The sequence below is a fragment of the Brevibacterium linens genome (genome assembly GCF_003999335.1).
Lineage (GTDB): Bacteria > Actinomycetota > Actinomycetes > Actinomycetales > Brevibacteriaceae > Brevibacterium > Brevibacterium linens.
The window spans coordinates 3,044,796-3,100,292 of sequence record NZ_CP026734.1 but is presented as its reverse complement, the minus strand read 5'-3'; the positions used below and the strand labels follow the sequence as shown (position 1 = coordinate 3,100,292).

General features: G+C 64.5%; 57 protein-coding genes and 1 pseudogene (2 of these 58 running past the window's edge). 34 read left to right on the top strand and 24 right to left on the bottom strand.

Features of this window, described 5'->3' with window-relative positions; translation table 11 throughout:
- The 5 genes from CXR29_RS14040 to CXR29_RS14020 form a co-directional block, all read left to right on the top strand.
- Positions 1-167 carry the 3' portion of an NAD-dependent succinate-semialdehyde dehydrogenase gene (locus CXR29_RS14040; RefSeq protein WP_127364864.1) on the top strand. Its footprint begins 1,213 nt before the window's first position, so only the last 167 of its 1,380 coding nucleotides appear in the window; the start codon falls outside the window, past its left edge; it ends in the stop codon at positions 165-167.
- 153 nt (positions 168-320) lie between these two features.
- On the top strand, positions 321-1,700 hold the full coding sequence (locus CXR29_RS14035) for a short-chain fatty acid transporter (protein ID WP_101555925.1): 1,380 nt from the start codon (positions 321-323) through the stop codon (positions 1,698-1,700).
- Positions 1,701-1,932: 232 nt separating this feature from the next.
- Positions 1,933-4,014, top strand: a complete 2,082-nt coding sequence (gene betT / locus CXR29_RS14030; protein WP_101555924.1) for a choline BCCT transporter BetT — start codon at positions 1,933-1,935, stop codon at positions 4,012-4,014.
- A 150-nt stretch (positions 4,015-4,164) separates the two neighbouring features.
- The gene (locus CXR29_RS14025; protein WP_127364863.1) at positions 4,165-4,785 is read left to right on the top strand and encodes a DNA-3-methyladenine glycosylase I; all 621 of its coding nucleotides are present in this window, start codon (positions 4,165-4,167) and stop codon (positions 4,783-4,785) included.
- Positions 4,782-5,264 carry an NUDIX hydrolase gene (locus CXR29_RS14020; RefSeq protein ID WP_127364862.1) on the top strand — a complete coding sequence of 161 codons (483 nt, stop codon included), beginning with the start codon at positions 4,782-4,784 and terminating at the stop codon, positions 5,262-5,264. The genes CXR29_RS14025 and CXR29_RS14020 overlap by 4 nt, the downstream gene beginning before the upstream one ends.
- On the opposite strand, the gene CXR29_RS14015 is transcribed toward CXR29_RS14020, so the two are convergent.
- Positions 5,233-5,784, bottom strand: a complete 552-nt coding sequence (locus CXR29_RS14015; RefSeq protein ID WP_127364861.1) for a hypothetical protein — start codon at positions 5,782-5,784, stop codon at positions 5,233-5,235. The two genes, CXR29_RS14020 and CXR29_RS14015, sit on opposite strands and share 32 nt — an antisense overlap.
- Positions 5,785-5,894: 110 nt before the next feature.
- On the opposite strand from CXR29_RS14015, the gene CXR29_RS14010 reads away from it, so the two are divergent.
- On the top strand, positions 5,895-7,127 hold the full coding sequence (locus CXR29_RS14010; RefSeq protein WP_127364860.1) for an MFS transporter: 1,233 nt from the start codon (positions 5,895-5,897) through the stop codon (positions 7,125-7,127).
- 115 nt (positions 7,128-7,242) lie between these two features.
- Here the strand turns inward: CXR29_RS14010 and CXR29_RS14005 are convergent, their stop codons facing one another.
- The 3 genes from CXR29_RS14005 to CXR29_RS13995 all read right to left on the bottom strand — a co-directional run bounded on the left by CXR29_RS14005 (position 7,243) and on the right by CXR29_RS13995 (position 10,568).
- Positions 7,243-8,694: an MDR family MFS transporter gene (locus tag CXR29_RS14005; RefSeq protein ID WP_127364859.1), complete on the bottom strand. Its 1,452-nt coding sequence runs from the start codon at positions 8,692-8,694 to the stop codon at positions 7,243-7,245.
- Positions 8,695-9,027: 333 nt separating this feature from the next.
- Positions 9,028-9,876, bottom strand: coding sequence for an aldo/keto reductase (locus CXR29_RS14000; RefSeq protein WP_127364858.1), 849 nt, complete (start codon positions 9,874-9,876; stop codon positions 9,028-9,030).
- 185 nt (positions 9,877-10,061) lie between these two features.
- Entirely contained in the window at positions 10,062-10,568 is a 507-nt protein-coding gene (locus tag CXR29_RS13995) for a GntR family transcriptional regulator (RefSeq protein WP_241241467.1), read from the bottom strand.
- Between CXR29_RS13995 and CXR29_RS13990 the strand changes: the two genes are divergently transcribed.
- The 3 genes from CXR29_RS13990 to CXR29_RS13980 are packed head-to-tail and all read left to right on the top strand — an operon-like array spanning position 10,522 to position 12,431.
- On the top strand, positions 10,522-10,791 hold the full coding sequence (locus CXR29_RS13990; protein ID WP_127364856.1) for a Clp protease/crotonase-like domain-containing protein: 270 nt from the start codon (positions 10,522-10,524) through the stop codon (positions 10,789-10,791). The genes CXR29_RS13995 and CXR29_RS13990 overlap by 47 nt on opposite strands.
- 20 nt (positions 10,792-10,811) lie before the next feature.
- Complete coding sequence (locus CXR29_RS13985) at positions 10,812-11,618, top strand: thioesterase family protein (RefSeq protein WP_241241466.1); 807 nt, start codon at positions 10,812-10,814, stop codon at positions 11,616-11,618.
- 12 nt (positions 11,619-11,630) lie between these two features.
- On the top strand, positions 11,631-12,431 hold the full coding sequence (locus CXR29_RS13980; protein WP_127364855.1) for a sulfite exporter TauE/SafE family protein: 801 nt from the start codon (positions 11,631-11,633) through the stop codon (positions 12,429-12,431).
- Positions 12,432-12,461: 30 nt separating this feature from the next.
- Here CXR29_RS13980 and CXR29_RS13975 read toward each other — a convergent pair whose 3' ends face one another.
- On the bottom strand, positions 12,462-13,133 hold the full coding sequence (locus CXR29_RS13975) for a hypothetical protein (protein WP_127364854.1): 672 nt from the start codon (positions 13,131-13,133) through the stop codon (positions 12,462-12,464).
- Positions 13,134-13,422: 289 nt separating this feature from the next.
- Here CXR29_RS13975 and CXR29_RS13970 point away from each other — a divergent pair, with 289 nt between their 5' ends.
- The 4 genes from CXR29_RS13970 (at position 13,423) to CXR29_RS13955 (ending at position 19,577) form a co-directional block, all read left to right on the top strand.
- Positions 13,423-14,517, top strand: coding sequence for a GmrSD restriction endonuclease domain-containing protein (locus CXR29_RS13970; RefSeq protein ID WP_127364853.1), 1,095 nt, complete (start codon positions 13,423-13,425; stop codon positions 14,515-14,517).
- A gap of 218 nt (positions 14,518-14,735) precedes the next feature.
- Entirely contained in the window at positions 14,736-16,337 is a 1,602-nt protein-coding gene (locus CXR29_RS13965; RefSeq protein WP_206516222.1) for an AMP-binding protein, read from the top strand.
- Positions 16,338-16,980: 643 nt separating this feature from the next.
- Positions 16,981-18,255, top strand: coding sequence for an IS256-like element ISBli2 family transposase (locus CXR29_RS13960; RefSeq protein WP_009882371.1), 1,275 nt, complete (start codon positions 16,981-16,983; stop codon positions 18,253-18,255).
- Positions 18,252-19,577, top strand: a complete 1,326-nt coding sequence (locus CXR29_RS13955; protein ID WP_127364851.1) for a NucA/NucB deoxyribonuclease domain-containing protein — start codon at positions 18,252-18,254, stop codon at positions 19,575-19,577. Before CXR29_RS13960 ends, CXR29_RS13955 begins: the two co-directional genes overlap by 4 nt.
- A gap of 165 nt (positions 19,578-19,742) precedes the next feature.
- Here the strand turns inward: CXR29_RS13955 and CXR29_RS13950 are convergent, their stop codons facing one another.
- Entirely contained in the window at positions 19,743-21,134 is a 1,392-nt protein-coding gene (locus CXR29_RS13950; RefSeq protein ID WP_127364850.1) for an IS1380 family transposase, read from the bottom strand.
- A 143-nt stretch (positions 21,135-21,277) separates the two neighbouring features.
- Here CXR29_RS13950 and CXR29_RS18070 point away from each other — a divergent pair, with 143 nt between their 5' ends.
- Both CXR29_RS18070 and CXR29_RS13940 read left to right on the top strand, forming a co-directional pair.
- A complete protein-coding gene (locus CXR29_RS18070) occupies positions 21,278-21,418 on the top strand; it encodes a NucA/NucB deoxyribonuclease domain-containing protein (protein WP_420897597.1) in 141 nt (46 codons plus the stop codon).
- Between the two features lie 7 nt (positions 21,419-21,425).
- Positions 21,426-22,040, top strand: coding sequence for a hypothetical protein (locus CXR29_RS13940; RefSeq protein ID WP_127364848.1), 615 nt, complete (start codon positions 21,426-21,428; stop codon positions 22,038-22,040).
- Between the two features lie 423 nt (positions 22,041-22,463).
- Here the strand turns inward: CXR29_RS13940 and CXR29_RS13935 are convergent, their stop codons facing one another.
- The 6 genes from CXR29_RS13935 to CXR29_RS13910 form a co-directional block, all read right to left on the bottom strand.
- On the bottom strand, positions 22,464-22,931 hold the full coding sequence (locus tag CXR29_RS13935; protein WP_082018769.1) for a PaaI family thioesterase: 468 nt from the start codon (positions 22,929-22,931) through the stop codon (positions 22,464-22,466).
- Positions 22,932-23,056: 125 nt separating this feature from the next.
- Positions 23,057-24,253: a calcium:cation antiporter gene (locus tag CXR29_RS13930; protein WP_101556051.1), complete on the bottom strand. Its 1,197-nt coding sequence runs from the start codon at positions 24,251-24,253 to the stop codon at positions 23,057-23,059.
- A gap of 252 nt (positions 24,254-24,505) precedes the next feature.
- A complete protein-coding gene (locus CXR29_RS13925; protein ID WP_101556050.1) occupies positions 24,506-25,072 on the bottom strand; it encodes an NADPH-dependent FMN reductase in 567 nt (188 codons plus the stop codon).
- On the bottom strand, positions 25,069-26,304 hold the full coding sequence (locus CXR29_RS13920; RefSeq protein WP_241241465.1) for an LLM class flavin-dependent oxidoreductase: 1,236 nt from the start codon (positions 26,302-26,304) through the stop codon (positions 25,069-25,071). Before CXR29_RS13920 ends, CXR29_RS13925 begins: the two co-directional genes overlap by 4 nt.
- 62 nt (positions 26,305-26,366) lie before the next feature.
- Positions 26,367-26,813 carry a MarR family winged helix-turn-helix transcriptional regulator gene (locus CXR29_RS13915; RefSeq protein WP_101595530.1) on the bottom strand — a complete coding sequence of 149 codons (447 nt, stop codon included), beginning with the start codon at positions 26,811-26,813 and terminating at the stop codon, positions 26,367-26,369.
- Between the two features lie 230 nt (positions 26,814-27,043).
- Positions 27,044-27,523, bottom strand: coding sequence for a DoxX family protein (locus CXR29_RS13910; RefSeq protein WP_101556048.1), 480 nt, complete (start codon positions 27,521-27,523; stop codon positions 27,044-27,046).
- Positions 27,524-27,757: 234 nt separating this feature from the next.
- Here CXR29_RS13910 and CXR29_RS13905 point away from each other — a divergent pair, with 234 nt between their 5' ends.
- Positions 27,758-28,291: a MogA/MoaB family molybdenum cofactor biosynthesis protein gene (locus tag CXR29_RS13905; protein ID WP_101556047.1), complete on the top strand. Its 534-nt coding sequence runs from the start codon at positions 27,758-27,760 to the stop codon at positions 28,289-28,291.
- 15 nt (positions 28,292-28,306) lie between these two features.
- Positions 28,307-29,188 (top strand): formate dehydrogenase accessory sulfurtransferase FdhD, encoded by an 882-nt coding sequence (gene fdhD, locus CXR29_RS13900; protein WP_127364847.1) that lies wholly within the window; start codon positions 28,307-28,309, stop codon positions 29,186-29,188.
- 99 nt (positions 29,189-29,287) lie between these two features.
- Here fdhD and CXR29_RS13895 read toward each other — a convergent pair whose 3' ends face one another.
- Positions 29,288-29,953: a PIN domain-containing protein gene (locus tag CXR29_RS13895; protein WP_164742836.1), complete on the bottom strand. Its 666-nt coding sequence runs from the start codon at positions 29,951-29,953 to the stop codon at positions 29,288-29,290.
- A gap of 425 nt (positions 29,954-30,378) precedes the next feature.
- Here CXR29_RS13895 and CXR29_RS18065 point away from each other — a divergent pair.
- From CXR29_RS18065 to CXR29_RS13870, 6 genes and pseudogenes are all read left to right on the top strand, one after another.
- Positions 30,379-30,822: pseudogene (locus CXR29_RS18065) on the top strand (aminotransferase class V-fold PLP-dependent enzyme); the annotation flags it as partial.
- 70 nt (positions 30,823-30,892) lie between these two features.
- On the top strand, positions 30,893-31,351 hold the full coding sequence (locus CXR29_RS17725) for a cysteine desulfurase (protein ID WP_240812212.1): 459 nt from the start codon (positions 30,893-30,895) through the stop codon (positions 31,349-31,351).
- Positions 31,352-31,390: 39 nt separating this feature from the next.
- A complete protein-coding gene (locus tag CXR29_RS13885; RefSeq protein WP_205751079.1) occupies positions 31,391-32,071 on the top strand; it encodes an SDR family NAD(P)-dependent oxidoreductase in 681 nt (226 codons plus the stop codon).
- Positions 32,072-32,583: 512 nt separating this feature from the next.
- Entirely contained in the window at positions 32,584-32,817 is a 234-nt protein-coding gene (locus tag CXR29_RS13880; protein ID WP_101556044.1) for a hypothetical protein, read from the top strand.
- A gap of 137 nt (positions 32,818-32,954) precedes the next feature.
- Positions 32,955-34,283 (top strand): MFS transporter, encoded by a 1,329-nt coding sequence (locus CXR29_RS13875; RefSeq protein ID WP_127364845.1) that lies wholly within the window; start codon positions 32,955-32,957, stop codon positions 34,281-34,283.
- 212 nt (positions 34,284-34,495) lie between these two features.
- The gene (locus CXR29_RS13870) at positions 34,496-35,248 is read left to right on the top strand and encodes a class I SAM-dependent methyltransferase (RefSeq protein WP_127364844.1); all 753 of its coding nucleotides are present in this window, start codon (positions 34,496-34,498) and stop codon (positions 35,246-35,248) included.
- Positions 35,249-35,460: 212 nt separating this feature from the next.
- Here the strand turns inward: CXR29_RS13870 and CXR29_RS13865 are convergent, their stop codons facing one another.
- Positions 35,461-36,021, bottom strand: a complete 561-nt coding sequence (locus CXR29_RS13865) for a helix-turn-helix domain-containing protein (RefSeq protein WP_101556042.1) — start codon at positions 36,019-36,021, stop codon at positions 35,461-35,463.
- A gap of 141 nt (positions 36,022-36,162) precedes the next feature.
- On the opposite strand from CXR29_RS13865, the gene CXR29_RS13860 reads away from it, so the two are divergent.
- On the top strand, positions 36,163-37,830 hold the full coding sequence (locus CXR29_RS13860; RefSeq protein ID WP_127364843.1) for a bifunctional NAD(P)/FAD-dependent oxidoreductase/class I SAM-dependent methyltransferase: 1,668 nt from the start codon (positions 36,163-36,165) through the stop codon (positions 37,828-37,830).
- Between the two features lie 75 nt (positions 37,831-37,905).
- Here CXR29_RS13860 and CXR29_RS13855 read toward each other — a convergent pair whose 3' ends face one another.
- The 5 genes from CXR29_RS13855 to CXR29_RS13835 form a co-directional block, all read right to left on the bottom strand.
- Positions 37,906-39,084, bottom strand: a complete 1,179-nt coding sequence (locus CXR29_RS13855) for a hypothetical protein (RefSeq protein ID WP_127364842.1) — start codon at positions 39,082-39,084, stop codon at positions 37,906-37,908.
- A 3-nt stretch (positions 39,085-39,087) separates the two neighbouring features.
- Positions 39,088-39,978, bottom strand: a complete 891-nt coding sequence (locus CXR29_RS13850; RefSeq protein WP_101556039.1) for a cytochrome c biogenesis CcdA family protein — start codon at positions 39,976-39,978, stop codon at positions 39,088-39,090.
- On the bottom strand, positions 39,978-40,724 hold the full coding sequence (locus CXR29_RS13845; RefSeq protein ID WP_101556038.1) for a DsbA family protein: 747 nt from the start codon (positions 40,722-40,724) through the stop codon (positions 39,978-39,980). The genes CXR29_RS13850 and CXR29_RS13845 overlap by 1 nt, the downstream gene beginning before the upstream one ends.
- A gap of 99 nt (positions 40,725-40,823) precedes the next feature.
- Entirely contained in the window at positions 40,824-42,035 is a 1,212-nt protein-coding gene (locus tag CXR29_RS13840; protein ID WP_127364841.1) for a hypothetical protein, read from the bottom strand.
- Between the two features lie 3 nt (positions 42,036-42,038).
- Positions 42,039-42,758 (bottom strand): DsbA family protein, encoded by a 720-nt coding sequence (locus CXR29_RS13835; protein ID WP_127364840.1) that lies wholly within the window; start codon positions 42,756-42,758, stop codon positions 42,039-42,041.
- A 117-nt stretch (positions 42,759-42,875) separates the two neighbouring features.
- Between CXR29_RS13835 and CXR29_RS13830 the strand changes: the two genes are divergently transcribed.
- From CXR29_RS13830 to CXR29_RS13790, 9 genes are all read left to right on the top strand, one after another.
- Positions 42,876-43,403 carry a hypothetical protein gene (locus CXR29_RS13830; RefSeq protein ID WP_101556052.1) on the top strand — a complete coding sequence of 176 codons (528 nt, stop codon included), beginning with the start codon at positions 42,876-42,878 and terminating at the stop codon, positions 43,401-43,403.
- The gene (locus CXR29_RS13825; protein WP_101556035.1) at positions 43,400-43,789 is read left to right on the top strand and encodes a BlaI/MecI/CopY family transcriptional regulator; all 390 of its coding nucleotides are present in this window, start codon (positions 43,400-43,402) and stop codon (positions 43,787-43,789) included. Before CXR29_RS13830 ends, CXR29_RS13825 begins: the two co-directional genes overlap by 4 nt.
- Positions 43,786-44,769 carry a M56 family metallopeptidase gene (locus tag CXR29_RS13820; RefSeq protein ID WP_101556034.1) on the top strand — a complete coding sequence of 328 codons (984 nt, stop codon included), beginning with the start codon at positions 43,786-43,788 and terminating at the stop codon, positions 44,767-44,769. The genes CXR29_RS13825 and CXR29_RS13820 overlap by 4 nt, the downstream gene beginning before the upstream one ends.
- A 77-nt stretch (positions 44,770-44,846) precedes the next feature.
- Positions 44,847-45,239 carry a hypothetical protein gene (locus CXR29_RS13815; protein ID WP_101556033.1) on the top strand — a complete coding sequence of 131 codons (393 nt, stop codon included), beginning with the start codon at positions 44,847-44,849 and terminating at the stop codon, positions 45,237-45,239.
- 230 nt (positions 45,240-45,469) lie between these two features.
- Positions 45,470-45,868, top strand: a complete 399-nt coding sequence (locus CXR29_RS13810) for a general stress protein (RefSeq protein WP_164742835.1) — start codon at positions 45,470-45,472, stop codon at positions 45,866-45,868.
- 120 nt (positions 45,869-45,988) lie between these two features.
- A complete protein-coding gene (locus tag CXR29_RS13805) occupies positions 45,989-47,440 on the top strand; it encodes an NAD-dependent succinate-semialdehyde dehydrogenase (RefSeq protein WP_338142528.1) in 1,452 nt (483 codons plus the stop codon).
- A complete protein-coding gene (locus CXR29_RS13800) occupies positions 47,404-48,204 on the top strand; it encodes an SDR family NAD(P)-dependent oxidoreductase (RefSeq protein ID WP_127364838.1) in 801 nt (266 codons plus the stop codon). Before CXR29_RS13805 ends, CXR29_RS13800 begins: the two co-directional genes overlap by 37 nt.
- A gap of 66 nt (positions 48,205-48,270) precedes the next feature.
- Entirely contained in the window at positions 48,271-49,452 is a 1,182-nt protein-coding gene (locus tag CXR29_RS13795) for an NAD(P)/FAD-dependent oxidoreductase (protein WP_127364837.1), read from the top strand.
- A gap of 200 nt (positions 49,453-49,652) precedes the next feature.
- Positions 49,653-51,494, top strand: coding sequence for an MFS transporter (locus CXR29_RS13790; RefSeq protein WP_101555724.1), 1,842 nt, complete (start codon positions 49,653-49,655; stop codon positions 51,492-51,494).
- On the opposite strand, the gene CXR29_RS13785 is transcribed toward CXR29_RS13790, so the two are convergent.
- The 5 genes from CXR29_RS13785 to CXR29_RS13770 form a co-directional block, all read right to left on the bottom strand.
- Positions 51,489-51,797 carry a hypothetical protein gene (locus CXR29_RS13785; protein ID WP_101555725.1) on the bottom strand — a complete coding sequence of 103 codons (309 nt, stop codon included), beginning with the start codon at positions 51,795-51,797 and terminating at the stop codon, positions 51,489-51,491. The genes CXR29_RS13790 and CXR29_RS13785 overlap by 6 nt on opposite strands.
- A gap of 605 nt (positions 51,798-52,402) precedes the next feature.
- Positions 52,403-52,549, bottom strand: coding sequence for a hypothetical protein (locus CXR29_RS17360; protein WP_164742834.1), 147 nt, complete (start codon positions 52,547-52,549; stop codon positions 52,403-52,405).
- Between the two features lie 203 nt (positions 52,550-52,752).
- Entirely contained in the window at positions 52,753-53,073 is a 321-nt protein-coding gene (locus CXR29_RS13780) for a hypothetical protein (RefSeq protein WP_101555726.1), read from the bottom strand.
- A gap of 117 nt (positions 53,074-53,190) precedes the next feature.
- Positions 53,191-53,637 carry a GAF and ANTAR domain-containing protein gene (locus tag CXR29_RS13775; protein ID WP_257904175.1) on the bottom strand — a complete coding sequence of 149 codons (447 nt, stop codon included), beginning with the start codon at positions 53,635-53,637 and terminating at the stop codon, positions 53,191-53,193.
- A 277-nt stretch (positions 53,638-53,914) separates the two neighbouring features.
- Positions 53,915-55,051: a hypothetical protein gene (locus tag CXR29_RS13770; RefSeq protein WP_127364836.1), complete on the bottom strand. Its 1,137-nt coding sequence runs from the start codon at positions 55,049-55,051 to the stop codon at positions 53,915-53,917.
- A 216-nt stretch (positions 55,052-55,267) separates the two neighbouring features.
- Between CXR29_RS13770 and CXR29_RS17720 the strand changes: the two genes are divergently transcribed.
- Positions 55,268-55,497, top strand: the 5' portion of a protein-coding gene (locus CXR29_RS17720; protein ID WP_101595567.1) for a phytoene/squalene synthase family protein. 703 nt of this gene lie beyond the right edge of the window; only the first 230 of its 933 coding nucleotides appear in the window; its start codon is at positions 55,268-55,270; its stop codon lies beyond the right edge, outside the window.

The following is a 55,497-nucleotide window of genomic DNA, read 5'->3' as shown; positions in this document are numbered from 1 at the left end:
GCGTCGGCGACCAGATCGATTCCGGCATGGTCTTCCTCAACGCTCCGGAGGGAACACGCGAATACCTGCCCTTCGGCGGAGTCAAGCGCTCCGGCGTCGGCCGGGAGCTCGGACCGCTGGCGATGGACGAATTCGTCAACAAGCAGCTCGTGTACAAACAGAACTGATCGAGGTGCTCGGAGCCCTGCGAATCCGGGCTCCGATCGTGACCGGGTTGTGATCGCCGTCAGGGCGCTGTCTCCTACCGGGAGACAGCGCCCTGATTGTATGCTGAGACCACACACAGCCAATTCTCATAAATCTCAGCGGGAGGTCTTCCCATGTCGGCACCGAAGCCGTCGACCCAGGTCAACGCCGCAGCCTCAAAAGGGATCATGCGGCCGGTCAACCGATTCCTCGAACAGTGGATTCCCTCGGCCCTGACCTTCGCCATCGTCCTCACCCTCATCGTCGCCGTCCTTGCGTTCATCTTCACCGATGCGGGCCCGACCGACGTAGTCGTCGGCTGGGGTGAGGGACTGGCCGGACTGCTCGAGTTCATGACGCAGATGTGTCTGATCCTCCTGCTCGGCCACATCCTCGCCAACACCGGACCCGTGCGGAAACTGCTGGCCTGGCTCGCCCGCGTCCCGGGCAACGCCACCTTCGCCTATGTCTTCGTCTTCCTCGTCGCCGCTCTCGCCAGCCTCATCACCTGGGGCCTCGGCCTCGTCGTTGGCGCTCTGCTCGCCCGTGAGATCGCCGTGCAGTCGCGCGAACGCGGGATCAAGGTCCACTTCCCGCTGCTCGTGGCCGCCGGATACTCCGGATTCGTCGTCTGGCATATGGGCTATTCGGGATCGGGCCCGCTGACCGCGGCCACCCCTGACTCCTTCCTCTCCGAATCCCTCGGCGGGCAGACGGTTCCCGTCTCCGAGACGATCTTCGCCGGCTGGAACCTGCTGGCCATCGCCGGCGTCATCATCGTCTGTGGTCTCCTCTTCTTCCTCGTCGCACCCAAGGCCGGTGCCCCCGTCTACGAACTGCCCGCCTCGGTGAGCTCGGAGACGCAGTCGCAGGCCGACAATGAGGTCGTGACACCGGCCGATCGCATCGATGCCTCGCGCATCCTCACCCTCATCATCGGTCTGGCGCTCGTCGTCTATCTCGTCATCCACTTCGCCCAGGGAGGGGGACTGACACTCGACATCGTCAACTGGTCGTTCCTCGCGCTCATCCTGCTGCTCGTGCGCAATCCCTTCGAACTCATCCACCTGACGAAGGAGGCGGCATCGAATGTCGGCGAGATCCTCCTGCAGTTCCCGCTCTACGCAGGAATTCTCGGCATCATGTCGACCACCGGACTCATCGCGGTGTTCTCCGACGCCATCGTCTCGATCGCGAACCCGGCCTCGTTCGGGGTCCTCGCGCTCATCTCGGCAGGACTCGTCAACTTCTTCGTCCCCTCCGGCGGCGGACAGTTCGCCGTACAGGGCCCGATCATGCTCGATGCGGCCAATCAGCTCGGCGTCGACCCGTCGGTCGCGATCATGGCCGTGTCCTACGGTGACCAGTGGACGAACATGCTCCAGCCGTTCTGGGCGCTGCCGGTGCTCGCCATCGCCGGGCTGAAGATGCGTGACATCCTCGGCTACACCGTCATCACGTTCCTCGGCGCAGGGGTGGTGATGGCGGCCGCGCTGCTCTTCGTCTCCCTCTGAGCCCCGCCTCGGCGAGGGTGAGCCGCTGATCTGCAGAATCGCGTGGCATAACAGGACAAATGACGGGAAGTGTCTATGTGGTAACCTCCATTGTTGGCCGTTCCCGTGGAACCGGGGATTCGGCGAGGACGGAATATCTTTCAGCAACAGCCGTTGATCATGCCCGGTTGAGCATGTCGTTCGATCGGGTCCGATGCCACGACGCAACAGCGTCCGGATAAGGAGCACAACCATGTCAGCATCAGTCGACACCCCGCCGGGTGAACCGAAGGGAGAAGCGAAGGGCACGGTGAAGCCGTCGCTTCCGCCCCTGAATAAGCGTGTATTCGCGGCCGCGGCCGCGGTGGCTCTCGCCATCACCGTATGGGCTCTGATCTCACCGACCAACGCCGAGGCGGTCCTCGGTGCCGTCGTCGGCTGGACCTCCGATTGGTTCGGTTGGTTCTACGTCCTTCTCGTTCTCGTCGTCCTCGTCTTCGTCATCTACCTGGCGGCCTCCCGCTACGGCAACACGAAGCTCGGCCCCGAGCACTCGAAGCCCGAATTCGGCCTCGTCGCCTGGGCGTCGATGCTCTTCGCGGCCGGCATCAGCACCGACCTCATGTTCTTCGCCGTGGCCGAACCGGTCACGATGTACCTCACCCCGCCGAGCACGGAGCCCGAGACGGTCGCCGCGGCCCGCGAATCCACCGTATGGGCGCTCTTCCACTACGGCCTGAGCGGTTGGGGACTCTACGCACTCATGGGTATGGCTCTGGCGTACTTCGCCTACCGGATGAACATGCCGTTGGCGATCCGCTCGGCGTTGGCCCCGATCTTCGGCAAGCGTGTCCATGGCGCTTTGGGTGAGACGGTCGACTTCGCTGCTCTGCTGGGCACGATCTTCGGTGTCGCCACCTCGTTGGGCATCGGCGTCGTCATGGTCAACGTCGGCCTCAACACGGTTTTCGGGATCCCGGTCGGCACCGCTGCCCAGGTCGGCATCGTCGTCGTCGGTGTCGGAGTCGCCACGCTTTCGGCGGTCTCGGGCGTGGACAAGGGCATCAAGTTCCTCTCCGTCCTCAACGTCGTGCTCGCCATTGCGCTGAGCTTCTGGGTGCTCGTGGCCGGGAACACGCAGTTCCTGCTCAACGCCTTCGTCCTCAACGTCACGGACTTCGTCCGCCTGTTCCCGGACATGGCCGGTCAGACCTTCGCCTTCGAGGACACCGGAACATGGATGACCGACTGGACCCTGTTCTTCTGGGCCTGGTGGATCGCCTTCGCTTCGTTCGTCGGTCTCTTCCTCGCCCGCATCTCCCGCGGGCGCACGATCCGTCAGTTCGTGTTGGGCACCCTGACGATTCCGTTCATCTACATCTTCATGTGGATCTCGATCTACGGAAACTCGGCCCTGGACATCATCCGCAACGGTGATGTGGAGTTCGGCGAAGCGGTCATGGTCAGCCCCGAAGGCGGCTTCTACGACCTGCTCTCCCGCTATCCGGCCTTCTTCCTCATCGCGGGTCTGGCCACGCTCACGGCTCTGCTGTTCTACGTCACCACCGCGGACTCTGCGGCCCTGGTGATGGCGAACCTGTCGTCGAATCTGCGCAACCCCTCCGAGGACGGTCGCGCCGGTCTGCGGATCTTCTGGGCCGTGCTCACCGGTGCCCTGACGGTGGCGATGCTGCTCGTCGGAGGCATCGGCGCCCTGCAGAGCGCGACGGTGATCATGGGCCTGCCCTTCGCCTTCGTCGTCATCCTCGTCATGATCGGTTTGTACAAGGCGCTGCGGGTCGAGGCGAACCGCGTCGACAGTGTCGATACGACCCTGCCCGGATCCTTGGCCCGTCGTTCCCGGGGTCCCGGTCACGAGACCTGGCAGCGTCAGCTCGGCCGAGTGCTGTCCTTCCCGAATCGGGCGCGCGCCGAGGAGTTCGAGCAGAAGGTCCTCATTCCCACCCTCCACGAGGTGGCTGCAGAGATGGAAGGCCGCGGAATCTCGTCACGCTGCGGTCGCGTCGACAACGAAGGTGTGTTCGTCGACGACGGCGAACTCTTCCAGTTCGAGGTCGACGGAGACGGGGAGTACCCGTTCCGCTATCAGGTGTGGCCGCACAAGGTCAGCGTGCCGTCGTTCGGTGGAATGGTTCCCCGCGGAACCGGCGAGGACTACTACCGGATGGAGGTCTACCTCGACGGAGGCACCGGTCAGGGCTACGACATCATGGGCTTCTCGAAGGAGCAGATCATCGATGACGTGCTCGACCAGTACCAACGCCACGTCGAATTCCTGCAGCTGCAGGAGAACATCATCCACGGCGATGACTGAATTGCGGCATCCGGATGACTGAATCTCACCGGGTGAGTGCGACGCCCGGGATCCCGGCCTGACGGCCGGTGGTCCCGGGCGTCGTCATTTCTCCGCACGCACGGTGCGCAGGGTTCGGGTGACGTCAGCCCGACGCGATACGGTTTGAGGATGGACGACGAATCACAGCCGAGCTCACCGGGCGGAGCCGTCATCGGCGACGACGGGCTGGCTCGCACCCCGTGGGCGTACGGCGACCCGATGCTGTTGGACTACTACGACAGCGAATGGGGTCTGCCCATCCACGACGAGGCCGGCCTGTTCGAGCGGATGAGCCTCGAAGGTTTCCAGGCCGGATTGTCGTGGCTGACGATCCTGAAGAAGCGGGAGCGATTCCGTGAGGTCTTCGCCGGATTCGATCCCGATGCCGTGGCCCGCTTCGGCGAAGGCGAGATCGAACAGCTGCTGCCCGATTCCGGGATCATCCGCCATCGCGGCAAGATCGAAGCCTGCATCAACAATGCCGCGCGCGTGATCGAACTGCGTGAAGACGGCGGACTCGATGCGTTCCTGTGGTCGTTCCAGCCTGCGCAGACCCCGCGACCGCGTACCATTGCCGAGATCCCGACGACCGGACCGGAATCCGTGGCACTGTCGAAGGCGCTGAAGAAGAAGGGGTTCCGCTTCGTCGGGCCGACGACGATGTATGCGCTGATGGAGGCCATCGGCATGGTCGATACGCACCTGCTCGATTCCCACCGCCGAGGCGCGTCCGGAGTGTGGTCGGAATGAATGACATCCGCGTCTCCGCGCTCGTCCTTCTCCACCCGCAGCGCCGGGAACTGCTCATGGTGCGCAAGGCAGGGACCAGTTCCTTCATGCTGCCCGGCGGCAAACCCGAAGACGGGGAGACCGCTGAGGACACCATCGTCCGCGAGATCGCCGAGGAGCTCGGACTCGATCTGGACCGGCACCGGCTGCGCGCTTTGGGCACATTCGCTGCGGCGGCGGCGAACGAGGCCGATCACCGAGTCATCGCTGACGTGTTCCGCTACGACGGTGTGCCCGAGGCGCTCGACGTCGAGAACATCGAGCACCTGGCCGAGATCGCCGAAGCCGGCTGGTTTCCCATCGACCCGCTGCCCGCGGACACCGATATCCGTCAGTTCGCGCCGCTGACCCGCAATGAGGTCATCCCGGCGCTGCAGGCCGCGGGGAGACCGGCTTCCGGTGACCGGCTCAGAGCCTCTCCTGCCGCGAATAAGCGATGAGGGCCCGGTACAGATCGATCGGCGCACAGTTGGCGCCCTTGGCCAGGGACTTCAAGAGCTTGCGGTAGGTCTGGTAGTCCATCTGCGCCGGGTTGTCAGTGGGCACGAGGTTGTAGTCGTGCAGCACGGTCAGCGCCCGGGAATCCATGATGGAGAATTTCTTCGGATTCACGACGGTGAGCAGAGTGCTGGCCATCGGGATTCCCACACCGGGCAGCATCTGCAGCACCGGCAGCCGGAAGCGGTTGGGTGTGTCGTCATCGAGGGCGACGCCGGTGACGAAGTCGATGTCATCGGATGGGATCTCCTCAAGACTCGGCAGGACGCCGATGGCCTTCCACTCGGCGACTTTGAGGAAGTGCTTGCGTTTGAACGATTCGCGAACTTTCGTCTTCGGGCCGATGGCGCTGAAGATCTCCGACTCAAGATCCGTGAGGACGTAGAGCGGCTCGAACTTGAGGACGAACGCGGTATCGATGGTGCCGCTGGTGGCATCGCGGTTGAGTTCTGATGAGTTCATGTGCCGATGGTAGGCGATCATTCTGACTCGCAGGTGAACACTTGTCCGCCGAAAGAGAGGCAGACGATGCTGACACGGCAGATGCAGTGCCGATGTCGTAACCTCGGACTATGGACCCCGAACATCCGTCTCAGGCGACGTACACCCCGGCCCTGTTGGGTCTGGTGTGGACGGCGATGTTCGGATTCTCGGCCTTCTTTTTCAGCTATTCGACGATGGTGACGATTGCGTCAACGGATGGACTGTCGACGGTCACCGGCGGGTCGGTGCTGACGACCATGATGATCGGTGTCATCGTCGCCCAGCCTTTCGCTCCGTGGGCCGGTCGCGTCTTCGGTTTCAAGGTCTCGCTCATGCTGGCTCTTGTGCTGCAGTTCTTGGGCCAGCTGCTCGGGCTTTTCATCACCCCGCCGCTGTTGGCGCTTATCCTCGCCGGACTCTGCGGGGGCACCGGGTTCGGGCTCTTCGTCGTCCTCGCCAACGCTGCGGTTCCGGGCACGACCTCGCCGGGACGAATCGGCAAGGCGCTGGGCTTCTTCGGCGGGATCACCTCCCTGGCGGCGGCCGTCGGAGCACCGCTGGGACTGTGGCTGGTCGAGACGATCCCGATCTGGATCTTCCGCATCATCGTCTGCGGCTGTCTCCTCCTGGCCATCCCCACGGTGCTCAGATACGTGCCCGGTCGGTCGCCTCGGCGAGGGAACGACGATGCGGGAGAATCGGCGCGAGGTAGCGAAACGGCCGGGATCCGGCCCGGTCGCAACGAGAAGCGGAGCCGGCGGAAGGTCGGGCGCCGGGCGGGGGAGGCCCTCGGGCTCGTCCTCATGCTCTCACCGTTCCTCGTCGGCATGATCGTCTTCGGGATCATCGTCGGCTTCGGGCCGGGCGAAGACGTCGCGGCGGCGGCTCTGTTCATCGCGGGCATGCAGGTATCGGCGGTCATCGGACGCTTCGTCGTCGGAGCCGTCTCGGACAGCTTCCCGCCTTTCGCCCTCAATATCTTGGGTCTCGTCCTCACCGCGATCGGACTGGTCTGCGCTGTCGTCTTCTACGGTGCGGCGCTGTTCGTCGCGATGCTCATCATCGGACTGGGCTTGGGTGCCATGCAGTCGGCGAGCCTCGTCATGGCCTTCGCCTCGGTGAGTTCGCCGAGCCGGGCCAGCGTCGCCTGGAATATGAACTTCGACATCGGGCTGGCCATCGCCGGGGTGGTCGGCGGGCTCGGCTTCACCTATCTGGGGTCATCGTCGACCTTCCTCGTGTGCGCTCTGCTTCTGCTGTTCGCCGGTGCCCTGTCGTGGATCGCGCGGACGATGCAGATGCGCAGCACCGGGGGCAGCTGAGCCGGTTGCGGTGGTGAGCACGGGCGGGAGTTGCCGGGGACAGCTGAGCCGGTCGTGGCTGGGCACGGTTCGGAGCTGCCGAGGGGACCGGCTCGGCGCCTGAGGTGCCCCGGGGTCACTTTCCGGCGGTCGTCTTCTGTCCCGGTTCGAGTCCGTGGGAGTTCTTGATGAAGAACGCACCGATGACGCCGAGGATGCCGACGCAGGCAGCGACGAAGAACGCGACGTTCGCGCCGTGGACCAGGCCGGCCATCCCGTAGGTCTCCGGATTGCGCGCGGCCGAGGTCATGACTGTCACGAGCGCTGCTGTGCCGACGGAAGCGGCGATCTGACGCATCGTATTGTTCAGGGCGGTGCCGTGGGGGATGAGGTGCGAGGGCAGCTGGTTGAGCGCGGCCGTGGTCACCGGCATCATCACCATGGCGACTCCGAACATGCGCACCGTGTTGACCACGGCGAGGTAGACGAACGAGGTGTCCGTCTCCAGGCGTGCGAAGAGGAACGTGGTTCCGGTGAGCAGGATGAAGCCGGTCACGGCCAACCATTTGGCACCGATGGCGTCGAAGATGCGACCGGTCACCGGAGACATCAAGCCCATCATTGCGGCGCCGGGGAGCAGAACCAGGCCCGATTCCATTGCCGAGAAGTCATTCATGTTCTGCATGTACAGCGGCAGGACCATCATGCCGCCGACCATGACGATGAACACGCACATGCCCAGCAGGGTGTTGAGGGTGAACATGCGGTAGCGGAGGATGCGGAACTCGAGGATGGGCTGCTCGAGTTTGAATTGCCGGGTGATGAAGAACGTCAGGCAGATCGCACCGACGGCCAGCGGGATGAGCACCTGGGCGCTGACCCATCCGGCATCACCGGCGGTGCCGAAGCCGAACAGCAGTCCGCCGAATCCGAGGGTGGAGAGGATGATCGAGAGGATGTCGAGACGGGGGAAGGTGCGATCGGTGACGTTCTTGAGCAGGAAGTACGCGACCACGAGGTCGATGATCGCGATCGGCAGCATCATGTAGAACAGCGTCTGCCACGGCAGGTGGTCGACGATCCAGCCGGAGAGGCTGGGGCCGATGGCCGGGGCGAAGGCGATGACGAGGCCGAAGGTGCCCATGGCTGATCCGCGCTTCTCGACGGGGAAGATCGCGAACAGGATCGTCTGCATGAGCGGCATGATGATGCCGCCGGCTGAGGCCTGGATGACGCGGCCGATGAGCATCACCGGGTAGACCGGGGCGATCGCGCAGACGATCGTGCCGAGGATGAACAGGCCCATGGCGGTGAAGAAGAGACCGCGTGTCGTGAACTTCTCGATGAGGAACGCGGTCACCGGGATCATGATGCCGTTGACGAGCATGAAGCTCGTCGTCACCCACTGAGCCGCGCCGGAGGTGATGTCGAAGTACGACATGAAGTGCGGCAGGGCGGTGTTGAGCAACGTCTGGTTGAGGATGATGACGAACGCGCCGGAGACGAGGATGGCGAGAACGAGGTTCCGGTTGATCGGGGCGCCTTCTGTCGGGTCCGTCTGAGTCTCGTCTCCGTTCGCCAATGGCATCCCCTCACCTGTTCGTCGTCTGTGTCTCTTCTCGTCTTCCAGCGACAGCCTGACCGGAGCAGTGCGCTGAATCGGCCCCTCATCGCGCCCGGAAATAAATTCTTTGGTTATATAACCGCTTCATGCAGTTTAACGTACGACCCTCGCCGAGGTGGCCCCGGGTCGGTGTGAGATTCGCTGAGTTCATCGTCCGGCCCGGTGGCGGATACGCCCCGTTGGTGCGGGCACCCGCCGCTGGTGCGGAACGTCCGCCGCTGGTGCAGATGATTCCGACCGCGGCCCCACAGGGGGAGCGCGGTCGGAATCATGACGGTCGGCCGCCTCGGTGAGGGGTCAGGTCAGGCGGGTGGCCGGCGACTGTGTCTTGTTCGGGTCGGTCTCCGGCAGGTCGCCGAGGATGTCGTCGATGCGAGTGAGGACGTCCGTGTCGAGGGTGACCCCGGCGGCCTCGGCGTTCGAGGCGATCTGCTCGGGGCGGGAGGCGCCGACGAGGGCGGTGGCGACGTTGTCATTGGCCAGCACCCAGGCGATCGCGAGCTGCGCCATCGTGATTCCGAGCTCGTCGGCGATCGGTTCGAGCTTCGCCACGGCCGTGAGCTTGTCGTCGTGAAGATAGCGGCTCCTGATCGATTCCGCGCCGCCGCCGTCCTCGTCGGTCGCCCGGGATCCGGCAGGGACCGGCTGGCCGGGCTTGTATTTGCCGGTCAGCGCACCTTGGGCGATCGGGGACCAGACGATCTGCGAGATGCCGAGTTCCTTCGAGGTCGGAACGACCCGTTCTTCGATGACGCGCCAGAGCATGTTGTACTGCGGCTGGTTGGACACGAGCTGGATGCCGAGGTCGTCGGCCAGGTGGTGGGCGGCGCGCAGCTGGTCGGCGTTCCATTCGCTGACGCCGATGTAGAGGGCTTTGCCGGAGCGGACGATGTCGGCGAAGGCGTGCATCGTCTCTTCCAGCGGAGTCTCGTAGTCGTAGCGGTGGGCTTGGTAGAGGTCGACGTAGTCGGTGCCGAGGCGGCGCAGCGAGCCGTTGATCGACTCCATCATGTGCTTGCGCGACAGACCGGTGTCGTTGTGGCCCTTCGGTCCGGTCGGGAAGTAGACCTTCGTGAAGATCTCGAGCGACTCCCGCCGCTGGCCTTTGAGCGCATCGCCGAGGACCTGCTCGGCGCGTGCGGCCACGGAGCGGCCCCGGCACGGTTTGAGTCAGTAAGCACTGTTTCAAATCAGTGCTTCTCGACTTTAAGTGTGCTGTGAAGAAGATGCCGTTCGGAAGGCTCTGTTCACCCTAGGCCGGGCTGCTCACCCTCAACTGTGCCGTTGCGAGGAAGCGTCGAGTCGGGCCGCAGTGGGAGGACCCTGGAGTATCAGTGCGTCGGGCCGGCGTTCTCCTCGATGTGCCCGCGCAGGGTAGCCGCGAATGCTGCGGAGTCACCCGAGCGCAAGTGGGTGACCAGTGCTTCGTGTTCGGTGATGATCTCATCACAGCGGTCGAGCAGGCGACGGCTGATCATGAACAGACTGAACCGGTGCCGGTCGGAGAGCAGTGCGTACATCTCGAGCATCACCTGGTTGTCCCCGGCCTCGACGAAGCCGCGGTGGAACTCCAACGTCAGGTCGATGAACCGGGCGACGTCCGCCTCGGCGAATGCGGACCGCTGCTCGACGATGAACTCCTCGAGGCGGGCAGCCAGCCGCTGCCGCATGGGTTCGGAAGCCCGCTCGACTGCGGTTGTCTCGAGTACATAGCGGGCATCGGCGAGCTCGGCGACCGTGCGTTCGTCGGCCGCGGACTTCCGCATCGGCAGCAGCGACTCCTGGTATTCGATGCCCGAGGTGCGCATCGGCATCCCTTCGGTACTCGAATCGGTCAACCTCCACCGCCTCATGGGCTGGACGAAAGCGACCGAATTCGTCCTCACCGGCAACCGGTTCAGCGCGGAGGACATGCTGGCCTGCGGGTTCCTCACGACATCGTCGCCGAGGTGGCCTCCCCGGTTGAGGAAGGAGCTGTGCCCGATGGCGGGAGAACCGCGGTCGACGAACGCGCGCTCGCCTTCGCGGCGAAAGCAGAGAGACAATAGCCTGAGTACTTAACGAACGATTGAGGAGGACGCGTGACAGACAACGAGGTCAGACCACTGCCCGAGGCTTTCTACCTTCCTCGCGGCGAGAACGAATTCGACTCGACCCGGGCCACGACGAGCCCCTGGGACGAACGCATGCAGCACGGCGGCCCGCCCGCAGCGCTGCTCGCCCGCGCAGTCGAACGCGTTCGCGAAGACAAAGCGATGAGCATCGGCCGGTTGACCATCGACATGCTCGGGCCGATCCCGCAGGGTCGGATCCGCACCGAGGCGACCATCGTCCGACCCGGAAAGCGCATCGAACTCGTCGAAGCCAAACTCTGGGCCGAAGACCGTCTTGCCGTCACCGCGACCGCGTGGCGGATGCGCTCGACACCCGAATCCAGCGCCGAGGTGGCTGCGAACTTCGACACATCCTCGGTGCCGGAACCGCAGGAGCAGAAGTACTTCCCCGGCATCAGCCCTGACTGGGGCTACGGGCGTGCCATCGAATGGCGATTCGTCTCCGGCGGCCTTCAGGAACTCGGAGCCGCCGACGTCTGGGTGCGTCCGCGCATCCCGCTCGTCGCAGGGGAGGACACCAGCCCGATCCAGCGCTTCGTCATCGTGGCGGACTCGGCGAACGGCGTCTCGGCGGCTGTGCCCTACGGGGAGTGGACGTTCATCCCACCGTCGCTGTCACTCACCTTCGCGCGGGAACCGCGATCCGAGTGGCTGAACATGAACGTCCGCACCCATGTCGGCCCCGATGGTCGCGGTGTCGCCAATGGCGACCTGGCTGACGAGATCGGCTACGTCGGCGCCGTGACCCAGCCGCTGCTCATCGCCCGACTCTGAAACTCTGAGGGCATGGAGTTCCTCGGGCTGGTTCTCATCGGCTGCTTCGTCGGCCTGACCACCGTGCTCTTCGGGTTCGGCGGAGGCTTCGTCACGGTCCCGATCATCACCCTGGTCGATGCGGACCTCGGACAGGACACGGCACGGGTGGCGGCGGCCACCTCGGCGCTGGTGATGCTCGTCAACGCGATCGTCGCGACGGTGTCGACGAAGCGATCGACGCTCGCCCACCTGACGGGGCGGTGGTGGCTGCTTGGACTGCTCGCGCTCGGGGGAGGACTGGGTGCGTTCGCGGGAAGGTTCGCTCCGGAAGTGCTGCTGCAGTGGGGGTTCGTCGCGTATATCGCGGCCACGGCCATCGATCTGCTCGTTCGGCCCGGGTTCTTCCGGCGTAAGGCTGCAGTTGTCGATGAGGTCGGCGAGGTCAGTGAAGGCGGACGCGGAATCGCAGCGGTCTGGGGTGTGCCGATCGGTGGGCTGGCGTCGTTCCTCGGCGTCGGCGGATCGGTGATGACGGTGCCGATGATGCGCCGATCCGGGGCGACGATGACCGTGGCCACGACCCTGGCCAACCCGCTGACCTTGGTGATCATGAGCCCGGCCGTGCTCGTGACGATCCTGACCCCGGCAGCGATCGACGCCCCGGGCATCGTCGGATCGCTCGACCTGGTGGCGGCCGCGGCGCTGCTCATCGGCGGATTGCCGATCATCGTGTTCCTGCGCCGCCGAGTGCCGAAGATCCCCGAGATCCTCCACGCCTGGGGCTACTTCGTGCTGCTGCTTGCGGCCGGAGTGGTTGTTGCCGTGGCGTGAGGGTGTGAGCGGGGGAGCCAGAGAATGTGCTCAGCTTTCCCAGCGGCGCTGACGCAGGATAGGCGGCAGGCCGAAGTAGATCGGCGGGCGAGCGGACGGCGCCGGTGGTGAAGACTTCGCGGCGGCCGTGTTGCTGGCGCCGTTCGCGCCATCCGCGCTGGCCCCGGTGTCACTCTCACTGCCGGCATCACTCGTGCCCAGCGCCCACGCGCTTTCCCAGCTGATGAGCTCACCGGCGTGGCAGACAGGGTCGCCTCCGCTGGACGGCGGCTCGGCCCACATCCACAGGTTGATCCCGTACTCCATGAGGACCAGCTTGTCGCCGGTCTCGCGTGACGAGTTCTCCTGGAGCAGTCCCGCCCGCAATTTCGCCGAGGCGGATTCGAGATCCGTCCACCCGTCCTGTCTGTGCGGCAGAAACACCCACGTCCCCGCGGGGACGCGACCCGGTACGAGCTCCTCGACGGTGACGATCTCAACCGAGTCCCCGCACGCGTCGAGCAACTTCCCGAAGCACGCCCGGGCCACTTCCGGGGAAGGCGCGACGATGAGGTGGTGGGCCGCCTCGGTGCGTACCTCATCCAGCGCAAGATGCGTGAACGGGTTCGCCCGCATCGCCCCGAGCACCTGAGTCCAGTGCCCCGGTACCGTCCCGTCGGCCAGGAACCCGCTGGTGCGCGGGCGCTCCTCATCGTGTCGCATCGAAAATCCTCCTCGCCGAGGCTGCTCACCGTTCCCCTCAATCATGCACCCACCCGCCGGTGACCTCACCCTCCCCTCGGTAGAACTGAGGCAACCGCCGAGAATCTCATCTCGACGATCATCCGGGGATCTAACGAAAGGGATACGTTCCTGCCGACCGTATGCCACCGCCGCGCCGCCGGATCTAGACTGATCGAAGTGGATCGAGCAGCGACATTCGTGTCGGCTCGGTCCACGACCACGTCTGAACTATCTCGCCGAACCGGCGAGCCTCCACGCCCGAAAGTCCATGCCCTTGCTCTCTTCCTCGCGCCGCACACTTGCGGCACTCGCAGCAGTCCTGTCACTCGGCCTCCTCTCCGGATGCGCCGAGGATGCCCAACCGGCCATCGACACCGCCTCAACCAGTTCGGCCGATCCCAAACCCACTCGTGAGGCCCCGGAACCGAGCGAGGACACTCCCTCACCGTCGAAGTCCGATGACACCGACGAAGAGAGCGAAAGCGGGGAAGGGGACGAAGGCCGCGCGGGCAGCGCAGCGACGGGGACCACCTCGGCGATGTTGGATGAACTCACGGTCAAGGGCCGGGCCCCGAAGACCGGCTACGACGGTGACCTGTTCAGATGGCGATCGGACACCGACCACAACGGCTGCGACACCCGCAACGACGTACTCCGCCGGGACCTAACCGACATCACCCTCAAGGCCGGAGCCCAAGGCTGCATCGTCCTGGCTGGGACACTTGACGACCCCTACGCCGGCGAGACCTACGACTTCGACCGCAGCGCGAACGCCGTCGACATCGACCACGTCGTCGCCCGCTCGAACGCGTGGCAGACGGGCGCTTTCAACTTCGACGAGGAGACGCTCAAGGAGTTCGGCAACGATCCCCTCAACCTGCTTGCCGTAAGCTCGAGCCTCAACCGACAGAAGGGCGACGGCGACGCCGCGACCTGGCTGCCGCCGAACAAGAGCTATCGCTGCGAATACGTCGCCCGGCAGATCGCAGTGAAACACAAATACGATCTTTGGGTGGTCCCGGCCGAGAAGGATGCCATGGAACGCGTCCTCGGCAAATGCGACGACCAGCCCGCATTCACCGAGGATGCGGACTGGCCCGGTCCCGGCGACGGTGACAACGTCACCACGAAGGAAGAGACCCGCCCGGCAGGTCAGAAATCCTCGAACTCGGGTTCGTCCGGCTCAGATTCGTCTGGATCCGGCTCCTCATCGAGTGGATCATCCAGCGGTTCGTCCGGTTCGGCGTCCTACTTCGAGACCTGCACAGCCGCCCGCGAAGCCGGTGCCGCACCCGTTCGCCGAGGCGACCCCGGCTACGGGTCCCACCTCGACCGCGACGGCGATGGAATCGGCTGCGAATAGCAACGACATCGCCCTCGTCGGGCTGTGGAAATCAACCGTTCAACGCTCAGACACGGACTTCGAAGCACGAAGATGGGGAACGTGCACTGTGACGCCCGGCCGCCTCGGCGAGGGGTGGTGTGTGAGCGATCACAGTCGCTCGGTAGTCTGAAGTCGAACACCGTCGCAGCTGTTACTGGCGACGGCTGCCACGATCATCGACGATGAGGAGACCTGCCATGTCCGGACTCGATACCGCCCTGACTCCGCTGCGCTTCCTCGAGCGTTCGCTCGAGGCTCACCCGGATCGGGAGGCGATCGTCGACGGGCCCCGCCGCTTCACCTACCGGCAGATGGCCGAGACCGTCCAGAACCTCGCCGAAGGACTCGTCCGCCGTGGACTGCAGCCCGGGGATACGGTCGCCGTGCTCGCCCCCAACAGCGCCGAGGCGCTCATCGCCCACTACGCGGTCCCGCTGGCCGGCGGTGTGCTCGTCATGCTCAACACCCGACTGGCTCCGCCCGAGGTCGAGTACATCCTCGGCCACAGCGAGGCGAAGTTCCTCTTCGGCGATGCCGGACTCCTCCAGCCGGTCATCGATGCCGGGGCTGCGAACGCCGTCGACACGATCGTCGTCCACCCCGACGAAGACGGCACCCCCGGTGAGGTGGCCGCCGCGGATCTGCGCGTGGAAGCGTATGCCGACTGGACCGCCTTGGCGCCGGAATCACCCCGCGCCTTTGAGGTCGAAGACGAGACGGCGACGATCGCCGTCAACTACACCTCGGGCACGACGGGCCGGCCGAAGGGCGTCATGTACACCCATCGCGGGGCGTACCTGAACTCGCTCGGCGAGGTCGTCACGCAGGACTTCGCGCCACTGACGAAGTACCTGTGGACGCTGCCGATGTTCCACTGCAACGGCTGGTGCACGACCTGGGCGCTGACCGCGGTGTCGGGCACGCACGTGTGCATCCGAGCGGTGCGCGGACCCGAGGCGTGGCGACTGATCGACGACGAGAAGGTCACCCGTATGGCCGGTGCTCCCGTCGTGCTCAACACCATCGCCGGGGCCAAGGAGGCCCACGATCTGGGCGGTTCGCTGTCGATCACCACGGCCGGTGCCCCGCCGTCGCCGACGACGATCGCCCTGTTGGAGGGGCTCGGCATCGAGGTCATCCACGTCTACGGACTCACCGAATCCTCAGGCCCGTACTCCTCGTGCGAACCGCAGCCCGAATGGACCGGTCTGCCGGTGGAGGAGCGCGCGAAGCTGAAGTCTCGGCAGGGGATCGGAATGATCAGCGCCGAGCGCGTGCGCGTGGTCGAGCTGCGTGACGACGATGTGCTCACCGACGTGCCCCGCGACGGGGTGACGATGGGCGAGATCGTCATGCGCGGCAACAACGTCATGAAGGGCTACCTCAACGCTCCCGAAGCCACCGCCGAGGCATTCCGCGGCGGCTGGTTCCATACCGGCGACCTCGCCGTGATGCACGAGGACGGGTACGTCCAGATCCTCGACCGCGCCAAGGACATCGTCATCTCCGGCGGGGAGAACATCTCCACGATCGAGGTCGAGCAGGCCCTCGTCGCCCACGAATCCGTCGCCGAGGCGGCCGTGGTCGGAATGCCCGACGAGAAGTGGGGACAGCGACCGTTGGCCTACGTCGTCCTTGCGCCCGGCACCGAGGCGACCGAAGCCGACCTCATCGCGTTCGTCAAGACCCGCATCGCCTCCTACAAGGCCCCGGCCGGCATCGAATTCGTCGACGAGCTGCCGACGACGTCGACCGGCAAGATCCGCAAGAACGCCCTGCGGGAGATGGCGGGGAGCTGAGTGTCCTGGGCGAGGCTGGGGAGGGTCATTGATCAGATCCCTTGCAAAGGCGCAGTCCAAGAGTGACTAACTTGTTCCATGGTGAGGCGCAACCAGCAAAAGAAGCGTGATGAGGCGCGAGCGAAGAAGAAGGCCGAAGAGCAGGTCGTCGAAGCGGCCGGAAACTATGTGCCGCTATCACGGGACGAGTGCCAAGAGCGGTCGTATACGGCTGAGCTGGGAAGCGGAGGGTTGCTTTGACTGAACTCACGTGCAGCCACCGCCGTGTGTGCTGTGCCTGTTAATGACAACGACAGGGGAGAGTCGGACGCGTATCGGCAATCGTCTATTCGACCGGTTTGTTGGCGTGCGGCGACCATCTTTTCCACAACCGAGACGTCGGAATACGGCTAAGCAAAACTCTCGCCATCGGCAATCCGGCAGAGCCAGCACGCGGATTTTCCGGTCGGCGTGCCTTAGCTTTCTTCAACTGCCGAGGAAGTCTACAGAAGCGCGTGCCGAGCGACCGCCAACGTCATCAGATTTGGGTGAGTCCCATAGAGTGGTGGCATTCCCACCAGGGACTTCACCCCCAAAAATGTGAAGAACCATCGTGGGATCCCGCTAGTAGTTCCGCCAAGAACCTCACGAAAGGCATCCCACGATGGCTGACCCCAATTCTGCCGTGTCGACCCTGATCAACCAAGTCCTGACCGACCCTGACCTCGCCCACTCCGACGTGTTTAGGCAAATGCTCCAAGCTGGCCTCCAGGACCTCATCGAAGCCGAAGCCACCGCCACGATCGGTGCCGCCCGCTACGAACGCAGCGAAGACCGTTCAACACGCCGTAACGGGTCGCGGAAGAAGACCCTGGCAACTCCCTCGGGAGAAGTCGACCTGGCGATCCCGAAGCTACGGAAAGGCTCGTTCTTCCCGTCCCTGCTCAATCCCCGTCGGCGGGTCGATAAGGCCCTCTACGCCGTCATCTGCCAGGCCTGGATCGACGGAGTCTCGACGAGGAAGGTCGATGACCTTGTGCGTGCTTTGGGCAACGAGTCCGGGATCTCTCGGTCGACGGTGTCGCGGATCTGTGCCGACATCGACGAGGCAGTGGCCGAGTTCCTGGCCCGTCGACTCGATCACACGTGGTTTCCCTACCTCTTCGTCGACGCCACCTATGTCGATGTCCGCCACCGGGGTCGTGTCGTGTCTCAGGCCGTGGCTGTGGTCACGGGTGTCTCATCACAGGGCAGGCGGGAGATCCTGACCATGAGTGTCGGAGATGCCGAGTCCACGGACTTCTGGACACAGGTCCTGCGTGGGCTGCGTGAGCGGGGGTTGAAGGTGAGCACCGAGACTGATCCCGAAGGGGTCGCGCTGGTGATCTCTGATGCTCATTCGGGGATCAAGGCCGCGGTCAAAGCGATCCTGCCCGGTGCTGGGTGGCAGCGGTGTCGAGTCCACTTCGCTCGTAACGTCACTCAGCGCCTTGGCAGTGCGCACTCGAAGCCGGTCAACGCGTTGATCTCAACGATCTTCGCCCAGACCACAGCCGAGGCCGTCATTGCCCAGTACAAGCAAGTCGCTGAGAGTCTGCGGGCGTCGTTTCCCGACATCGCCGACATGCTCGAGTCCGCCGAGGTCGATTTGACGGCGTTCGTGTCCATGCCCAGGCAGCATTGGCAGAAGATCTGGTCGAATAACCCGATCGAGCGGTTGAACAGGGAGATCAAACGCCGTGCTGATGTCGTTCAGATCTTTCCGAACCGGGAGTCGGTGACTCGGTTGATCGGGGCCGTGTTGCAGGAACAGCACGAGGAATGGCAGTACGGTGAGAGACGCTATTTGTCGGAGATCTCGATGCGCAAACTCGTGACGGTGTTGCATGGGCAGACCGAGGTCGACCCGGTCGGGGTGGTGATGCCGCTGACCGCGTGATTCGTAGCCCGACCCCGCTGCTTAATACCAAGTTAAAGGAACTACCGAAGAACACCACGAAAAGGGACTTGACATCAGATTTCTGTGAAATCTACTCCATTTGGGGGATGTCAAATGGGGTGCCGGAAGCATTCGATCCTCGAGGCCATCTAATGAAACACGAAAATAAGGCAACTGAATACATGGTAGAAACGAGAGCAGGGCGATTGAACTTCGCTATTGCGACAGTGATTGGACTTCTGACGTTGGCATCTGGCCTTCTCGGCCCAGCACAGAGCAGCACTGCTGCCGAGAAGCCCTCAGAGGGGCAAGCACCAGCCCAGGAGCGAATTGTCATCGATCCGTCACAGATTGAGGATCAGAAAGGCCTGTCAGCACGGGCACAATCCGGACAGAGTACGGAACCTATCAAGGCTGAAACAACTTGTTCCAAGGACCCCGATGGGGCAAGTATCTGCGTGACGTTGGGAGAACAGGAAGAGTCTGGGCTGAAACCGCACGCGGCACTTCCATTGCCGAAGAATCTTTGCAAGTCCGGGGTTCGATCGTCTGACAGAACCAACGGCTGCGTCGGTGTTCCACTCACGATCAAGCATCATTCAGGGAAGGGAGCAGTGCTGGGAACACTCACCGGGACTGCCTACGTCTACCAGTACAGCGCAACTAATCAGACCCGCATCGGAAACCAGCTCACACTCGTGACCTCAAAGACATCGGGGACAGGAAACCAGTTCTCGATCGTCGGCAACACACCCAAATGCAGCGGAAGTTGTTCTCGCACGGGAGCTCTAACGTCGCTGGCAGGAAAGGCGTTGAAGGCTGGAAAGACTCTCAGCGCCGAAAGCTATTACAACTGGACTGGAAAATCCGCCCGCACGAATCAGAACCTGTCGTGGAACCTCACAATCAAGCACCCAAGAGTCGCACAGGTGCTGCCCTTCAACTATGCCGGAGCGAGCCCAGTGCGGTGCGATCGAGAGTACAAGTCAATATCCGCCGGATGCATCATGACTAAGGGCCAGGTCGCAATCGGATATGACCGGGCTTCTCACCCCAACTTCGCCAAGCACGTCACCGATGCACAGAAGAGCGGACTCCCCGGAAAATCAACGGCGCTCAAGAGGCTGAAGCCGGGACAGTCGTCGGCCAAGAACCGCTCAAAGGCTTGCCCGTCACGGCTCAAGCGACCGTCCGGCTACTCATGCGATGAATACCCGTTCGCCTCGACCCAGCAAGGCGCCTATTACGGCGGTGGTACAGGGCGCACGTTCAGCCAATGCAAGATCTCCGACAAAGCGTATCCGGTCGGTGCTAAGCCTTGATCCACCGATTCGCTTGATGGCAAGGGGCTCACTCGGATTCGAGTGCGAACGCGGTGCGAGGGCAGGAAGTAGTGTCCCGGTCTCTCACCGGTCTCTTCCACATAGATGATTCCCCGGGGTCTCCTCCAGACCCTGCGGCGTCGTGCTCGAGCAGGAGCGAATCGGTCAGGACAATGATCGTGTAGGTGGGCTCAGAGCCGCGTGCCAGAGTCGTGCGAATTCCGTCGCCCACGGCCACCGTCTCGGCAGGTGCACAATCAGCTTCCTGGCCCGGTGAGCGATCCGGGCCGGGATGCCGATGATCCGTGTCCGCAGCGTCTGAGCGCGCACTTTGCTCATCCGTCCACCGATGAGTCCGGCAGCAGCCCGCAGCAGGTTGTGTGTGATCGCTGCGACTGCTACCCAGGCGGCGTTGGCGTTGAACACCCCAGAGGGCATATGTGCCAGGGCACCGTTCTTCAGCTCCGCATTGATCTGCTCGATGATCGCGTGCTTGCGGTGGATGTGATCAGCAGCGACGGTGTCGAAACGGTCTTTGTCCACCGTGGTGAAGAACGCGTGATAGCGGAACAAGTCGAACAATGGGTCCTGCCCGGCAGTGCGTTTGGTCTCGTTGAGTTCAGGGATGCGGCGGACCACCAAGCGGCCGGCGGCGTGCAGGGACTTCTTCTTCGAGGTGAATGCGGTGAACGGGACCTCGGCGACTTCGGCCTTCGAAATCCAGGCCCTGGTCTCTTCGTCGTAGATCGCTTCGGGGTATTCGATGCCAGTCCATGCGCCGTCGCTGATTGTTCCGATCGCTGCTTTGACCTTCTTGTCCATGCGGACCGTGATCGATACTTCAGCCCCGGCATCCCGGGCGGCTTTGGTCACAGTCGAGGAGTAGTACGCCGAATCAGCCCTGACCAGGGCTGGGAGGCCGGAGTTGATTCGGGCCGTGGTGGCCAAAGCGTCGGCGACGAACTTGTCAGCACCCCGGGCTGACGAGGTTGAGCCCTTGCGCAGGCGCTGGCCGACGATGATCTGGCCGGAGTCGCCCGTCGATGCGGTCGCCAACAGTGCGTTGAGGCCACGACTGCCTTGGTAGCCGAATCCAGCTCCCTGCTTCGACGCGGAGTGGACATCGATGACGGTGTCGTCGACATCGACGAACACCATCGCTTGTCCAGTGTCTTCGCTGGCTGGTAGCAGCGGTGTGTGCTCGTTGAGGTTGGTCAGGAAACGGGAAGAGATCGCGTCGAGTTGCCGGACGTGGCCGAAGGCGAACGAGCGCAGGAACGACCCCAGGGTCGAGGGCGCGTAGACACGATCGAAGAGGTGTTGCATGCCGCCGTGGCGGAGGATGTTCATGTCATCGATCGAGTCGGCCCCGGCAGCCATTCCCGCGACCAGGGTAGCCAGTTTCGGTGCCGGGTTCGCGCCCTTGTCGGCTCCGGTGGTGGTCACGGTCAACCTGTCGTCGGCGAGGTCTGGCAGGCCCGCCATCTGGGCGAGGCCCATGATCGGGACCAGCCCGGTAGTGGCCGTCAGGTTCGCATCGTCGAAGGAGTGAGACACAGACGCGGGCGTGTGGTTGAATAGCACCTGAGAGGTGCCCCTTTCTTGAACGGGAATGTTGACTTAGAACATCATCATTTTCCCAGTTCAGGAGGGGCATTTCCATTCCACGAACGGCTTGATCCTGCTACTCGCATCGGTGGATCAAGGCTAAGGGTGGAAAAGGATACAGCGCATGTATGATTCCCCAGAAGGAAAATTCCGCGGCAGGTTCTGAGCTCAGCAAGTTCTTTAAAGAGAGCCGCGTCCTGACAGGCGATTCATTCTTCGTCCAGATTCTTTAAGAGGCAGATGACTGACATGTACAAGCAGGTAGCCCAAACTGAAAACTGGAGACTCGATCTGCTTCCTCTTGTAGCGACGGACACGTCCGACACAGTTCTCGGAGGAACGGTATCGATTGACGACGAAGGTGGAATTGCCCTGCACACTGGCGCGATGTACGGGCCAGTTGACGCAGCGTTCGAAGTTCTCGGTAGCGTCCCAGATGGCCCGGCCCAGGAGTGGGAAGATGTTGTCGAATTGAGCGTGCGAGCCGCCGAAGCAGCACCTTTGATACTGATCGGCATCTTCAGCGACGGTGGCGAAGCCGACGAGCCAGGCACTGACGCGGACATGCTTGAAAGCGGTCGAGACTACCGAGTGCGAATTCATGTGCGAGGTCGAGATAAGTCGGGTAGCGACGAACTGATCGAACCCGACGGCACTCCAAACGATCATGTCCTTGTGCAGGTGTGGCCGTCTGAGCCGAATAAACCTACGGTCACAAGAATGAGTTCGGCAAAAGCCGGCGAGGATGAGAGGAACTCGGAGACGTTCAGCGGATCCGGATACGTCACTCTCGGCATGGGCGATCCAGACCGCGAGGATCTGATTGCACAAAACCTCAGGGACGCTGGAGAATAACCTCTCGTCGACCTCCGTCCGTGTATCGCTATTTCAACTGACGGCCCGAGCTTCAAAGCACGGCCACGCTTCATGCTCTGCCACACGACGAACGGCACTGTGAGTTAGATAGCCCGGCCCCACAAGTTAACTGTGGGGCCGGGCTATTCAATGAATCTTGACTGCAAAAGAAGAGAGGCGCCGTCGCTCTTTCAATCGGTTTGAGATCTGTCTTCCCACGGCCCCGGCGTTGCCGCACGCTGGCGGTGACGACGGTCGCAGATCCATGCGCTTAATCTGTTGTCGTTCACCAAGACACGTCCACTTCTTCCGGCAGCTCGTACCGACAGGCATCTCGCACCTCGCGGAGGAACTGCGTGGCAGTCTCGACGGTGCCCCAGCCATGTGTGTGTGGGGGGGGGCTTTGTTTGGTCCAGTGCGCACCTACTTCGCGTCGGTCGGCAGCGGCACGTTCTGCAGGCGCAGCTGACCACGGGCGAGTACCTTCTCTGTCGCGGAATCGGCGATGACGACATCCCGCAGCTGCTGGCTGCGGACCTGGTGGAGCGCCTCGGCGGTGACCGTGACCCGGGCCGCCGAGGTCGGGCGAAGGAAGTCCGTGGCGTTGTGGACTCCGACAGCGAACTCACCGCGCTCTGCCACGGCATGGCTCGCTCCGATGCTGCCGGCGCTTTCGACGATGGAGGTGTAGACGCCGCCGTGGACGACGCCCCACGGAGTGTGGTGGTGCTCGTCGAGGTCGGCGTGACCGCGCACCGAGGTGGTGCTGACCTCTTCGACGATAAGTCCGGTCGCCGCGACAAACCGGCTCGAGCCCTCCAGGGAGACATCGGGCAGTGCCGACTTCTGCAGCGTGGATTCCTGCTGTGCGGACGGGGCCCGGTCGGTCATCGTATCTCCTGAGGTCGGTGATGTGTTGTCCTCGCCAGACTACATTTCCCGAACCGCAGTCGGGTGTCCGCCCTCCGGGCAGCTCAAACCTTGACGCAGATCGCGTCCGCTCGGTCAGTCCGCTCTTACGCGAAGAGCGCGAGACCGAACACGACGAAGATGATGAGATGAGCGGCCCCCTGGACAGCCGTGACCTTCTTGGCGGAAAAACCGATGACAGAGACCAGCAGGGTGATCGCCAGCAGCGCCAGGTTGATCGGTGACTCGGCGAGCACGATCGGCTGATCGGTGAGCATGCCGATGACCAGCACCGTCGGAATCGTCAGCCCCACCGTGGAGACCTGTGCTCCATGGCAGAGGTTGCTCACGCGCTGGATCTCCCCGTTCCACGCCGCGCGCAGAGACGTGAGCGTCTCCGGCAGGAACACGATCATCGCAATGACCACCCCTGACAAAGCAACAGGAGCGCCGAGGCGGCCCAGGCCGTCATCGAGGAGCGTGGCCATGTCATGGGAGAGCAGCACAATTGGCAGCACCATGGCGACGAGGAGAAACAGCCGAACGACGATCTCCACGCGGTGGGTCGAGAGGATCTCGACGATTCCCTGAGGTGCGTCGTCGGCCTGGTCGGCTGCCTCGGTGGGGGAGGACTGCGTCGTTCCTGCAGTCGATGAGGCACCTGACGAAGCAGTCCCGACGGGGGCCACCTCGATGAATTCGTGGGCCTGCGGGCCCATCTGTCGGTAGAGGAAGAGCACGTAGGCACCGACGGTGACCACGATGATCGGGATCTCCTGCCGGATCTCGTAGGCCCCATCGGGGGTGCCGATCAGGGCGGGCACGGCGAATGCGAGGGCGGCGAACACGACGATCATGACCAGGTAGTTCGAGACACCGGTGCGGTTGTGGGTGAGTGCGCCGTGGCGCAGTCCGCCGACGAGCAGGCAGAGGCCGATGACAGCGTTGAGAATGATCATCGACACCGCCATCACCGAATCGCGGGCGATCGTCGCGTGGTCGCCGGGACCCAGCAGGACCGCGGCGATGAGAATGACCTCGATGAGGCAGATCGAGATCGTCAGCACGAGCGAGCCGTAGGGATCGCCGAGGCGGTTCGCTAAGTGTTCGGCCTCGGTGACGACTCCGAAAGCGCAGATGAGGATGACCGCGATGATGACCACGAGTGCGGTCACGAGCAGCGGCAGGGGGACCGGCTGCGCAAGCAGGGAGCTCGTGAATTGCAGGGCGATGAACACGCCCCAGCCGAGGAGGAGTCGCAGGATTGCGGTCGGCGTGATGATGGTGCGGAGGGCGGCGGTCATGAGAGGTCTTCCTGTCTCTGAGGCCGTCCTCATCGTGAGTCTCACTCAGCCGGGTCGTCCCGGTTGGTACCTGCCGCTGTCAGGTTATCCAGGGGCGTCTTGCCCGGCAAATCCGGTGGTCTGGGGCACCGGCCGCAACGGCACAGTTTGAGTTGGATAGCCCATGTTTGAAACGGTGCTATTCAACTCAACCAGTGCCGTTTTGGCCGGGTGCGGTCACTTCAAGAAGGGCTGGCGCTTGAGAACCCGAAATCAGAACCCGTAGGCGGCGTCCCGCTCCTCCCGGATCGAGGCAAACGTGCGGGTGAGCACGATCGTGTCCTCGACGAGGCGGTCGAGTCGCTGGAGTACGTCGTGGCTGACGATCTCGCCCCGGTGAAGGTCGCTGCCCTCGACGAACACATACGGCTGGACTACCTGTGCCTTCATATAGCTGAGGATCGGCAGCAGGTGCTGGGCCGGAATGAGATAGTGCTTCGACGAACCGGCCGTGGCTATGACGCCGACGACCTTGTCGAGGAAGGCGCTCGTCGGCAGCAGATCGAAGACGTTCTTCAGCGCCGCCGGGATCGACGCCTGGAAGATCGGGGTGCCGATGATCATCGCATCAGCGGCCATGAGCTCCTTGGCCACCCGACCGGTGTCACCGGTGTACTCGGTGAAGTTCCGCCCGTCGGCGAAGATCATGTCCACCTCGGCGAGGTCGATGACGCTCACGTCGATGGTGGGGTCGTAGGCGGCGACCGCCTCGGCGAGGTGATCGATCACGGTCCGGGTCTTCGTTCCGACGTTCGACCCGGACAGCAGAACCAGCTTCATGACAGGGCCTCCTCGGCGGAGTCGAAAGCGGAGCCAGCGGAACCGGCAGGGCCGGATGCGGGACCGGCGGATTCGGAGACAGAATCCGCAGGCGCGGTGGCGGTGTACTTCTTCACGGCGGGCAGGATCTCGGTGCCGATGATCTCGATCTGCTTCATCACCTCCGCGTACGGCATCCCGCCGAAGTCGACCTGCGCGAGGTAGCGCTGATGACCGAAGACCTCATGCTGGTGGAGGATCTTCTCGATGATCTGCTGCGGGCTGCCGATGTTCGCGATGGACGCCGGGTCGACGCTCTGCGCGAAGTGCTGCTTGGGCATGCCCTGTCCGTTCGTGCGCTTCATCCCCTCGTTGATGTGCGGATACATTCCCCGCAGCGCCTCCTGCGAGGTCTCGGCCGCGTGGAAGAATCCGGCCGTGGCGATCGGCAGGGTCGCCGGATCGAATCCGGCATGAGCGGCCGCGCGACGGTAGGCATCGACGGTGCCCTTGAACACCGAGGTGGTCCCGCCGAGGTGCGCCATGACCATGGGAACCCCGGCCAGTCCTGCCTTCACCGCGCTCGCCGGCGCTCCGCCGACGGCACGCCAGATGCGCAGCGCCTGCCCGGTGGGGCGGGGGAGGACCTCGGCATCGTTGAGCGGTGTCCGGAACTGACCGGACCAGGTCACTCGCTTCTCGCGGTTGATTGTCAGCAGCAGATCGAGCTTCTCCTCATACAGCTCTTCGTAGTCGCGCAGGTCGTAGCCGAGGAGTTCGAACAGGCCGACCCGGGAGGCGCGACCGGCGACGAGTTCGGCGCGGCCGCCGGAGATGAGGTCGATCGTCGCGAAGTTCTCGAACACGCGGACCGGGTCCGAGGTCGACAGGATCGTCGAGGAGCTGCCGATCCGGATGGTGTCCGTGGCTTGGGCGATCGCGCCGAGGATGACGGCATGGGCCTGCGAGGCGAAGAACTCCTGATGGCTCTCGCCGAGGCTGACGAAGTCGAGTCCGGCTGCCTCCGCGGTTTGGGCATAGCCGATGAATTCGTGGATGCGCTGTCCTGCGTCGACGCGTGATCCGTCGTGCGGATCAGGCAGATGATCGCCGAGGCTGTAGATGCCGAACTGCAGTCCCTGACCTCGGTCGAGACCGAATTCGTGCATATAGTTCGGCTGCTGTGATGGCTGGGATTCAGTTGTTCCGGAGTGCTGCGGTGGGGCGTTGTGCTGCTGGGCGGACTCGCTCAAGGTGTCTCCTCGTGACGGCGACGGAAATGTCATTTGCCATGTCAACTGAGACGGTGGCGGGATTATTCCCGCGCGTTCTCACCGCGCTTCCGACTGGTGTCGTAGAGCTTCTTCATCAGTGCGTGCAGCTGCACCTTCTCGTCCTCACTCAAAGAATCGTCGAACAGAGACGCCTGCTGTTTCTGCTGCGAGGGAAACGCGCGCTCGAGGAGTTCGCGGCCCTTGGGCGTCAGCGAGATGTGTTTGGTCTTCCAGTCCTGTTCTCGGGAGATCAGGCCCTCGGACTCGAGGCGGGTGAGCATGCGGGAGATCCCGCCGCCGCTGACGGTCAGACCCGTGGCGAGTTCGGACTGGGTGATGGGTTCGAAATTCCGGATATGAGCAAGGGCTTCGAACTGCGCGACGGTGAGCCCGAATTGGCGCAGATGCTCATTGGAGAGCTGGTTGCTGTTCTGGAGGAATCGAGCCATGCGCAGCCAGATGAGCGTGCTCAGGTCGAGGTCGTCCATCGTGACTCCTTCTGCTTGCGTTGGCTGCGAGCTGTGTTTGTCGGCTGCGTGGATCACCGCAAGCGGCCATCCCGGCTTGCCTTCACATTACCTGCGCTGTGCGTGATGGGGCGCGCACGCCTGCGTAGCCTGGAACGCAAATGGTGGTCACGTTCGGAGGCCTCCCGGTGGAGGAAAGTGTCCGAACGTGACCACCATTTGACCGAGGTGGGAAGCTTCGAGCCAGCGGCTCAGGCATCGGCAGTCACGGCGCGAGAGGCGCTCGAGCGCTTGCGTCCCTTGCCTGCTTTGCGGGCGAAGAGGACGCGGTCGACGCTCAGACGGCCAGGACCTGCGGCGGCAATCAGCAGGGCGCCGGCGGCCAGTGCCGCAACGAGTTCCCAGCCTCCCTGATCGACGAACGGGGTCGGGGTGAGGTGGACGATGATCAGGGCACCGATGACATCGGCCGCCAGCAGGAATCCGACAAGGGGAGTGAGCGCGCCGAGGATGAGCAGCGCTCCGCCGATGAGCTCGATGAACGTGGCAGCCGGGGCCGCGATATCGGCCATCGGCACTCCCATCTGTGCAAACGAATCACTGGTTCCCGGGATAGTCCACTCGTTGAACTTCTGCCACCCGTGGGCGATGAAGATCGCGCCGAGGCCGATCCGGGCGATGAGGGTGATGATGTCGCGGGCAGAGGTCGGCAGTCCGGTCGTTGCGTACACGGTGATCTCCAAAATTGGTTGAAATTGCAATCACACCGTATGTGCCGAACATGGCAAGACGCTGAATTCCCTCAGCCCGGGCGTGGTCATTGCTCTGGCCATCCCCGACCGGAGTGGGACAATGGAGGCAAAGACTGTGCCTCGCGGGTGAGCGCAGAGACCGCGAGCAGGCGCACGCACCTGATGCGCTGCCCACGGGCGCAATTGGAATTGAACTGGGAAGAGGGCAAATAGGTGAGCGGAGAGAACGGCGAACTCCTCGGAGCGGGACGCAAGGCTGCGGTCATCATCGCCTCCACCTCGGCGGCCAGGGGAGAGGCCACGGACACGACGGGACCGATCCTCGTCGATTGGCTGCGCGGCCGCGGTTATGAGACTCCCGATGCCATCGTCGTCCGCGACGGAGAACCTGTCGGCGACGCACTCACGCAACTCCTCGTCGACACCCCTGAAGCCGACCGCCCTCGCGTCATCGTCACCAGCGGCGGTACCGGGCTCGCCCCTGATGATCGCACTCCGGAGTTCACTGCCGAACTCCTCGAACGCCAGTCCCCGGGCCTCATCTATGCGATGTGGCGCAAGGGCCTCGAATCAACATCCTCGGCGGTGATGAGCCGCGGAGTCGCGGGAGTGCGTGGACGCAGCTTCGTCATCAACTTCCCCGGTTCGAGGGGTGGGGTCAAGGACGGAATCACCGTCATCGACGACCTCCTCGAACACATCCAGACCTCCGTCGAGGACACCACCGACCACGGTCCTCGAGTCTGAGAGAGGAACGAGAACATGCAGATGCGCAAGGCCGTGCGAGCCCGGGTGTATAAGTTCGACGCCACCGGTGAGATCTCCGCCGGCCCGGATTCCCTGGCAGGGGAGGAGCCGCTGGAGATCCAGCTGGGCGGTGAGCCGTACACCGTGACCATGCGCACCGCCGGGCACGACGTGGAACTCATCGCCGGCTATCTGCTCTCCGAGGCGGTCGTGACCTCGATGGACGATATCGAAGAGGTCAACTTCTCCGCCGGACTCGCCCCCGACGGCAGCCGGAACTACAACGTGGCCCAGGTGCGCCTGGCTCCTGGGATCTGGAATCCCGAGACGGCGCCTGCCCGCAACGTCTACACCTCATCCTCGTGTGGAATCTGTGGAACCGCGGCCGCCGATGCCGTGACGAAGACCTCCGCGTTCCCTCTCATCCCCGCTTCCTTTCATGTCGAGGACCAGGGGGAGTACGAATTCCCGCCGCTGATCACCGCCGCCCGGATCGGCGAACTGCCCGACCGACTGCGCGAGACGCAGGCGATCTTCGACAAGACCGGGGGAGTCCACGCCGCCGCACTCTTCGCCGTCGGCGAGGACCTGAAGAAAGAACCCGAGCTGCTCATCGGGCGTGAGGACGTCGGCCGCCACAACGCCGTGGACAAGGTCATCGGCTGGGCCATGGCCAATCGCGGCCTGCCGCTGCGGTCGACGGTGCTCCAGGTCTCGGCCAGGGCGTCGTTCGAACTCGTCCAGAAGTGCGCGATGGCCGGCATCCCGATGATGTCCGCGGTCAGCGCCCCCTCGGCGATGGCCGTCGACTACGGCAAGGACGTCGGCGTGAGCGTCATCGGCTTCAACCGCAAGGGCAGGTTCAACGCGTACTCGTATCCCGAACGCGTGGCCTGACCTCGCCGAAGCGATTGCCTGTAAGAAGGGCTTGTCCCGTCCCAGTTGGAGCTCTTTGCCAGTCGCGTTGACTCGGCACGCAAGGCTTCGTCGCCCGACTTAGAAATACTGTGTGCGATCAATGCTTCCGAAGAATTCTCGCTGCCCCATGCGAGTGTTCCAGATCCGAATTCCCTTAAGGCTGGGTCGAATCTCCTTGCTGCGCCTGTATTCGTCTTTAGCGAACCATGAAGCCGTCTCCACTCTGGCCTGTCCGTAGTGGAGTACTTCGTCGATAGCGTGAGAAAGATCCGTATCTTGAGTGCAGAGGATGACGAGGTCAATGTCATCTTCAAGGGAGCGCCTCACAAGACCCAATGCACACAGTACGTCTACGCCCTTTTCCTCACGCTTGGCAATGAGGAAATTTCCCTGTCCATCGGTGGCCCTGGTGCCATCATCCGCATATTTGTAGGTGTATTTAAGAGGGCGGTGAGTAACGTGAATCGATGGGTCCCGCTCCCACTGCGATTTATGGGCAAGGTTTCGACCATAGAAATCTGGGTCGTGTTTGGCGTTGGGAAGACCTCGATAGACGTCGACTTCTGTGAGAACAGCTTCTGACCGGTCCCTGATGATGGAGTTTCGCCGCTGTATGAGGTTCTTGGCGTACTGGCCTGGATGAATGAGCGATTCGTGAGGAGGTCGGTACCTGTCGAATAGGCCATGCGCGGTCAAGTGCAGATTTTGGTAGTCGATGACGATGGCGGTTCGCAGCTGCGACATTGCGGCTCCTGGATGTAAAAAAGCCTCGCCAGTCCCGGAGGACGGCGAGGAGCTATGTCGATGAGTATTGCACGAAGGTTTCAAAGTGTAAAGCGGTGGGAGAAATTGCCAACGACGGCGGCCGTTCATAACGATCCACCAAGTGCGCATCGTCGAGAGGCGTGGGGGATATCGATCTCTCGGTCTACTCGCCGAGGCGCCCCCGTCGTTCCAGTGCTAGATTCGCTGGCAGGGACATCAATGCCGATTCCGCCCGGGCCGACTTCGAAACTGCGGCCCCTTCCGCCCACCCCTTGACCATCGCGCAGGCGCGCACCGAATGGGACGTGCAGACGGCCTTCCTCGACTCCTGCTCATACGGTCCGCCGCCTCGGCGCGGGTGGGAGGCGATGCAGCGATCCCTCGACCAATAGCGGGTCGGCAGCGTGCCGTGGCCGCGGTGGGCGGAATCGGTCGACTCCAGCCGCGAACTCTTCGGCCGCCTCGTCGGTGTTCCCGCAGATCAGGTGGCCACCGGGGCGGCCGTGTCCCAGCTGCTCGCCCCGATCGCCACGGCACTTCCCGACGGCGCGGGGGTCCTCATCCCCGACATCGAATTCACCTCCGGCGTCTACCCATTCGCCGTCCACGCCGACCGCGGCGTGCGGGTGCGCACCGCGCCGCTTGACACCCTCGCCGAGGCGGTCGACGCGTCCACGACGCTCGTGTCCTTCTCCGCTGCGCAGTCCGCGACCGGCGAGGTCGCCGATCTTCCGGCGGTCACCCGTGCCGCCCGAGAGGTCGGGGCGCTCACCGTCCTCGACGGGACCCAAGCGGCCGGATGGCTGCCGATCAGCGCCGCCGACGTCGACTTCCTCGCCGTCGCCGCCTACAAATGGCTGTGCGCCCCTCGCGGGACGGCGTTCCTCACGATGCCGTCGCAGTTGGCAGCCGCACACGATGACCAAACGCACCGCGCTGAGTTCTTCGACCGACTCAAGCCTCTGGCGGCAGGCTGGTTCGCAGCCCGGGGGAGCGGCCAGCTACGGGATGCCGATGCATCTGGCCGACGGTGCCCGCGCCTTCGACATCTCACCGGCCCGGCACTCGTGGGTCGGCACGGCGCCCGCGCTCGAGCTGCTGCTCGACGTCGGCGTCGACCGGATCCACACTCACGATTTCGCTTTGGCCAAGCGTTTCAGAACCGGGCTCGGCCTAGAGGAGGCGAACTCCGCGATCGTCTCGATCGACCTCGACATCGCTAACCGGTTCTGGCCCGGTGCACCCGACCGACTCGACGAAGCCGGAGTGAGGTACTCGCAGGCCGGAGGGAACATGCGCTTCGGGTTCCACCTCTTCAACGACGAGGCCGATGTCGATGTGGCGCTCAACGCTGTGACAGATTACGCGCCTGCCTGACGGGGTGCCGTCCGAGGCCCGAGCGGTCACGATCGGCTGATGAGAACTCAGAGCGATTCGAGGATGCTTACGAGCCTGCCCGCAGTTGCCTCGAGCTCCCGTGCCTGTGCCAGTAGCTTCTTGTGTTCGCGCTGCAGGGTCGCCATCGTCACCGGCGCGAACCGCGGGCTGGGGAAGCAGTTCGCCACTCAACTGCTCGAGCGAGGTGCCGGAGAAGTGTATGCGGCCGCGCGCCGTCCAGAGCTGGTCGACCTGCCCGGGGCTGAGGTCATTCGCCTCGATGTCACCGACCAGCAGCAGGTCGACGACGCGGCTCACGCGGTCGGCCACGCAGACATCGTCATCAACAACGCAGGATTCTCCTCCTTCGCCCGCCTCATCGACGGAGAGATGAGCGACATCAGCCGGGAGATGGAGGTCAACTATTTCGGTACCCTGCGGATGATCAGAGCCTTCGCACCGACCATGCGAAACCGCGGCGGAGGGGCTTTTCTCAACGTCTCCTCCGTCATGGCCTGGCTGGGTTACGAGCACTCGAACTCCTATGGCGCGTCCAAGGCGGCGAACTGGGCGATGTCGAACGGACTGCGGGAGGAGCTGGCGGGGACGGGCATTCAGGTCACCTCCGTACTGCTCGGAAGCACCGACACCGACATGATGGCAGGGATCGACGTTCCCAAGAATCGCCCCGAAGAACTCGCTGCCACCGTTCTTGACTAGTTCGAAAGAGGGGTGAATGAGATCCTGGCTGACGACGCGGCGCAAGGGCTGAAATCCGGACTGTCCGACGATCGCGGAAGCTTCGCCGGCTGAAGCGGTCGCTCAGCCGTCTCCCGGCCGGTCGGTCTCCGAACCTTCGCGGACCACCCAGCTCTGATGGACGAGGTTGAAGCACGGCAGGTCGTCCCGCACCCCGACCTGTCCCGACGCTGAACCCCGACGTCTCCCGACGCTGAGCCCCGAACCCTCAGCAATTCGATAACACGGCCATAACGATCGTCCGGCGTCTCTCCGGCGGCGGGCAGCCATCCGGCCCCGCCGACCGACGCAGGGCGGCCATTGTGAAATATCTGCAACATTCAACAATTTCTTCATGTGGCGATCGGAGCGCGAACTCGAGGCTACTCTCACTCTCGGTGCCTTTTCCGTGCCGACGGAACGGGCGCGACCGACAGATACAGGCGCATGCCGACCGCAGCACGCGGCGATGCCGACGACAAGATGGAGTGACGATGACCTACACGCTGCAGGCCGTTGAGAACTCGGATGAGAAGGCCAACCTGGTCAGGCGCCTCCGGAACGGGGCGCTCATCATCATCTTCGCCTCCGTGCTGAGTGGACTGCTGGCCTGGAACGAACCGCACCCGGTGGCGGTGGCGCTCGCCGTCCTCGTCGGAGGCGCCGGCATCCTCGCCATCGACATCGCCTTGGCCTACCGGTCCTTGGTGCGCCGGTCGAAAGGCTGAGTCGGACCCGCGCCCGTTCTGCCCCCGTAGTGCCGTGCCACCGCGGTTGCATCGCCGCACCTGAGACACCCCACCACCCGCCGTCCGCCTCCGGCTAGCATGCTGAGTTGACGCATGCCGGCGACAGGAGATGAGCAATGGCCGACCACGGCCGGAACCCGGACCAGAAGACCCCGGGCATCGGTCTGCTCGCCGTCCTCCTCGGCGCCGTCGCCGCCGGGCCCATCATGCTCTACGGCCTCAGCGCCACGAGCGATTCGATCATCGCCGAGCTCGGCATCTCCGAAGCCCACTTCGGTCTGCTCGCCACCACCTGCTTCGGCGCCGCCGCGATCGGCAACGCCACCCTGGGCCGCCTCGCCGACCGGCATTCCGACCTCTCGCTCATGGCGTTCATCTTCGTCCTCGCCGCACTCGCCCTTCTGCTCGTGGCCGTGCCCGACGGATTCTGGCTGCTGCTGGTGGCCGCCGCCCTGTCCGGCATCGCCCAATCCTTTCCCAACGGAGTGACCAACCGGATCCTCCTCGAACGCGTCCCCGACACCAAACGCATCGGCTGGGTCGGCATCAAACAGTCCGGGGTTCAGGTCAGCCAGCTCGTCGCCAGCCTTGCCTTCCCCGTCCTCGCGCTCGGCATCGGCTGGCGCGGCGCCGCGCTCACCGTTGCGATCATCCCGCTCATCCTGCTCGCGCTGACCTGGTATTCCCTGCGCACCACCCCGCTGCTGACAGCTCCGAAAACCTCGACCGACACCACCCTTGAACCCGAAACCGACACCCCCGCCGAGGCGGCCGACCCCACCCCTGGCACCATCCCAACCGACACGACCGACACCCCCGCCGAGGCGGCCCACCGTGACCCCGAGCCGGGACCTGACCGTCCGGCCAGGCACCCCGGCATGGTGTGGGCCCTGGCGCTGTTCGGGCTCATCAACGGCATCGGTGTGCAGGCGACGAACGTGTACATACCGCTCTTCGCCGTCCGCGAGATGGGCTTCTCCCTCGTCCTCGGCGGCGCCACGGCCGCACTGGCCGGTGTCATCGGCGTCATCGCCCGAGTCACCTGGGCAAGGCGCATGGCCAAGGGCGCTTCGGGCCCCCGCCTGCTGCTGGTCCTGGCCTTCATCGCACTGGGCGGAGCGGTGCTGTTCCTCATCGCCGACGCGGCCGGGTGGGCTCTGCTCGTCTGGGTGGCCGTGGCCTTCCACGGCATCTCCGCGCTCGGCGTCTCGGTGGTGCTCATGGCCGCGCTCATGCGCGCGATTCCGGCATCGTCGATGGTCTCGGCCAGCGGCATGGTCACGGCCGGAATGTTCTTCGGCTTCGCCTTGGGCCCGCTGCTGATGGGACTCATCGTCGGCTCACCCGGCGGCTTCGTCCTCGGCTGGATCACCGTCGGCATCACCTACCTGCTGTGCGTCGTGCTCGCCTTCGTGCTCATCCGCGTGAGTGCGCAGAGAGCGTAGCCCTGGACGCACGGCTCGTTCCACGTGCGGATCGACGACGTTCCGAACTCGGAGCGCGAGAGCGCCAACGGCAGCCGATCTGTAGATAATGAGAGTCATTGTTAGTATCGCTGGTGTGACTCGACGGCATCGGGCCGAGGTGGGCTGCTTCTCGGCCCGGCCGGCCGGCGGGTGCGCAGCGTTGTCAGTGAAGTGCCCGATGAGGGGATGTCATGGATGCAGCGGAATTCTGGGCGGTCGGCGACTATTCGGTCGTCGGGGATCTGTGGTCGCAGCCCGGCGAGGATCTCGCGGATGCGCTCGAGCCTGCCGGGGCCGACGTCATCGACCTTGCCACCGGAACCGGTGTGACGGCGATCGCCATGGCAGACAGGGGCGCTCGATCCGTGACCGGCGTCGACATCACCGCGTCTCTGCTCGACGAGGCCAGGCGACGGGCGCTCGCCGCCGGTCACGACCTCACCTTCGTGCGGTCCGATATAAGTTCCACGCCGCTTCCGACCGCCTCGGCGGACATCGTCAGTTCGACGGTCGGACTCGTCTTCGCCGATGATCCTCAGGTCGCCTTGGCAGAAGCGCGACGATTGACTCGCCCCGGAGGTGTGGTCGCACTCACCAGCTGGGCGGGCGGCGGTTTCTTTGACAGGATCCGCAAGGCCCTCGCCCCGTACTTCCCCGAGGCGGGAACGCCGTGGCATGAGGAACCGGAGACCATCCGGGGAGTGGTCGGTGCCGATGCCGAAGTCGAGGAGCGGACGTTCACGATGGCAGTGCCGTCCCCCGAGGGCTTCGTCGACCTCACGCAGCGGCACAGTGCCCCGATCGTCGTCGGTGCCCGCGCTATCGGCTCACGATGGTCGGAGGCGCGAAGGGCTCTCATCGACGTGGCCGAGTCCGGCGGAGCGTGGGACGGTGAGATCTGGCGCATTCCGGTCGACTACCACCTCATCACGATCCGCGTCTGAGGGATCCGCATCCGCGTCTGAGGCTTCCGCGTGGAGGGCGCTGCCGACGGCGTCCGGGATGTGAAGAAACCCGCCGCCGACGGAAGTCGGAGGCGGGTTTCCGCACATCTCGCAGATGCTCGGAGTCGCTGTGGATCAGCGGCGGACGAACGGCATCACTTGTGCTCAGTGTTCGTCGTAGTGATCGCCGTGCACCGCATGGCGGCTGAGCGTCACGATTCGTCCGCAGTATACGTGTGCATGCGCATGCCTTCGCTGTTGAAGATGCTCAGCGCCTGGGCCGGGCGAGTGCCTGCCGCAGAGATGCTGTGGGGCAGGCGGGTGTCGAACTCCGCGGCTTCGCCGCGCGAAAGGACGAGGTCCTGATCGCCGAGGAGCAGCCGCAGCTTCCCCGAGAGTATGTAGAGCCATTCGAAGCCGTCGTGGACTCTGGGTTCCGGCGGTTCGGCGACCGGAGGGTAGGTGATCTTATAGGTGGCGACAAGGGACCCTTCGGGGGCGAGAGGGGTGATGATCATCCCGTTCCGGCGCACGGAATTCCGCCGCACTCGGGGGTCCGGGGCGGACGGGGTCACGAGCCCGTCGATGCTGACGCCGAGCTGACGCGTCAGGGGGACGAGGAGTTCGAGGCTGGCTTGACGCTTGCCCGACTCCAGCCTTGAAAGGGTGCTCGGGGACATTCCGGCGCGGGACGCCAGCGCCTCGAGGGTCCATCCGCGGCTTGACCGCAGCTCGCGCAGTCGCGGGCCGATGTGCTTGAGCTCCTCGTTCATTTCGTCCTCCCTACCTGCCCGGTCGGGCTGTGGTCTCCGTCCTGAGCCGCCTGAGACGGAGCCGGGCCGGTTTCGGCGTCAATTTTTGCTGATTGTGCATGAAAGTTTGCGCATCCGCAAGTGAGCGACTGGACTGGCGGCATGAATGAGAGAGTCAGAGATCAGGAATGGGATGTCGTCATCGCCGGAGGCGGTGTCGCCGGTCTCTCGGCGGCACTGACATTGGGCAGGGCTCGCAGGCGTGTGCTCGTGATCGATTCGGGCCGGCCTCGCAATCGGTTCGCCGACCATATGCACGGGATGCTCGGAGGCGATGGTGCCGAACCGACCGAGCTGCTGCGGCGCGGCCGGGAGGAGCTGGGGGCCTATGATGTGACGATCCGCGAGGGCACGGTCATCGACGTCGAGGACCGCGAGCGAAGCCTCGGAGTGACGATCTCGGGCGGCGAAACGTTGGAGACGCGGTCCCTCATCGCTGCCAGCGGCCTCAGTGACGAACTCCCGCCTGTGCCGGGGCTGCCCGAGCGGTGGGGGCGGGATGTCCTGCACTGCCCGTACTGCCACGGCTGGGAGGTTCGCGGACAGCGCCTCGCCGTGCTCGGAACCTCGCCGATGTCCCCGCACCAGGCCGAGCTGATCCGACAGTGGAGCGACGACCTGGTCTTCCTCACCGCCGGCTGCGGTCCGCTTGAGCCGGAGGTCGCCGCCCGCCTGCGATCGCGTGGTGTCAAGCTCGTCGACTCGCCCGTGGTCGAAGTCCTGGCCGTGGGCGATCGACTCACCGGAGTCCGGCTCGACGACGGCAGCACACACGAGCTCGACGCCGTCTTCACCGCCCCGTCCTGCCGTCCCCATGACGACTACCTCGAAGGGATGGAACTCGCACGCGATGAGACCCCGATGGGCAGCTTCATCTCCGTCGATCCTGCAGGACGGACGAGTCATCCGCGCATCTGGGCGATCGGCAACATCGTCAACCCTCCCGCGAACGTTCCCATCTCGATCGGTGCCGGATCGATGACGGCAGGCATGGTCAACATGGCGCTGGTGACCGAGGAATTCGATCGGGCAGTCGGCGCAGACGAAAGCGAGGAGGCCACAGCCGCTGAGGGGCCCGATGGGACCGCAGTCGCCGAGGAGGAATCGGCCCGACAGCACTGGGAGAGCCAGTATTCCGGAAGTGCCGCCCGTTGGTCGGGGCGGGTCAACTCGACCATGGCCGCGGTGGTCTCAAGGCTGCCGGGCGAGTCGGTGGGCGAGGCACTCGACCTCGGGTGCGGCGAAGGGGCCGACGCCGTCTGGCTGGCCGATCGCGGGTGGCGGGTGACCGCCGTCGACATCTCCGAGTCAGCCATTGAGCGGGGAGCCGGCGTATCGGATGCGATCGGGTGGATCACGGCGGATCTGTCGGACTGGGCGACCGAAGCGGAGTACGACCTCGTCACTGCCTCGTTCTTCCACTCCGAGGTCGAGCTGCCGCGGACCGAGATACTCCGACGTGCTGCCGGTCGGGTGCGTCCGGGCGGTCGCCTGGTCATCGTCTCCCATGTCTTCGAGGGCCCCGAGGACATCCCGGCTTGGTCGCTGCGGTATCACGGGGTGAGTGACCCGAATGATCCCGCGCTTGAAAAGGTGTTCTCTCTGCTGCTCAAGCCTGCCGAGGAACTCGCCGCCTTGGCGCTCGACGGAGTCGACTGGGAAGTCGAACGCCAAGAGATCTGCCCTCGTGAGGCCGTGGGGCCGGATGGGCAGGAGACTGCGACGGTCAAGGACGGACTGCTGGTTCTGCGGCGGCGAGAGAGCCGCTGAGCGCGTCCGCGGCCGAGTCCGCTGGTTCGGCGTCGCCGAGGCGAACCGATCAGCCGCGGACTCCTCGACGAGTAATCAATCCTCCTCCACAACGCGGTCGGTGGCCAGCAGGGTTCGATCGCCTGCCTTAACCGTGCCCAGGCCGTCGGGGGTGAACGCCCCCGGCACCGCGACCACACCCGAGCCGTCGGCCGGGTAGCCGCGGGCAAGACTGCCGGTCATGGCGTTGTGGACCCGCAGTGTGCCCTCCTCGCGCAGATAGATCAGTCCTCCGACCGCCGCCTCGAGTTCGACCGACTGCGGCACCGAGACCGGCAGTTCGTTCTTACCCGTGTCGTCGATGACCGTCAGCCCCTGCTTGCCGAGCGTGACGATGGCCCCGGTGTTCGCATCCTGGGCGGCCCCGCGGGCATCGTCATCGAGCAGGTCCCCGGTCTCACGGTCGAACACCGGTCCCGCGCCGTCGCCGGTGTCGAGGTGGACGACCCCGTCGCCGGTGCTCGCGCCCGCGGCGGGCGCGAGTTCATCGACGGTCCAGTCGTTGTCGGCCAGTGAATGCTCCCACACACTGGAACCGTCCTCGACGGCGATCAGCTTCCCGTCGGTAACGTCGAGGAACATTCCTCGATACTCGCCGAGGCGGCGCGCCGAATCCGTGTCCCCGTGGTTCGGCTCTGTGCTCGGTTCCGGCACCTCATCCCCGGTGGCCGGATCGAGGGCCACCGCCTCGGTGAGGTCTGCGTCGACAGGGGCGAAGACCGTGCCCGGTCCGCGCATGGGACCGGGCACGTCGACGGGTCCCCACTCCTGCTCGCCGGTTTCGAGGTCGTAGGCGCTCGCGGTGACGTCCTCGTCGCAGTCGGTCGACGAGTCGGAATCGGTGAGCACGGCCAGCGGAGTGCCGTCGGCATCGACGCTGACGGTGAATCCGGTGCATCCGCTCGGCCGTTTCGCCTGCCACAGTGTGGACCCGTGGACGTCGACGGCGGAGAAGTCGAGAGTCTCGTCGCCGGTGCTCGCAGAGAGGAAGACCTCACCGAGGTGCTTGGGCGGCAGATCCCACCCGGGCTCGACGAGCTCGAGAGGTTCGATGATCAGCGGCAGCTGCAGATCGGAGGCGTCGACAGCGTCGAGTTCGGTCGTGACCTGCTCCGGCGTCCGGTCGAAGTCCTCGGGGGCCTGGGAGCAGCCCGCGAGGGCGAAGACGCCGATGAGCGGTCCGGCGAGGGCGGAGAGGAGTCTGCGGGTGCGCATGGTTCAGTGCTTCGCCCTCGGTGCCTGCGACGGCTTCGCCGAGTCCTCCGCCGCGGCAGCGATTCGCCGGGCGCGGCGTCGCTCATGGCGGAACCACAGGACGATCGCGAGCACCGCCAGCACGCAGACGACGATGATGTCGGTCGTCGTCGACGACCACGAGCTCACCCATTCCTGCGCATGGGCCAAAGCGGTCGTGGGCACCAGCGACGGTGCCGAGACGAGGCCGTTGGTCATCCAGAACACGATGCCGACGGCGATCATCAGGACACCTGTGACCATCGACATGATCGGCAGCCTGCGACCGAGGAAAGAGACCGAACCTCCGCGCAGGACCGAACGGGTCCGGGTGCCCACGCGGGTCCACAGTGCCGCGATGATGAACAGCGGCACGACCATCCCGGCCCCGTAGACGGCGAGCATGATGCCGCCGAGGACGAAGCTGCCCTTCGTCGCGGCCAGGGTGAGCACCGCGCCGAGGATGGGCCCGGCGCAGACCCCGGCGATCCCGCTCGTGGCGCCGAGGAGGAAGGTCTTCGTCCACCCGGTCGCCTGCGCGGAGCGCTGCCGGGCGGCATCGGCTCCCGGCAGCATCTTGGCCGGGTCGAAGCCGAAGCCGAAGAACTGGACGATGCCGAGGACGATGAGGATCGCCGAGGCGACGAGGACGATCGCGCCGCGGTGGGAGGTGAACAGAGCCCCGAGCGTGCCGGCGCCCATGCCCAAGGGGATGAGCACGAGCAGCATGCCCACATAGAAGATGAGGCCGTGGAGGATCAGGCGCGAACCCGCCCCGACGGTGGAGCCGAAGAAGGCCGGCAACAGGAGCGCGGCACAGGGGCTGAGCAGAGCGAGGATTCCGCCGATGAAGGCGCTGATCAGGCTGATGTCCATCAGTTCTGTCCTTTCTTCGCCGCCTCGACGGCATAGACGAAGACGTCCGTGGGCTGGGCCCCGACGTACGGCTGCCCATCGAGGATGAACGTCGGGGTGGAGAACGCACCGAGGTCGGTGCCCATGGCGGCATTGTCCGCGACCGCCGCGGCGGTTTCTTCGGAGTTCATGTCCGCGGTGAATTGTTCGGTGTCGAGTCCGATCTGCTCGGCCACCGCGGTCAGGGCTTCGGGCGTGAGCTCGTCGGGGGAGCGGGGCTCGCCGCCGGCGAACAGGGCATTGTGGAATTCCCAGTGCTTGTCCTGCAGGGCCGCGGCATAGGCGGCCTTCGCCGCCTGTTCGGACGCGGAGCCGAACACATTGACCTCGCGCCATTCGATGCGCAGATCCCCGGAGTCGACGTAGTCGAGCATCTTCGGCAACGTGTCCTGCGACCAGGCGGCGCAGTAGGGGCACTGGTAGTCGGAGAAGACTACGAGCTTGACGGGCGCGTCGACGGGACCGTCGGACATCGGATCCGATTCTTCTCCGGAGTCGACGTCGCCGAGGTCGGACTGCTCGGGGTCGGCGACCTCGGTGACGATGACCTCGGATTCAGGGCCGGCACCACCGGCCGCGGGCGTCGACTCTTCCTCGCCGCTGCGGTCGATGACGAGGATCATGAGCACGAGTGCCACGGCGATGGCGCCCACCGTGGCGGGGATCCACCAGCGGTACTGCGGGCGCGGTGCCGCATGTTTGGCCATGCTCTCACTCCTAGTTTACTAAGATGCTTAGTAAACTATAGTTCATCGGTCTCGCGCGCCGAAAGCTGCGGATCGTCAACCGCCGGCATCGACGGCCGTTCAATTCTTCGCTGATCGGTCCACGGGCGGGATGAGCAGGGGACTTCCGGGATCGCCGACGAGTCGGGCGCCGGAGTCGGCGATGTGGTGCGGTGCGCCGAAGTCTTCGTGCTCGGGCAGCTCCTCGGTGGTATCGAGGATGCGCCCGACGTCGGCCGACCTCGTCTGCGTGCCCGCGTCGGCCGCGTCACCTCCGGCGCCTGCTTCGGTGACGACGAGGCCGGCCCCGACGGCGGAGAGCCCGGCACCTCCGTCCAACGGTGCATCCCAACGCTTCGTCCCGTCGAGGCCGAAACCGTGCAACTTCGAGTCACTGGTCACCAGAGTGCGGCTGTGCGAATCGAAGCCGGCGCCGTCGATGCCGGAGGCGATGGTGTCTCCCGAACGCAGGTCGATCAGAGTGCGCTGCCCGCCGCCGCTGCCGAGGAGTGCGTGGGAGCCGCCGACGGTCTCCCAGGGTGTCTCGCGAGCCTCGGCGGCCGTGAGCCCGAGGTCCGCGACGGGACGAGTCCACAGTCGACGACCCTCGACATCCTTGCCGATGAGCTCCTTGCCGTCTGCGAGGACGAGATGACCGTCGAGGAGCGCGAGGATCCGCGGTGAGTCGTCGTCCTCGACGGCCAGTTCTGCTCCGCTGGCGGGATCGAGGGCGGTGCGAGGGCCGCCGGCGCCGATGATGTCTTCCGGCGGGCCGGCGAAGACGAGCCCGCTGCCGAGCAGTGGTCCGGGCACCTCGACGGGCCCCCAGAGATTCTCGCCGGTGTGGAGATCGAAGCCCGATGCCGTCGTCTTGAGCGAGCCGCTCGATCCGGACTGCTGGTCCATGAGTACGGCCACCGGCCCGTCTGCGGAGTCGGTGACGAGGAACCCGGAGCACACACGCGGACGCTGGGCCGACCACAGGATCGTGCCGTCCGAATCGACGGCGCGGAATTCGAGATCGGACTCGGCCTCGTGCAGCGACAGGAAGACGTCGTCGGCTTCCTGCGCGGCCACGTCCCAGCCGGGGTCGATGGCCCCGGCCCCGCTCTCCGCGGCACTCGTGGTCCCCGAGCCGTTCGTCTCTGCCGGCCGGAGTGTCTCGGCCGGCGAGTGCACCGGCCGGGGGGCGGCCGATTCGCTGTCCGCGTCGATGCTCGAGCAGGCGGTCAGCGAGCCCAGGGCGAGCAGGCAGGCGGGCAGGATCATGGCGGCTGCCGCGCGGCGTTTCATGTCTCAGCTCTCGGCTCGGGCGAGCGCCTCATCGACTGCGTCGGTGAACTGCTGGGTCGGCTGTGCGCCGAGCAGCGGTTTGCCGCCGATGATGAAGGCCGGTGTGCTCGAAACGCCGATCGACTGCCCTTCGGAGGCGACGGTGTCGAACTGCTCGTGGGCCTCGGTCGAATTCATCTCCTGTTTGAACTGCATCGGATCGAGGCCGAGGTCCTCGCCGAGGCTGACGAGTGAGTCGTCGTCGAGCTGGGACTTCGGGCGGTGCTTGCCGCCTTCGAACAAGGCGTTGTGATAGTCCCAGTACTCATCCTGCTTGCCTGCGGCGAAGACGGCGCGCGCGGCCCGCTCGGACTCCTCGCCGAAGACGGCGAGATCGCGCATCTCGATGCGCAGATCCCCGGATTCGACGTAGTCCATCATGGCCGGCAGGGTGTCCTCGTTCCATGTGGCGCAGTAGGGGCACTGGTAGTCGGAGTACATGACGAGAGTGATCGGAGCGTCGACGTCACCGACCGCATTCGCCTCGTCAGGATCCCTGTGCTCGACGAAGGACAGGTCGACGTCTTCTTCGGCGGAGCCGTTCTGCGAACTCGAGCTCTCTTCTTGGGCATCGGCATCTGAGCCGCCTTGGTTGGCGATGACGATGCCGATGACCATGGTGGCGAGGATGATGACGGTCAGAGGGACGAGCCAGAACATGGGGCCGCGTTCGGTGCGAAGCACAGAAGCCTCCTAAGTCGGTGGAGTGTGACCGGGTCGATGCCGATGTTTACTATGAAGCATAGTATACTAATGTGCATAGTAGACTCGTATCGGTTGCCGCATCGGAAGAGAGGCCTCATGCTCGTCAATGCTGTCAAGGACGCCTGCCGGGGCCTCCTGCTCTGGGACCGCAGGCGCATCGCTTCGGCGGTTGCCGCGGCCGCGGGGTCCGCTGTGGTCATCGGCCTCGCGACAGTGCTCATTCCCAACTCCCTCTTCGCCCGCGATATCCCGCCTGTGTGGTGGGACTACCCGGTGTGGATCCTCACTGCGGTGCTGCTCGGAATGCTCATCGCCACCTATGTTCGCAGCCCGGGAACCGCTTCCGAGGGACGTTCGGGCAGTGTTGATGCCGCCTCCGAGAGACGGACGGGTGTTCTCGGCGGCGTGGGCGGAGTGCTCGGATGGTTCGCCGTCGGATGCCCGGTGTGCAACAAGATCGCGCTGCTCGCCCTGGGCTACACTGGCGCCTTGACCTACTTCGCGCCCCTCCAGCCGATCCTGGCCGCGGCTTCGGTCGCCCTCCTGCTGGTGGCTGTGATCATCCGCCTCAAAGGCCAGTACTCGTGCCCGCTTCCCTCGCCCGAAAGGAGCGTCCGCTCATGACTAACGATGACGATCGGGGCGGGGGCTCCTCGCCGATTCGCCTCGGCGCCCTCGAGAAGCAGGTGATGGGACTGCTGTGGGACCATGAGCCGCTCACGGTTCGGCAGATCATCGAACTCTCGGAGGCCGAGCCCGCGTACACGACCATCGCCACAGTGCTGACGAACCTCGAGCGCAAGGGGCTCGTCAGTCGCGAGCGTCGCGGCCGCTCGGTCCTCCACGCTCCGGTCGTCAGCCGCGAGCAGCACACGGCGCGGACGATGCAGGCGGCCCTGATCGACGGCGGGGATCGCGCGGCGTCGATCCTCCACTTCGTCGAGGGTATAGATGCCGCCGACATCCGACTGCTGCGCGACTACCTCGACGCGAAGGATGTCGCCGAATGAGCCTGCTGATCGGCGGAGCATGCGTCGCTGCGCTCGCCTTCGTCCTTGCTTGGGCCGGGCCCGCCCTCGTTCGTTCAGCCGCACCGGTCCTCATGCGCGTCCCGCGCTTGGCGGTGTTCGCGCTCCTCTCCCTGCCGATGTTGTCCTGGGCTGTGGTGTCCGCTCTCAGCCTCATGGCGGCTTGGCTGCTCAAAGGCCCCGATGTGCTGCCGATGCCCATCGGTGATGTGTGCCAGCGCTGCCTCATTGCGGCGAACCCGTTCGGCGGTGCTCAGATCGACACGCTCATCCCCGTCGTTCTCTTCCTCCTCCTGCCTCTGCTCGTCACCCTCGGATTCCTCATCCGCGGTGGGTTTCTGGCCAGACGGCGGCACCGCGAGAACGCTGCGACGGCTCGAATCCTCGGCCGGGAGGCCATCGACGTCGAGCTGGCAGGACGGACCGTCAGGATGATCAGCGGCCACCGGCATCTGGCCTTCTCCCTGCCGCGCAGGTACGGGGGAGTGGTGCTGTCTGAGCATCTGTGTTCGGCGCTGGAACCCGGCGAGCTGACGGCAGTGCTCGAACACGAGAGGGCTCATGTCGACCAGGGTCATCACGGGATCATGGCTCTGGTGGAGACCTTCGTGCGGCCGCTGCGGTTCATCCCGCTCTTCGCTGAGGTTGCAGCTTCCGTCCCGCTCTACCTCGAGATCGCGGCCGATGATCGTGCGCGAAAGGTCGCAGGCACTCCCGCGCTCGCCAGTGCCCTGCTCAAGATCGGCCCGCAGGTGAGGGAGGGCGGTCACCTCGGCGGTTCTCATGCGCTGAATATCGCCGGGCCTGACCGGGTCCGACAGCTCGTCGCTCCCGTGAAGATGTCGCCGGGGCTGCTTCCGACGGCGGCTCTGAGCAGCGCACTGACCGCTTTCTGCGTCCTCTTCTCTTCGGTCATCGCCACGTACATCGGCGTACTGCTCGCCGGCTGCACCCTGCCCTGAGGGCTGCGGCTTCGGGCGGATCAGTCTGGCTGCGGGTGATCTTCCCCGTGTCGGCCGCCCGGCCTACAATAGAACGCATGTACGAAAATGAGGGTGTCGGGTCGGACGGTGAGTCGGAGTACCAGCCTCCGGCGTGGATGATCCGCTATCGAAACTTCAAAACTCTGTGCTCCTATGTCTGCGGCGAGTTCATCCGCTTCTACCTCACCACCGGCTGCGATCAGATCAGCTACACGCATTCTCAGATCACCGAGGGTCTGCCGAACTATTCGTGCCGGCTGACGTCTGTCGACGAGGCGGTCCTGCTGCTGCCGCTCGATGACTGGGTCGAACGTCTGGACGAGGTCATGCCGCTCGTGCGGGAGTGGTTGGGGGAGCATTCGGATCTCAAAGGGTGCAAGCCGGAGAAGTCGCACTACCAGGGCGACCGCTATTGGTTCAGTCGCTGGCAGGAGGCCAACCCGTGGTGATGGGCGACTCTGTGGTGACGGTGGCCCGTAGTCGGGCGCCTTGGACATCCGGTGGGCAGGTCGCAGTAGAATCCGGAACATGCGCAAACGTGTGATCGTGATCGTCATCGCGGCCTTGGCGGTACTGGGGTTGATCGCCACCATGCTGGGCGGCGTGCCTGCCTGAGTCGCTTCCCGGCCCGACAGAATCCGCGGTGCTGACACGACTCTGCAATGCTATGTTGAGCGGCATGGGAAGCAATGACGATCTCAACTCGCAGCAGTCAGACGTGCCGAGACAGAAGCCGACCGTGAAGACCTTTCACGACGACATCGGTGTGCTCAATCAGCTGAAGAAGCTCGAGTCGGAGGGCATACCGAAGACGGCCCTGCACGTCTTCGCCCACGATTCAGAAGGCGTCGACGAAGTGGTCGGAACCGGCGGCGGACTCCTGAAGGGTCTCGGAGAACTCGTGGCCGAGCGATACAACGAACGAGGCGACGAACTCAGGAACCGCTTTCAGCGGTACGGCTTCGACTCCGATGAAATAGAGAAGTTCGAAAGTGATCTCGACAACGGAGCGATTCTGCTTGTGATCGACGACCCCGATCTCCGTGCGGATTATAAAGGCTATCGTCGGGCACCGTAAGGGGCTGGTCGCGGACGTCGACGTTTGGGATGGTGGAGTCTCGGTTCGGCAGAGGTCGCGGAGCGGAGACGATTGCTGCTCCGCAGAGCACCGTGACGAACCTCGAGGAAAGGAGAAGCCGTGACCGCGAAATTCAACACCACGAACCCGGCGACCGGAGAGGTCCTCAAGGAATTTCCCACAGCCAGCGACGAGGAGATCTCCGCCGTCATCGACGCCTCCGACGCGGCCTTCCAGACATGGCGGACGACCGATGTCCGGGAACGTTCTGCACCGCTCGCCCGAGCGGCGGATCTCATGGACGAGCGCAGGTGGGACCTCGCTGAGCTCCTCACACTCGAAATGGGCAAATTGCGCGCCGAGGCCGAAGCAGAGGTCGAACTGGCAGCGAGGATTCTGCGCTACTACTCAGAAGAGGGACCCCTGCTGCTCTCTGACGAGGTGCTCGCGCCGTCCAGTGGAGGCAGCGCGGTGATGAAGTACGAACCCATTGGTCCGATACTCGGTGTCATGCCGTGGAACTTCCCCTACTACCAGGTGGTCCGCCTGGCTGCGCCGAACCTCGTGGCGGGCAACACCATCATCCTCAAGCACGCTTCGAACTGTCCGCAGTCGGCGCTGGCCTTCGAACAGGTCATGAACGATGCGCAGCTGCCGTCCGATTGCTATCGCAACGTCTTCGCCGACAATGATCAGATCCAGACGATCATCGCGGACGAGAGAGTTCGCGGCGCCTCGCTGACCGGTTCCGAAGGCGCCGGAGCGGCAGTGGCAGGGGCCGCCGGCCACAATCTGAAGAAGTCCATCCTCGAACTCGGCGGAAGCGACCCGTTCATCGTCCTCGATTCCGCGGATCTGGACGCGACCGTCACCGCCGCCGTGAAAGGGCGGATGACGAACTCCGGCCAGAGCTGCATCGCCTCCAAGCGCCTCATCGTGGTCGAAGATCTCTACGACGAGTTCGTGGAGCTGATGACGGCGAAGATGTCGCAGTTCGTTGCAGGAGACCCTGCAGACTCCGTCACCACGATGGCACCTCTGTCCTCCGAGAAAGCGGCGCAGGAACTCATGGAGCAGGTACATGACGCCATCGATCACGGTGCGAAGCTCCACACCGGCGGGCACCGAGTCGACCGTCCGGGTGCCTTCGTCGAACCCACGGTGCTGACCGGGGTGACCGAACAGATGCGCGCCTACTCGGAGGAGCTGTTCGGACCCGTCGCGGTCGTCTACTCGGTCGCAGGCGAGGACGAAGCTGTCGCTCTGGCCAACGACTCGTCCTTCGGCCTCGGCGGCACGGTCGTCAGCGACGACATCGAGAAGGCCCAACGCGTCGCTGACCGCATCGACACCGGAATGGTGTGGATCAACCAGGCCACCTGGACCGAACCCGACCTGCCCTTCGGGGGACCAAGCGCTCGGGCGTCGGTCGGGAGCTCGGCGCAGAGGGCGTTCGCGAGTTCGTCAACAAGAAGCTCATCCGTACGCCCTGACACAGCAGACCGACAGTCGTCCGAGACACCGGAAGGAGACAGATGGATCTCAACATTCGCGACCGCAAGGCACTGGTGACGGGGGCGAGTTCGGGCATCGGGCTGGAGACAACCCGTCAGCTCCTCGCCGAAGGAGCCGTCGTCGTGATGACCGGGCCCGAGCCCGACGAACTCAAAGCCGCAGTCGCTGAGCTCGCCGAATTCAAGGAGCGGATCTACGTCCACGACGCCGATATCGCCGATGACGAATCAGTCGACGAACTCGCCGCGTCCGTCGCCGCCGACGTCGGCGACCTCGACATCCTCGTCAACGTCGCCGGCATTCACGGGGCCGGCGGGCTGTTCCACGAGATCAGCCAGGAGGGCTGGGACCGAACCATCGACGTCGACCTCATGGGACCGGTCCGTGTCACTCGGGCGTTCCTTCCGGGACTTCGCCGAGGCGGCTGGGGCCGTATCGTGTTCGTGTCCTCCGAAGACGCTGTGCAGCCCTATGACGACGAGCTGCCGTACTGTGCGGCCAAAGCCGGCATGCTCTCCTTGGCCAAGGGACTCTCGCGCACCTACGCCTCCGAAGGACTGCTGGTCAACACCGTCTCTCCGGCGTTCATCGCGACCCAGATGACCGACGAGATGATGAATGAGCGAGCCCAGCAGAAGGGAACGAGCTTCGATGAGGCCATCGCCTCGTTCCTGCGCGAGGAGCGCCCGTTCATGGAACTCGGACGTCGCGGCCGACCGGAGGAAGTGGCCAAGGTCATCGCATTCCTCTGCTCGGACGCTGCGAGCTTCGTCAACGGTTCGAACTACCGCGTGGACGCTGGATCGGTGGCCACGATCTAGTGCGCCAGAGCGTCCCGAACACCGAATACAGGCACAGCAGAGACGACAGGAAGAGGAGCATCCGACATGGCTGAGTTCCGATATGTGATCATCGGCGGCGGCATGCCCGCTGACTCCGCGGCCCAGGGGATACGGGAAATCGACGAGGAGGGTTCGATCGCCATCATCAGCGATGACGTCGACGAGCCCTATACGCGTCCCGCGCTGAGCAAGCGACTGTGGACCGACGAGAGTTTCGACGAGAGCGACAACTACTTCGACACCGCCGAGGCGACCGGAGCCCGGATCAGCCTCCGCACGGAGGCGACCGCCGTCGACGTCGAAGCGAAATCCGTGAGGACAACCCACGGCGACTTCACCTATGACAAGCTGCTCTTCGTCACCGGCGGGAGACCGAAGGGCATCGATCTGGACGAAGGCGAACGGGTCATCTGCTTCCGCGAGTTCAACGACTACCGCCGTCTGCGGGATCTGTCGGGCCAGAACCTGAGCATCGCAGTCATCGGCGGCGGTTTCATCGGCACCGAACTCGCCGCCGCCCTGGTGCAGAACAAGACCCGAACGACTCTGATCTTCGACGACGACACCCTCGGCGGGTCCATCTTCCCGCCGGACCTCGCCAAACAGTTCCACGAACTCTACCGCAGCCACGGGGTGACTCTCGTGCCGGGCACGAAGGCCTCGGGTGGGCACGCCGACGGCGATCGAGTGGTGCTCGACTGCGACGGCGAGTCCCATGAGTTCGACGCCGTGGTCGTCGGCCTCGGCATCGAACCTGCGACCCAGCTCGCAGAGGAGGCGGGGCTGGACACGGACGACGGGATCATCGTCGACCAGTCGCTGCGGACCTCAAAGCCGGACGTCTTCGCAGCCGGAGACGTTGCTCGCTATCCCGACAGGATCCTCGGACGACAACGTGTCGAACACGTTGACAACGCCACCCAGATGGGCAGGGCCGTCGGGCGGATCATGGCCGGCGCGGACGAACCCTACACCCATACACCGTACTTCTACACGAACGTCTTCGACTTCGGATACCAGGCGGTCGGCGAGCTCGATCCGGCGCTGCGCACCGTCGAAGACTGGAAGAAGCCCCATACGGATGGAGTGGTGTACTACCTCGGCGAGGACGGACGCGTGCGCGGAGTCCTCATGGTGAATATGGAGGACCGTCTCGACGATGCGCGGGAGATCCTCGCCGAAGACTGGGACCACACACCGGGTGACCTCGTGACCAGGATCTCGTGAACTGAGTCTCCGGGAAGAACCTCACAGAGGCCGGCGACGCTGAGCCGTGGCCGCGCCGGCTCGCGACCCTACAGCTCACCGCCACCGTGCGCTGCGGGCGCAGAGTACTCTCCTTCAGGCCTTCGCACCATGCCTAGTCGGCCCGGCGGAGTGTGCTTAGACTGCCTGGCAATCGAGTGGCGTCGTCCAGGAGGCGTGTGATGAGTGAGAAAGTTGAACTCGGGACGGTCAAGACCGACGTGCCGGCACGGTTGGATCGGCTGCCGTGGGCCCGGTTCCACTGGATGGTCGTCGTCGGGCTCGGCAGTGTATGGATCCTCGATGGTCTCGAGGTCACGATGGTCGGCAACGTCGCGGCTCGGATGACCGAAGAGGGCAGCGGCATCGACATGACTGCAGGGCAGATCGGCACGGCCGGAGCAATCTACGTCCTCGGCGCCTGCGTCGGTGCGATCGTCTTCGGTCAGCTCACCGACCGATTCGGTCGCCGCAAGCTCTTCCTCATCACTCTCGTGCTCTATCTCGTCGCCACCGTCGCCACGGCATTCTCGTTCTCCGCCTGGTACTTCTTCCTCGTCCGCTTTCTCACCGGTGCCGGCATCGGCGGGGAATACGCGGCCGTCAACTCGGCCATCGACGAACTCATCCCCGCCCGCATGCGGGGCCGCATCGACCTCATCATCAACGGCTCCTACTGGCTCGGTGCCGCCGGCGGTGCGGCAACGACCCTGCTCTTCCTCAACACCGATATCCTGCCGAAGATGATCGGCTGGCGCCTGGCCTTCGCCGTCGGCATGCTGCTGGCGATCTTCGTCTTCGTCGTGCGCAAGAACGTTCCAGAGAGTCCGAGGTGGCTGTTCATCCACGGTCGGAACGACGAGGCCGAACGCATCGTCGGCGAGATCGAAGACGGCATCGAAGCGGAGACCTCACAGACTCTGCCGTCGCCGAAGAAGACCATCACCGTCCGGCAGCGGAAGACGATCTCGTTCATCGAGATCATGAAGGTCGCTTTCACGATCTATCCCAAACGCGCGATCCTCTGCCTCGTCCTCTTCGTCGGTCAGGCGTTCCTCTACAACGGCATCACCTTCAACCTCGGTACGATCTTCAGCGGTTTCTACGGAGTCGCCGCAGCCTCGGTGCCGATCTTCATCATTCTGTGGTCGCTGAGCAACTTCGCCGGCCCCGTCGTCCTCGGCAGGCTCTTCGACACGATCGGTCGGAAACCGATGATCTCGTTCAGCTACCTCGGATCGGCGGTCGTCGCAGTCGTCCTCGCCTTCGTCTTCAATGGTGAAGTCGGCGGCGAATGGCTCTTTCTCCTGATCCTCGTCGTGTGCTTCTTCCTCGCGTCGTCCGGTGCCAGCGCAGCCTATCTCACGGTCAGCGAGATCTTCCCGATGGAGACTCGAGCACTGGCCATCGCGTTCTTCTACGCCGTCGGTACGGCCGCCGGAGGCATCGCCGGTCCGATGCTCTTCGGCGGGATGATCGAGTCCGGTGACCGCTCCCAAGTGGCCTGGGCGTTCTGCATCGGGGCCGCGGTCATGGCGCTCGGCGGGGTGGCCGAGCTGCTCTTCGGCGTCAAAGCGGAAGGCGCCGACCTCGAAGACATCGCTCGCCCGCTGACGGCCGAGGACGCCGAGCGTGCCGAAAGCGCTGCGGAAAGCGGCTCTGAGCGGACCGAGCGCAGTGACCGGGCGGGCTCCGCCGCCGCAGCCGAATCGTCGGCGGGCCCCGAGGCGGGAAGCCGAAGGGAGCGTCTGCGTCTAGGCCCGGGATCGGCCGGCGTCTATGCGCCGTGGCCTTCGGTGTCCTCCCGCGACGTTCCGCCCGAGGTCTCGGCCAACGAGGTAACCGGCATCATCGATTACGTCCGCGACATGGAACCTGTCGGTGAGGTCGAACTCTACCGTGCGATCGGGGCTCGACGATGGGGCCCAGGACGCTTCCGTGCGGCGGTGCGTGAAGCAGTTCGGCAGGGAGCCGTCCATCGCAACCGCCGCGGGAGGCTGGAATACCGAGGTGACCGATCATAGACCGGGTTCGTCGGTCAGCGGGGCTCGCGGAGGCGGAGGAAGCATATCGATGAGTTCATTGACGGCCTCGGCCAGAACGTCGTGCTGATAGGGCTCCAGGAAGTAAGCCTCGTGGAGATAGGCATCGAGCTCGTATTCGGTGAGTTCACCGCCAAGACTGATATAGTGCAGCCACGCTCCGGCAACCGATATGTTCCAGAAATCAACGGCCTCCGTGAGCTGCCTCCGCCTGATGATCGCGCGCTCGTCTGAGAACGAGTAACCGGAGTGGGTGTCGATGCGCTTCGGGTTCTGATCGTCCATACGTCTGCTGATTCGCCTCGTGACTTTCGCGGCAGGAGGTTCGTCCTGCCCAGTGTGCCAGCGATCCGGGCCCAGCGCTCCCTGCTCACGCTGGTCGCTGGTCTCGAATCTTCCCGAAGTGTATGCTCTGCTTCTCGAGCAGGGCTAGGGGCTGTCGGCGATCGGTCTGCCGCTTCTAAATCGCCGCGAGCGCACAACTCCTGCACCTGCCGAAGGAGCCTCTACGCAGGTATTTCAGTGAGGTCCCACATCTGCTGTCGCATCCGCGGCCGGTCTCGCTCGAGGCGCTAGCCCGCGCTCCGGCGCAGTGAGCGGTGCAGGGCTGTTCAGTTCGTCGATCGCACCTGCCTGTGTCATCCGCTGTTTCCTTATCGTCGGTGGTGGCTGAACTGACAGCGTGACAAAGTGCAGCGCCGATGTCAGCGGCTGTACGAGACTCACATTTCATCGCCGCTGAGGGGTTGCGCAGCGCCCCGACCAAGACTCCGGCTCAATCTGCGGCACGGAACGGCAACGGTGTCTGAGGCACCCGCCGGGGGCGGCGGCCCCCTGAACAGTGCTCGGGAGCACTCAGCATGATGAGCGTCCCGCACCCGGAGAGTGGGTCATCCGGCCGTTCCCGCTGCGGGGGAGCCGACGACACGCACACTGACACGAGGAGACGATGAAGATGACGACAGCACATCGGCGGGCACGAACCGCGCCTCGGCCCATGGCAGCTCGTGAGCGGCGACGACGGTCGCCCGCCACATGCGCAGGTCCTTCGCGCTGAAGTCGTGTCCGGCGACGTCTCGGAGGTTGTCGTTGCCGGCGACGGCGGACAGCTGATCTTCTGTTGGCGCCCTTCTTCAGAATTTCCTCACCGCTGAGATCGACGAGCACGATGTTTCTCGTCGCCCCAGGATGTCGAGACCGATGCCGAGGCGCAAGAGGTGTGACAGATGCGGTCGCTGCCCTATTCGACGGAGTTCTCGTGCTTATGCCCCACGTTCTTGGGCAGAGTCTGCATATGGGCACCGATGACCGGGTCGTTGTCGATATGCTTGCGCGCGATCGGACACGAGACGGTGATGGGGATCCGGCGATTCAGTGAGTCTTCGAGAGCCAGACGCATGAGTTCGCGGCAATGCCGTTCCGAATCGAGTGGCTCGATGGCTTCGCAGTAGACGAACATGATCTCGTCCGCTGTGATCGTGTAGTGAAGGGAGGCGACGAGCTCTCCGGGGAGGTAGAGATCGAACTTGGAAGCTTCGCTGTTATTGAGCAACGTGTACACAGTTGTCCCCTTGAGTCCAGGACGGAGCCATCTGCTTGACCGATTCTCAGATTAACCCAGTGCCGCACGGGACAACAAGTGGTAGGTCGAAGAAAGTGAGAAGACGGACGTGGCCGATCAGTCGGTGATCGTGCTCGGCCGCACACCGGTGCCGACAAAGCCCTCGGCGACCTCACGCAGCTTCGTGTTCGACTTCGAGCTCACCTTCGTGAGCAGCAGGAACGCCCCGTGTCCGCTGATCTTGTCCCGTTCCAGGTGAATTCCCTTGTCCTGGCCGATGAGATCCCGCGAGGCCTTTGCTTCGTAGAGCTGACCCTGCTTCTGCGCATTCGCCAGAGCCAGAGAGGCATAGGCGGCCACCCCGCGTCCGATGTCCTCCGATTCCTGGTCGAAGGGGCGGGGCGTCTTCGAGTACAAGTTGAGCGCGCCGAGGCCCTCGGCCTCGCGGAAGAGCTGAAAGCCGAGCATGCTCCCCACCCCCTCCGTGACTGCGCTGGAGGCGAACCGGGGCCAGGGAGTGGGTTCGGTGAGATCCGGGACCCGGACGATGCGATGCTCGCGGATGGAGTCGAAACACCCCGCTAACCGATCTGCGCCGTCAGTCGATGCCGTTCGTCATCGGTAACGGTGGGCACGGGAGCAGCAGCCGCGTCGCGGGGTATGTCATCGGTCGATACTGCTGAGGTCCCGTCCATCGGAGACGCCGCTCCAATGGTGTCTCAGGTGCCGACCCTGGGCTTGCTGTCTCTGTCTTCAGTATTCGTCCGCGTCAGGGCTCGCCAATGGTTCCCGACGGTGGTTTTCCATCGTTGCCCGCCGGGCCCCGCGGTGAACTGTACCTTCAGTGCAGAGTCGACTTCAGCTCTGCGATGCGTGCGGTGAGCCCGGCGATGTCGAGTCCCTGACTCTTCTCACGCACTTCCCGAGTCTGTTCGGGACAGAGGATGCCGGATGCGAGGAGTCGGGAGACCGGTGTGCGCGGCTGGTCGTATTCGCGTCGACGCACGCCTGAGGGAGTGGGGCGCCAACCTACCGGGTTCTTCACGGGCATGAAGTAGTTTAGTCGGTCGGCCAAGGCCGCCCACAGCTCGTTGACTCTTGCGATCGCGGCATCGATGTCGTGCGGTGTGCCGAGCGGTAGGTCTAGGCCGCTGAACGTCCGATCGGGCACACGAGATCCCTGCCGGAGATCGCTCGTGCAGTGGATCTCGATGAGGTTCTCCTCCGCCCACGTAGTGATGGCGCTGTCCGGAACCGCTGGAGGCGGCAGGACTCCGGTGACGATGAAAGGCGCCGCGCGGACCATCTGCGCGAGCATGTCGACGACTTGCGTACCGGGGGCGAAAGTCGTCGTGTGCACCCACCCGATCTCGACGTCCGTGAATGTCACTGTGACGCAGTCCTCGCCGGTCGGTGTCGTGATCGTCAGCAGTTCGACGAGGAAGTAGCCGGGTTCGGGCTCGAGGAGAGAGCGCATGCGGTGGCGCGGAAGCGAAGCACGCATCCCCGCCCCGGTGCCGGTCAGCCACGAATCGTCGTGGTCGTCTGCCTTGGCTCCGCGCAGGTACCGATCGATCGTCGCCGCGGAGATATCGAGCAGTTCCCTTCGCACCGAGGGCGAATAGCCGTGTCGTCCCTCACGGAGGTGGCCGTGCCTCTCCAAGGAGTCGAGGCAGTCGGACATTGCCGCCTCGAGGTACTTGCCGCAGGGGCGGCCGGACGACTTCCACACCAGTTCGAGAGCCCGCTGGGCGCGGGGGGAGAACTTCTTCGGTTTGAGGCGGCGGCGATCGACGGCGGCGTCGAGGGAAACCCCGGCCCTGATCTGGTGGAACTGGCTGCGCAGCTGGTGGCGCGCGTGATCGCGAGTCCAACCGGTGGCCTCAGTGACCGTGTCGAGGATCGTGCCCTTGTCCTTGCGTGACGATGCCTCATAGGAGCGCGCATAGGTGCGGGCCAGTTGGATGGGCGAAGTCATGATGTCATCCTCCGAATCGGTTCGAGGATCCGCGGGGGTTCCTGTGTTGGCAATCACGCTATTGAGGGCAAAGCTCGTGCGGAAGGGTCTTTACAGATCCGCGGGGTTCGTCTATTGCAGTGCGTTGACCTCCGAGGCCCTCGTCCTCGAGTGACGTCGCCTCGGTCTGCAAGGGAGATTCGCCCCTCGGGCATTTCATTAGCTAAGCTAACGAACATGACGCCGCGAAGCAGCACCATCGATGAGCTCTACACGCGCACCGCCGAGGATGCGTCCAGGGCCGTGATCGCGAGCTATTCGACCTCTTTCGGTCTTGCGGTCAGACTGCTCGGAGCCAGAAACCGGCACCATATCCGCAATATCTACGCCCTGGTCCGCATTGCCGATGAGATTGTCGATGGCCTGGCCCTCGAAGCAGGGTTTGACGAGGCCGAGCAGCGGGAGAT

What these genes read in the sequence shown, in the direction of transcription:
- CXR29_RS13830 (WP_101556052.1), top strand. Translation starts at nt 42,876, where the DNA reads ATGCTCGTCAATGCTGTCAAGGACGCCTGCCGGGGCCTCCTGCTCTGG.
- CXR29_RS14005 (WP_127364859.1), bottom strand. Translation starts at nt 8,694, where the DNA reads ATGCCATTGGCGAACGGAGACGAGACTCAGACGGACCCGACAGAAGGC.
- CXR29_RS13925 (WP_101556050.1), bottom strand. Translation starts at nt 25,072, where the DNA reads ATGAAGCTGGTTCTGCTGTCCGGGTCGAACGTCGGAACGAAGACCCGG.
- CXR29_RS13960 (WP_009882371.1), top strand. Translation starts at nt 16,981, where the DNA reads ATGGCTGACCCCAATTCTGCCGTGTCGACCCTGATCAACCAAGTCCTG.
- CXR29_RS13795 (WP_127364837.1), top strand. Translation starts at nt 48,271, where the DNA reads ATGGCTGAGTTCCGATATGTGATCATCGGCGGCGGCATGCCCGCTGAC.
- CXR29_RS17725 (WP_240812212.1), top strand. Translation starts at nt 30,893, where the DNA reads ATGACCAAACGCACCGCGCTGAGTTCTTCGACCGACTCAAGCCTCTGG.
- CXR29_RS14010 (WP_127364860.1), top strand. Translation starts at nt 5,895, where the DNA reads ATGGACCCCGAACATCCGTCTCAGGCGACGTACACCCCGGCCCTGTTG.
- CXR29_RS13810 (WP_164742835.1), top strand. Translation starts at nt 45,470, where the DNA reads ATGGGAAGCAATGACGATCTCAACTCGCAGCAGTCAGACGTGCCGAGA.
- CXR29_RS14015 (WP_127364861.1), bottom strand. Translation starts at nt 5,784, where the DNA reads ATGAACTCATCAGAACTCAACCGCGATGCCACCAGCGGCACCATCGAT.
- CXR29_RS13875 (WP_127364845.1), top strand. Translation starts at nt 32,955, where the DNA reads ATGGCCGACCACGGCCGGAACCCGGACCAGAAGACCCCGGGCATCGGT.
- CXR29_RS13940 (WP_127364848.1), top strand. Translation starts at nt 21,426, where the DNA reads ATGACTGACATGTACAAGCAGGTAGCCCAAACTGAAAACTGGAGACTC.
- CXR29_RS14020 (WP_127364862.1), top strand. Translation starts at nt 4,782, where the DNA reads ATGAATGACATCCGCGTCTCCGCGCTCGTCCTTCTCCACCCGCAGCGC.
- CXR29_RS13990 (WP_127364856.1), top strand. Translation starts at nt 10,522, where the DNA reads ATGCCCGAGGTGCGCATCGGCATCCCTTCGGTACTCGAATCGGTCAAC.
- CXR29_RS13820 (WP_101556034.1), top strand. Translation starts at nt 43,786, where the DNA reads ATGAGCCTGCTGATCGGCGGAGCATGCGTCGCTGCGCTCGCCTTCGTC.
- CXR29_RS13930 (WP_101556051.1), bottom strand. Translation starts at nt 24,253, where the DNA reads ATGACCGCCGCCCTCCGCACCATCATCACGCCGACCGCAATCCTGCGA.
- CXR29_RS13785 (WP_101555725.1), bottom strand. Translation starts at nt 51,797, where the DNA reads ATGGACGATCAGAACCCGAAGCGCATCGACACCCACTCCGGTTACTCG.
- CXR29_RS13825 (WP_101556035.1), top strand. Translation starts at nt 43,400, where the DNA reads ATGACTAACGATGACGATCGGGGCGGGGGCTCCTCGCCGATTCGCCTC.
- CXR29_RS13935 (WP_082018769.1), bottom strand. Translation starts at nt 22,931, where the DNA reads ATGACCGACCGGGCCCCGTCCGCACAGCAGGAATCCACGCTGCAGAAG.
- CXR29_RS13970 (WP_127364853.1), top strand. Translation starts at nt 13,423, where the DNA reads ATGCCCTTGCTCTCTTCCTCGCGCCGCACACTTGCGGCACTCGCAGCA.
- CXR29_RS13840 (WP_127364841.1), bottom strand. Translation starts at nt 42,035, where the DNA reads ATGAAACGCCGCGCGGCAGCCGCCATGATCCTGCCCGCCTGCCTGCTC.
- fdhD (WP_127364847.1), top strand. Translation starts at nt 28,307, where the DNA reads ATGCAGATGCGCAAGGCCGTGCGAGCCCGGGTGTATAAGTTCGACGCC.
- CXR29_RS13915 (WP_101595530.1), bottom strand. Translation starts at nt 26,813, where the DNA reads ATGGACGACCTCGACCTGAGCACGCTCATCTGGCTGCGCATGGCTCGA.
- CXR29_RS13880 (WP_101556044.1), top strand. Translation starts at nt 32,584, where the DNA reads ATGACCTACACGCTGCAGGCCGTTGAGAACTCGGATGAGAAGGCCAAC.
- CXR29_RS13770 (WP_127364836.1), bottom strand. Translation starts at nt 55,051, where the DNA reads ATGACTTCGCCCATCCAACTGGCCCGCACCTATGCGCGCTCCTATGAG.
- CXR29_RS13885 (WP_205751079.1), top strand. Translation starts at nt 31,391, where the DNA reads ATGAGAACTCAGAGCGATTCGAGGATGCTTACGAGCCTGCCCGCAGTT.
- CXR29_RS13860 (WP_127364843.1), top strand. Translation starts at nt 36,163, where the DNA reads ATGAATGAGAGAGTCAGAGATCAGGAATGGGATGTCGTCATCGCCGGA.
- CXR29_RS13895 (WP_164742836.1), bottom strand. Translation starts at nt 29,953, where the DNA reads ATGTCGCAGCTGCGAACCGCCATCGTCATCGACTACCAAAATCTGCAC.
- CXR29_RS13815 (WP_101556033.1), top strand. Translation starts at nt 44,847, where the DNA reads ATGTACGAAAATGAGGGTGTCGGGTCGGACGGTGAGTCGGAGTACCAG.
- betT (WP_101555924.1), top strand. Translation starts at nt 1,933, where the DNA reads ATGTCAGCATCAGTCGACACCCCGCCGGGTGAACCGAAGGGAGAAGCG.
- CXR29_RS13850 (WP_101556039.1), bottom strand. Translation starts at nt 39,978, where the DNA reads ATGGACATCAGCCTGATCAGCGCCTTCATCGGCGGAATCCTCGCTCTG.
- CXR29_RS13855 (WP_127364842.1), bottom strand. Translation starts at nt 39,084, where the DNA reads ATGCGCACCCGCAGACTCCTCTCCGCCCTCGCCGGACCGCTCATCGGC.
- CXR29_RS17360 (WP_164742834.1), bottom strand. Translation starts at nt 52,549, where the DNA reads ATGTGGCGGGCGACCGTCGTCGCCGCTCACGAGCTGCCATGGGCCGAG.
- CXR29_RS13790 (WP_101555724.1), top strand. Translation starts at nt 49,653, where the DNA reads ATGAGTGAGAAAGTTGAACTCGGGACGGTCAAGACCGACGTGCCGGCA.
- CXR29_RS13800 (WP_127364838.1), top strand. Translation starts at nt 47,404, where the DNA reads ATGGATCTCAACATTCGCGACCGCAAGGCACTGGTGACGGGGGCGAGT.
- CXR29_RS13845 (WP_101556038.1), bottom strand. Translation starts at nt 40,724, where the DNA reads ATGGCCAAACATGCGGCACCGCGCCCGCAGTACCGCTGGTGGATCCCC.
- CXR29_RS14025 (WP_127364863.1), top strand. Translation starts at nt 4,165, where the DNA reads ATGGACGACGAATCACAGCCGAGCTCACCGGGCGGAGCCGTCATCGGC.
- CXR29_RS13870 (WP_127364844.1), top strand. Translation starts at nt 34,496, where the DNA reads ATGGATGCAGCGGAATTCTGGGCGGTCGGCGACTATTCGGTCGTCGGG.
- CXR29_RS13980 (WP_127364855.1), top strand. Translation starts at nt 11,631, where the DNA reads ATGGAGTTCCTCGGGCTGGTTCTCATCGGCTGCTTCGTCGGCCTGACC.
- CXR29_RS13975 (WP_127364854.1), bottom strand. Translation starts at nt 13,133, where the DNA reads ATGCGACACGATGAGGAGCGCCCGCGCACCAGCGGGTTCCTGGCCGAC.
- CXR29_RS14035 (WP_101555925.1), top strand. Translation starts at nt 321, where the DNA reads ATGTCGGCACCGAAGCCGTCGACCCAGGTCAACGCCGCAGCCTCAAAA.
- CXR29_RS13865 (WP_101556042.1), bottom strand. Translation starts at nt 36,021, where the DNA reads ATGAACGAGGAGCTCAAGCACATCGGCCCGCGACTGCGCGAGCTGCGG.
- CXR29_RS13965 (WP_206516222.1), top strand. Translation starts at nt 14,736, where the DNA reads ATGTCCGGACTCGATACCGCCCTGACTCCGCTGCGCTTCCTCGAGCGT.